Consider the following 57,399-nt stretch of genomic DNA (forward strand, 5'->3'; position numbering starts at 1 on the left):
CATCGTCCTCGAACGCCCCGCGGGGCCGGTCACCGCCAAGGTCGCCAAGGGCGACATCCGCATCGGTGAGGTGACCAGCGGCGAGATCCGGGTGGAGACCTCCATGGGCGAGCTGGAGGTGGGCATCCGTCCCGGCACCGCTGTGCAACTCGAGACCGAGGCGACCGTCGGCGCGGTGCGCAACACGATCGTGCCGGTCGCCCCGAACGGTGCGTCGGTGCGCCTGCACGCGCGGAACACCGTCGGCGACATCATCATCCGTCCCGCGGCCTGACCGGCCGGAACGACAAAGCCCCCGTCCACGAGGAACGGGGGCTTCGCGGGGATCAGGTCAGTTCTTGACCAGCTCCGGGGTTTCCTCCTCGGCGTCCTGCACCGCCGGGGCGGCGTGCGGGTCGGCCGCCGCGCGAGCGGGCAGCAGCACCGCCATCGCGATGACGATCAGGGCGAGGACGGCGGAGACACCGAAGGCCAGGCGCATACCGTCCAGGCCGGCCGTCGCCGGGTCGGTGCCCGCGTCGATGAGCGAGGTACTGCGCGCCGACATCACGGTGACCACCAGCGCGGTACCGAAGGCCGCGGCCACCTGCTGCAGGGTGCCGAGCATCGAGCTGCCGTGCGAGTACAGGTTCATCGGCAGGGCGCCGAGGCCGAGGGTGAACACCGGGGTGAACGTGGCCGCCAGCGACACCATCATCAGGATGTGCAGGCCGAGCAGCTGCCAGTAGGGCATATCCGTCGAGATCTGGGTGAAGCCGGCCAGCGAGACGGTGATGCCGATGGAGCCGGGGATCACCAGCACGCGCCCACCGAACTTGTCGAACAGCTTGCCGACGGTCGGACCGAGCAGACCCATCGCCAGACCACCCGGCATCACCAGCAGACCGGTTTCCAACGGGCTCAGGTGCCGCAGGTTCTGCAGGTACAGCGGCAGCAGGATCATCGAACCCATCATCGCCAGGAACGCGACCGACATCAGCACGAGTGCCTTGGTGTAGGTACCTGCCAGCAGCACACGCAGGTCGAGCAGCGGGGTGCCGGTGCGCTGCAACCGGATCTGACGCAGCGCGAACGCACCGATCATGGCCAGGCCGACGGCGACGATCACGATCGCGGTCGTGTAGTCGTCACCGTGGAACTTGCTCAGCCCGTACACCAGCCCACCGAAACCGAGCGCCGCCAGCGCGACACTGAGCAGGTCGATGGCTCCGGCCTCCGGCTCGCCGACGTTCTCGAGCTGGCGAAGACCCAGCCAGGTGACGATGCCGGTGATCGGCAGCATCAGCACGAAGAGCAGTCGCCACGAGTCGATCTGGGGCACGCTGATCTGCAGCACCAGCCCGGACACGACCGGACCCATCGCGGGCGCGACCGAGATGGCCAGGGTGACGTTGCCCATCACCCGGCCACGATCCTTCTCCGCGACAACGGTCATCAACGTGGTCATCAGCAGCGGCATCATCACCGCGGTGCCACCGGCCTGAATGATCCGGCCGATGAGCAGCACGGCGAAGGTCGGCGCGACGGCCGAGAGCACCGTGCCCGCCATGAAGGTGGCCATCGCCGTGGCGTAGGCCGTCCTGGTCGTGACCCGCTGCAGGAACCAGCCGGTGGTGGGGATGATCGCCGCCATGGTGAGCATGAACGCGGTGGACACCCACTGCGCGGCCACCTCGGTGACCTTCAGATCCTCCATCAGGCGGGGGATCGCGTTGATCATGATGGTCTCGTTGAGGATCACGACGAAGGTCGCGAGCACCAGGACCCGGATGACAGTTGGTGTCCGCTCCTTCGCGGCAGGTGCGGATATATCGGCTGGCATTCGGGTAAACCTCCGGGGCGGGGAACGGCGGGTGTGCGGGCACCACAAGAAAGAAGACGGGGGCCGTCGGTCCAACTCATCGGGCGCGGGCAAGTATTCCGGTCACCACCGACACAAATCATCTGGTTTTCCGGGCGCCGAGTGCTCGGCTATCGGCGGAAACAGCAGCTCACCAGCACCTCACAGGACATACGTCCAGGTCGCAGTGACCCTGGTCACCATCCGGTGGCGGTGTCGGGCGACCGCGTGTGTTTCCGTGTCGAACCCGGGAGCAGGGGGTATACCGGATCGGTGACTACATCGAGGGTGTGGCTTGCTGTGGTGTGCGCGATCGTCGCTGTTGTCGGCGGGGGCCGGGCGACAGCCGAGCCGGGGGCTCATGTGACGGGGGAGGTGCCGTTGGGCGGGCGGGCCGCCCAGCTCGACGTGTACTCGCCCGCGATGGGGCGGGTCGTGCAGAACAAGGTGATCAAGGCGGCGGGCGCGGGCGCGCCGACGCTGTACCTGCTCACGGGTGCCGGCGGTGGCGCCGACGGCATCTCCTGGTGGGACAACACCGATGTGCGGCACTTCTTCGCCGACAAGTTCGTCAATGTGGTGATGCCGGTCGGCGGTGCGTTCACCCTGTACACCGACTGGATCTCCGACGATCCCGCCGTCGGCCGCGTGCGGTGGGAGACCTACCTGACCGAGGAACTGCCCGGCGTGATCGACGGCGCGCTTGCCACCAACGGCCGCAACGCCATCGCAGGCGTATCGATGAGCGCGGCGTCGGCGCTGGATCTGGCGATCCAGGGCGGTCCGAGGTTCTCGGCGGTGGCGGCGCTGAGCGGATGCCCGTGGGCGGCCGACCCGATGGGTATCGCGATGGCGAGCGCCCAGGCCGTGCGCGGCGGCGGCAACCCGGGCAACATGTGGGGGGTTCCGGGCGGACCCGTCTGGCGCGAGCACGACGTCTTCGCCAATGCCGGTCGCCTCGCGGGCAAGTCGATCTTCCTCGCCGCTGCGACGGGCGCACCGGGCGCCGCCGACCGTGGTTTACCGATGCCGCCGCTCGAGACCATCGCGGGCGCCTGCACGGCCGCCTTCGCCGGGCGCCTCGCCCAGCTGGGTATCCCGGCCGTGCACGTGCACCGGCCCACCGGTTCGCACACCTGGGGTCAGTTCGAGGCCGACCTGCACGAGGCCTGGCCGCACCTGGCCGCCGCGATCAGCTGACCGCGACGCGAGGGCGTTCGGCGGCCGGCTCCTCGACCGCCGGTTCGTCCTCGCGCCGGTACCACCAGTGCAGCGCCGCGATCCCCAGCACGGCGAGCAGCGCCGCCGTGAGGCTGATCGACAGGCCGGGCGGGCGCCAGGTGATGGTGAGCTCGGCGTTGTGCGTGCCCGGCGGAATGTCGACGGCGAGGAAGGTGCCCGCCACCGCGCGGGTCGGGATCTCGCTCGGGCCGAGGGTGGCCGTGTAGCCGGGCCAGGCCAGGCGGGAGAACACGATCCGTCCGCCGGTGCCGGAGGAGACGGTCGCGCGGTTGGTGAGGCCGGCCTCCGGCATCACCGTGGCGTGGACACCGGATTCGTGCGCGATCATGTCGCCGGGGGAGGGCAGCGGATTCACGCGTTCCAGCACCCAGATCTGGTGTTCGTGGCCGGGGTAGCGGACGAACGCCCAGCCCGGCGGTGCGGGTTTCTCGCCCGCGTCCGGGTACTGCGCGCGTTGCAGCACAACGCGATCCAGTCGCATCAGGTCGGCGATCGGCGTGTCGGTCGAGGGTTCGACGGCGAACACCCGGCGATAGGCGTCCGGGCAGGTGCCACCGTCCCACGCCATGCACAGCAGACCGGCGAAGGCGGCGTGCCCGACAGGGGTGTACCCGTTCACGTACTGCAGGCCCATGTTCTTGGCGTAGCTGCCGAGCGCGATCGATCCGTAAGTGCCCGCGAGCGTGCGCTCCTCGTCACGCACCGCGATGCGGTCGGCCAGTTGCAGTGTGCGCCCGTCGAAATCGGGGAAGGCGGCGAGCATCTCCGAGCGCCGCTCCGGGAACCCGTAGGACAGTGGGGTTTCCGGAGCAGCCGCGACTTGTGCGAAGGCGATGGGCATGGTCGCGGCGATCATCGCCGTCGCCGCCGCTGCCACGCCACGATGACGCGCGAGCCACAGCGCGCCCGCTCCCATCGCCACGACCGCGACGACCGCGAGCACGTGCCGGACGAGGAGTTCCGGTGCGGCAGAGAAGGACCGGATGAACAGCAGCCCGATCAACGCGCCCGCCGCCGCGTACCGCCGCCGCGACGACGCGAACACCCCGTACCTGCTGAGCAGGACACAGACGAGCACGAGCACGGCGATGGCGAGCATCGGCAGCACCCGCGCGGGCCAGCGCAGCGGCCCGATCGCGCCAGGTCCCGCCGTCCACATCAGCGTCGCCACCCCGAACAGGGCGATGCCGCTCCACTCGCTCGCCGTCTTCGCCGCCGCCTTCCAATCTATGAAGGCCAGCGCCGGAATCACGAACCACGCGATGTAGACCATCGGCAGTGGTTGCACATGCCCCCACCACGCGGTGAACGCCGGAACCGTGCTCGGCAGACTGGCATTGAGCGATTCCGACCACGGCACCGTGAGGAACGGATCGTTGTGGATGGTCGAGACGTCACCGCGCCAGGTGGCCTGGGACGACAGCAGCAGCGGCAGATTCGCGATCAGCGAGGCGAGCGCGGCGAGACCGGCGGCGGTGAGCATCCGCAGCACCGGCACCCACTTGCGCTGATACAGGTACTCCCCGGCGGCCACGGCCACGATCATCAGCGCGGCTTCGACCGCCGGGAAGACGTATTGGATCGTCAGCGCCAGGTACAGGAACACGAACAGCGGGATCGGGCCGGATCGTTTGCGCGCGTAGAGCACCGCCGAGGCCCAGGCGTGCACGAGCCACGCGGTGCCCGTCTGGGAGGTGAACCAGCTCGCCTCGTCGAAGAACAGGAACCAGCCGCTGAAGGGGAACGCGACACCGGCCAGCGCCGCCCACGGTGCCCGCGCACCGTAGGCCAGGCAGATACGGAACACGCCGAGCGCCGCGATCGCGGAGAACACGAACTTCACGGCCGTGGCGTAACCGGCCAGATTGTCGAACGAGGGCGCGAGCAGATACACCAGCAGCTGGGCCGGGTTGTAGAGCCCGGCCTCCTCGAGGCTGTAGTTGCCCGCCATCCATTCCCACGGGACCATCGCCGGGAACCGGCCGGCGCGGAGCTCGGCGCCGAGCAGCTGCCACATCGGCACGTACTGCGCCTCGGTATCGTCGGTGTAGAAATGGCGCGCGTCGCCGAGCAACACCGCGATGTACCCCGCCAGGACCGCGAGAACGACAAGTCCTGCCCACCGCATCACTTGTTTTCGCGGTTCGAGCGCCGCGCGTACCCACACGAGCGCGGGAGCTTAGAGCATGGAGGTGAATCGGACAATGCCCCGCGTGGTGATGGACGTTTGACCAGCTCAGCTGTGGTTAGGTGGGGTCGACCGATGTTGATAGCATGGCGCAACCGTGCCGACCTTCGAGAGAGTCATCAATGCAGTTCGAAATCGTCGAGCGGGACGAGACCTGGGTGGCCGGTTTGCCGGTCCGCAGTCCCAAACGCGCACTCGGTAAGCTGCGCGACCACGACCTCGAAGCCGCCTGGTCGGCGGTCCTGCACCAGGATCTCGGCGGGCCACTGGCCAGCGCCTATACCGATTTCAGCGGCGAGCTGGGCACCTACAACACCCAGATCGTCGGCTATCAGTGCGATTCGCTCGACCAGGTCACCCGTGGCCATCTCGCCGCCCGGCTCCCGCGCGGCGCCTACGCCCGCTTCTCCTCGGTCGGTAACTTTCCCCAGGTGATGACGGATCTGTGGACCCAGATCGCCTACGCCGAGGAACACAACCAGATCAAACGCACCTTCACCGGCGATTTCGAGTGCTACCCGCACGCGTACAAGATCGACCTGTACCTGGCGGTCGATCCGCGATGACCTACACGATCGTGGTCCGCGGCGGGGCGCTCTACGGCGGCCTCGCCGTGCCGCGCGTGCATCCCAGTTTCAAGGTCTCCAACAGCGATCTGATCGAGTTCCTCAAGGACCGGCTGCGCGACCGTCCCGGCGGGCGCGAACCACTGCACACCGTTTACGTGCCGGACCCGGCCGGCAACTGGAACGCCCTCGTCGCCCGCGAATTCGCCACGCCCGACGAGGTGCCCGTCGGTGACCTCATGGTCAGCGTGCCCAAGGGCATCTACGCCCGCTTCGCGCCCAACGGCGACTACCACGACCCGGTCGAGGACGTGTGGGCCCAGGTCGACGACGCCACCGCCTCCGCCGAGATCTCGCGCGCCTACCGCGAGGAGATCGAGGTCTGGCACGGGCCGACCGACGTGGAACTGTTCGTCTCGATCCAAGTCGATAACTGATGAGTAGCTGCATTCGGACCGTACGGTCTGCGAAAATTTACTCAGTGCACCCTAACCGCTTCTGACCTGCGATTATTTCAACTGGCTCAGAAGGTTTCCGGGAAATTAGCCACTTGTCTGGTGGATTCGTAACCGATGACGGATACTGCACCAGTCGGCATCTATGGGACGCCGACCCCTTGCGGGCGTGAAGCATGGAGTAGGAACCCGATGGCTGTCGATGCAGCATGCGGCGAAACGCGGTTGCGGCGGATTCACCGTCACACCACCGCGGTCGCGACGGCACGTTTTCGTGGGGTCGATCGCTAGATGAACGAACAAGCACCACAGACGGCGGACTACCGGCCACGTCTGCTCGATCCGCGCGACCCCACCGACCGGGCAACCTTGCGGCAGCTCGCCGACACACCCGGCATCCAGACCGTCGACCTGCGCGCCGGACTGCGCGCCGAACTCGATCAGCTCACCGGCCCACCGCCGGGGCTCGACCCCGGCGAGGAACGGTGGGTGCACTACCCGTGGCGCAACGCGCTCGTCGCCGTCCTCGGGCCCGACGCCTTCGCCGCGATCCGCTCGGACCGCAACCGCAACAAGCTCACCCGAGACGAACAGCGGCGGCTGCGGGAACTGCGCGTCGGCGTCGTCGGGCAGAGCGTCGGCCATTCGGTGGCCTACACGCTGGCGCTCGAGGGCACCTGCGGGCTGCTGCGCCTGGCCGACTTCGACACCATCGAGCTGTCGAACCTCAACCGGGTCCCGGGCGGGCTGTTCGACGTCGGCGTGAACAAAGCGGTGGTGACCGCCCGCCGCATCGCCGAACTCGACCCCTACCTGCCGGTGGAGATCTGGCAGACCGGTGTGCTCACCGAGACCGCCGACCAATTCCTCGACGGGCTCTCCCTCGTCGTCGAGGAATGCGATTCGCTCGACATCAAATTCGCGGTCCGCGAAGCCGCCCGCCGCAGGCGCATCCCGCTGCTGATGGACACCAACGACCGCGGCCTGTTCGACGTCGAACGCTACGATCTCGAACCCGGTCGCGAACCCTTCCACGGTCTGCTCGGTGCGACCACCGGCGCCCAGCTCGCCGGTCTCGACACCAGGTCCAAGGCGCCACACGTGCTGCGCATCCTCGACCCGGCCCAGCTGTCCGCGCGCATGGCCGCCAGCCTGGCCGAGGTCGGCGAAACCATCACCACCTGGCCGCAATTGGGCGGTGAGGTGCAGCTGGGTGCCGCGATCGTCAGCGCGGCGGTCCGCCGGATCGGGCTCGGGGTGAAGCTGTCGTCGGGCCGAACACGCATCGATCTCGAGGCCGCCCTCGATTCGCTCGCCGAACCCGGCTACCTCGACGACGACGCCGACGACCACGCCACCGAACTCGACGACGAGCCACCGCCCACCGACACCATCGGCGCGATCCTCGCCTGCGCGCAGCGCGCGCCCTCGGGCGGCAATGTGCAGCCGTGGATCCTGCGCGGCGACGACGAGCTCATCGAGATCGCCCTCGATCCGACGGACACGACGGCGATGGACGTCGACCTGCGCGGCAGCGCGGTCGCCGTCGGTGCCGCGCTGTACAACGCCACTGCGGCGGCCGCCGCTCACGGTTTGCTCAGCGACACGCAACTGCTCGTCGACGAGCCGTCGGCACCCCTGATCGCCCGCCTGCGACTGCGTCCCGGCACCGACGCCGAGCTCGCCGCCGACTACCCCCTCGCCTGCGCGCGCCACACCAACCGGCGCCTCGGCAATGCCGCCGACCTCCCGGATTCGGTGCTGCCCGCCCTCGCGCAAGCAGCGGGCGAGCAGGCGATCGTGCACGCGATCACCGGGCGCGAACGCCTCGCCGAGGCCGCGGATCTGCTCGGTGCCAGCGATCGCGTCCGCTATCTCACTCCGCAGCTGCACCAGCAGCTCTACGCCGAATTGCGCTGGCCGGGCGAGGATATCCGCACCGGCATCGACGTGCGGACCCTCGACCCGGCACCGGACGAACTCGCGAAACTCCAAGTCGGCAGCCGCAGTGATGTGATGGACCGGTTGCGTGAGTGGTCGGCAGGCACCGCGCTCGGCGAATTCACGGTCGATCGGGTGCGGTCGAGTTCCGCGCTGGTCGCCGTGGGGTTCCGGAAACGCGGCGGCGGCGCACCGGATCTCGCCGACTACGCGCGGGCCGGTGCCGCCGTCGAAAAGGTCTGGTTGCGGGCGCAACTGCTGGGGCTGGCGGTGCAGCCGGTATCTCCGGTGTTCCTGTACGCGAACCGGCCCGAGGATTTGCGCCGCGTTTCTCCCGAGTTCACAGATACACTTGCCAGCATTCAGAGGCGTTTCCTGGACATCATGGAAATCTCTGGGGATGAGAACGTGGCATTGGTTCTTCGTCTGAGCTACGCCGCCGCTGCGAGCGTTCGCAGTCGACGGTTGCCGGTGCCTGGCAGTAGGAACGACGGATAGCGCGGATCGGAGACAGCGTGCATCGGCAATCGCTCGACTCACTGGTGACCCAGGTCGCCTCCGAGTTGATGGGTGTCGACGCCACGACCATGGTGGCGGCGAGCGAGCGGGTGCTCGCCGCACTCGTCGAACATTTCGACGTCGATTTCAGCTATCTGCGCCATACCGACCGCACCCGCCGCGCCACCGTGCTCGTCGCCGAATGGCCGCAGCGCGCGGATACTCCGGTGCCCGACCCGTTACGGGTGGTGGAGTTCGACAAGGCCGACTCGGTATTCCGCGCTCTCGAATTCGCCACCGAACCGCTGATCGTCCGGCCCGGTAACGACAGCGAGGACTACCAGGAAACGATCCGCAAATCCTCCGGCATCCCGCAGGTCGCCATGGCCTGTGTGCCGCTGGTCTCGCGGGGTGAGTCCACCGGTGTGCTCGGCTTCGTGAAGATGGGCGACCGCACCTGGACCAAGCGCGAACTCAATGTCCTCAAGGCGATCGCCGCCCTGTTCGCGCAACTGCAGGCGCGCGTGGTCGCCGAGGAGAAGCTGCGCTATATCGCCCTGCACGACGATCTCACCGGCCTGGCCAACCGGCGCGCCCTGCTCGAATACATGGAACGCAGGCTCGCGCCCGAAAACCCGGGCCCCGTCGCCACCTTCTTTCTCGATCTCGACCGGCTCAAGGCCCTCAACGATTTCCTCGGCCACAGCGCGGGCGACAATTTCATCCGCACTCTCGCCCGCAGGCTGAAACAGAACCTCGGGCCCGACGACATGATCGCCCGCCTCGGTGGCGACGAATTCGTGATCGTGCCCGCCGAACCGATGGACGCGGTCGCCGCCGAACTCGAGGCCGCGCGCATTCAGCAACTCATCGGGCGCCGGGTCTCGGTGGGCCAGGAGTCGGTGAGCCGTGGTGTGAGTGTGGGTGTGGCGCTGGGCATTCCGGGCGAGACTTCGGTGTCGGACGTCCTGCGCCGAGCGGATCACGCCCTTCTGTCCGCCAAATCCGGTGGGGGCAACGGCGTCGCGGTGTTCACCGACGCCATGCGCGCGCAGTTCGAACTCCAGGACGATGTGGAGCTGAACCTGCGCAGCGCGGTCTCCGACGGGTCGCTGATCCTGCACTACCAGCCCGAGGTCGACCTGCGCACCGGCCGGATCGTCGCGCTCGAGGCGCTGGTGCGCTGGCAGCATCCCACCCGTGGCCTCTTACCGCCTGGTGCGTTCGTTTCGGTGGCCGAGGCGACCAACCTGGCGGGCGAGCTCGGTCGCTGGGTGATCCGTTCGGCCTGTTCACAATTCGCCGACTGGCGGCGGCGTGGCCTGGCGGCCAATGTCGTCATCCGGATCAATGTGTCGCCGGTGCAGCTGGTGAGCGCCGATTTCGTCGAGCGGATCGAAGACATCCTCCGCCTGTTCGAGATCGACGGCAGCTCGGTGTGCCTCGAGATCACCGAACACGTTGTCGTGCAAGACCTCGTGCGCACCCGGGTGACCCTGCGCGGGCTCAAGCGGATGGGCGTGCAGATCGCCATCGACGACTTCGGCACCGGTTACAGCTCGCTGTCGCATCTGAAGGCCCTGCCGGTGGACGCGGTGAAGATCGACCGGGGTTTCGTGCAGCGTCTCGGCGACAGCAACGACGACCTCGCCATCGTGAAATCCATTATCGGCCTTGCCGGTTCGTTCGGGCTCGGCGTGGTCGGCGAGGGGGTGGAGACCCCCATGGCGGCCCGGACCCTTGTCGGTCTCGGCTGCTACCGCGCCCAGGGCTTCCTGATCGCACGACCGATGCCCGCCGAGGAGGTCGAGGTTCAGCTTCGGGAGGGGCGTATTCCGCTCGATCTCGATCTCCCACGTGCCGGACGCGGCGTGGCACCCAGCTGAATGACCGCCGACGGGTGGTTACTGGTCGAGACCCTCACCGAGGATCTCGAACCGGCTCTTGTCGCCGACGACGCGCGGATCAGGGAATGGATCGCCCCCCGACGCTGGCCACGCGCGCTCGGCGCCGCCAAGGCGAAACTGCTGCGTGACGCGGTACGCGGCGGGGAATCCGCGCGTCTGGGCGACACCGTCGTTGTCGTCGAACCCGTGCGGTGCGCACTGGGCGGGACACACGGCGTCCAGGTCTGGATCGGGCCGGCCGACGCGCCCGTGCCGCCACGCCGTCACGTCGCCGCCTGGGATTGGGATGCCCGCACCGAACTCGCCCATCACGGGCCGGGACTGGAGGAACTGATCTTCGCGCGCGAGCCCGGGGCCGTGCGGGTGGTGCGCACACCGCCCGAGGCGTTCGGGCGCATGGTCCGTTTCGACGGCCGGGTCGACTATTTCGCGATGGCGAGCACCCTCGAGCCCGGCGGGCGCTGGCAGGGAGCGGTCGACGTGCTCGGCGACGACGAACAGGTCCGGCGGTTCCAGATGGTCGCGCGGGCCCGGCCGGAGCTGCGCCGGGTGAGCGGATTGATGCACGCCGTCCCCGAACTCGGCGGCGAAACCGTCGACCTCGAGGTCGCGATGCTGCGCGCCGTGTCCAAGGGCGTGGACGTCGGCGCCGGGCTGATCCTGCTCGCCAGCGGCGTCATCTACGAATGGGTGGCTGATCCACCGCCGCCGCTGGATCGCTGGGCCGTCGAACGACCGACCATCGACCCCGCCGATCTGACCGCGTTGCGTGCCGCCTGTGCCGAGCTGGTGCACGCTCCGGACACGACGCGGCGGCTCACGCTGCGGGTGCGCTTCGCCGAGGGCGAGTGGATCCGCGCGCACGCCGAGCTGGCGACGGTCACCACGGCCGCCACCGGGCACGGATTGCTCCGGGTGCGGCCCTCCGTCGACGGCGAATCGGGTTAAACGGCTCTTTCACGGGTGTTCACGTGCCATTCCACGGGCGGGAGCCGCGAGTAACCCGGACGGCTGGACCATCGGCATGTGCGCATCGTGCAGCTAGCGAATTTCTACGGCCCACGATCCGGTGGGTTGCGCACCGCGCTGCACCACCTGGGGGAAGGGTATGTGGCCGCCGGGCACGAGGTGGTGCTGATCGTGCCCGGGCCGCGCCGCAGCGAGGAAGTGCTGTCCACCGGCGCTTTGCGAATCACATTGCCGGCGTTCGGTATTCCGTTCACCGGCGGGTACCGCGCGGCCGACCCGCGGGCGGTGGCCGACGTACTCGCCGGGCTGCGGCCCGATGTGCTCGAGGTGTCCGACCGGCTCACCCTGCGCGGTTTCGGACGGTGGGCCGGGCGGCGCGGCGTGACCAGCGTGATGATCTCGCACGAACGGCTCGACCGGCTGCTCGGTCAGGTGCTCCCCGGACCAGCCGCCCGTCGCTGCGCCGACGTGGCCAACCGGCGCACCGCCGACGACTACGACATGGTCGTGTGCACCACCGATTTCGCCCGCGAGGAGTTCCTGCGGATCGGTGCCCCCAATGTCGAACTCGTTCCGCTCGGTGTGGACCTCGACCTGTTCAGCCCGCGCAGGCGCGACCGACAGCTTCGTGCCGACCTCGGCGTGGACGGTTACCCACTGCTCGTGCACTGCGGGCGGCTGTCGGTGGAGAAACGGGTGGACCGCAGCATCGAGGCGATCGGCGCCCTGCACCGCGCGGGCATGCCGACCCGCCTGGTCGTCGCGGGCGACGGCCCCCGCCGCGAAGCCCTCGAACGCCGCGCCCGCACCCTGCCGCCCTTACCCGGCGGCGAACCCGCCGTGCACTTCACCGGTTTCATCAGCGACCGCGCCGAGGTGGCGACCCTGCTCGCCACCGCCGACGTCTCCCTGGCCCCCGGCCCCCACGAAACCTTCGGTCTCGCCGCCCTGGAAGCCCTGGCCGCGGGCACCCCCGTGGTGGCCAGCCGCTCCTCGGCCCTGGCCGACATCATCACCGCCGAATGCGGCGCCGTAGCCGCCGACCGTCCCCGAGCCTTCGCCCGAGCCGTCACCGACGTCCTCGCCATGCCGACCACCGACCGTCGCCAAGCCGCCCGCCACCGCGCCGAACAATTCACCTGGCCCCGGGCGGTGGCAGGCATGCTCGCGGTCCTGAACCGCTGACCGCTTCCGTTCTCACTCGGCGGAGCGGGCGGCGAGTACGGCGTCGTACAGTTCGCGGCGGGAGGCGCCCCGGCCTGCCGATACTTCCGCACAGGCGTCTTTGAGGCGCATACCGCTCGCGACGAGGGTTTCCACTTCGTCGACGAGTTGGGCCGGTTCGGCCGTAACCGGTTGGGCGCCTTCGAGAACCACGGTGATTTCGCCGCGCGCGCCGTCTACCGCCCATTCGGCGAGTTCGCCGAGGGTGCCGCGGACGACCTCTTCATAGGTTTTGGTGAGTTCGCGGCAGACGGCGGCGCGGCGGTCCGGGCCGAGGACGGTGACGGCGTCGGCGAGGCAGTCGGCGAGGCGGTGGGGTGCTTCGAAGAAGACGCAGGCGCGTTGTTCGGAAGCCAAGGTGCGCAACCACTCCCGGCGCTGGCCGCCTTTGCGCGGTGCGAAACCGTCGAAGCAGAAACGTTCGACCGGCAGGCCCGACAGGGCGAGCGCGGTGGTGACGGCCGACGGGCCGGGCAGGCAGGTGACGGGCAGGTCGCGTTCCACCGCGGCGGCCACCAGTCGATAACCGGGGTCGCTCACCGACGGCATGCCCGCGTCGGTCACCAGGAGCACCGTGAGCCCGCTCGTGATGTCGTCGAGCAGGGCGGGGATGCGGGCCGTCTCGACATGGTCGTAGAAGCTGACGACGCGGCCGGTGATCTCCACCCCGAGCGCCTTGGCGAGCGATCTGGTGCGGCGGGTGTCCTCGGCGGCGACCACATCGGCCGTGCCGAGCGCGTCGCGCAGACGCTGCGACGCATCGCCGATATCGCCCATCGGGGTTGCCGCTAGGACCAACACGGTGGGGTTCCGCCTCTCCGGGAGTTCGGCCGCAGGCGGTGCGTGCGGCGCGCGGTGCCAGTGGATGGCGCGACGCCCATTCTGTCAGGTGACCCGGTCCCGACCGGTGTCGGCTCGGCCCGAGTCGGTGGCACCGCCTACGATCGGGGCGTGATCCCGGTGACCGAAGCCCGTTCGACGCGCCCGGTGTCGGCCGTGGTGAGCCCGGTGCCGCTGCGACCGGCCCCCGATTTCGGGCCGCTCGACACCGCGCGGGGCTGGGCGGTCACCCTGGTGCTCACGGTGATCGCGGGCGTCACCCGCTTCCTGAACCTGAACTATCCCACCGACGCGCGCACACCGGTTTTCGACGAGAAGCACTACGCCCCGCAGGCCTGGCAGATGGTCACCGGCGGCGGAGTCGAGGACAACCCCGCCTACGGCCTGGTGGTGCACCCCCCGGTCGGCAAACAGTTCATCGCCCTCAGCGAGGCTCTGTTCGGCTACAACGCCTGGGGCTGGCGCGGCACCGCTGCCCTGGCGGGCACCGTGCTGGTGCTGCTGGTGATCCGGATCGTGCGCCGGATGTCGCGCTCCACCTTGATCGGCGCGTTCGCGGGCATCCTGCTCATCGCCGACGGCCTGACCTTCGTGTCCTCACGCATCGGCATGCTCGACATCTTCATGGCACTGCTGGTCACCGCCGCGTTCGGCTGCCTGATCGTCGATCGCGACGAGGTGCGTGAGCGAATGGCCGCCGCCGACCTGGCCGGTCGCGTGGGGCTCACCGACTGGGGACCCCGGCTGGGGGTGCGCTGGTGGCGTTTCGGCGCCGGTGTGCTGCTCGGTCTGGCCTGTGGAACCAAATGGTCGGGCATCTACTTCATCATGTTCTTCGGGCTGATGAGCGTGGCGTTCGACGTGAGCGCCCGGCGCGCGTACGGGGTGCGCAGGCCGTGGGTCGGCACGCTGGTGCGCGATGTGGGGCCGGCGCTGTACGCCCTCGTCGTCATTCCGCTCGTGGTGTACCTGTCGTCGTATTGGGCGTGGTTCGCCAGCGAGACCGGGACCTACCGCCACGCGGTCGGCAATCAGATCGGCACCGGTGGGGCATTCGCGTTCCTGCCCGACGCCCTGCGCTCGCTCTGGTACTACCAGGGCGAAACCCTGGACTTCCATTCGACTCTCACCAATTCGGCGGGCAATCATCACCCGTGGGAATCCAAGCCGTGGACCTGGCCGATGGGTCTGCGCCCGATGCTCTACTACTACGCCGACGGCACCGTCACCGGATGCGGCGAGGCGCAGTGCGTGAAGGCCGTGATGGCCATCGGCACCCCGGCGCTGTGGTGGCTCGCACTGCCTGCGCTGGGCTGGATGATCTGGCGCAGCGTCACCCGGCGGGACTGGCGGTACGCGGCGGTGCTCGTCGGCTACGGCGCCGGTCTGCTGCCCTGGTTCCTCACCCTCGACCGGCAGATGTACTTCTTCTACGCCGTCGTGCTCGCCCCGTTCCTCGTGATGGGTGTCGCGCTTGTCCTCGGCGACATCCTCGGTTCGTCGCGGCCGGTGGGGATACCACGCAGTCCGACGGGCACCTACCTGCCCGCCCCGGTCGACGAGCGCTACGCCCTCGGGCTGCTGATCGTCTCGATCTACCTGGGCCTGGTGATCGCGAATTTCGTCTGGCTGTGGCCCATTCTCACCGGGATGCCGATCAGCCCCGCCACGTGGCAGGACCACCTCTGGTTACCGAGCTGGCGCTGACACCTCAGCCGAGCGCACGGTGGACGAAGTCGATGGCGTCGCTGTCGGTGAGGCCGAGCCTGCGGATGGTCGTCACGTAGTCGACGGCGGCGCGGCCGGCGATATCGCGGGTGGGGTCGCCCGACGACGCGATGAAAGAGCCCTGGCGGCCACGGGTTTCGAGTACACCGTCGGCCTCGAGTTCGCGGTAGGCACGGGCGACCGTGTTCGGTGCGATACCGAGGTCGGCGGCCAGCGCCCGCACGGTGGGGATCTTGGTGCCCGCCGTGAGCGTGCCCGCGCGGACCTGTTCGATCACCGCCATGCGCAACTGTTCGTAGGGCGGCTGGGTGGAATCGGCGGACAGCTCGACGTGGAACATCACACCTCGTCTCGGGACAGCGGGCAGGACATGCATCGGGGGCCGCCGCGCCCGGACCCCAGCTCCGAACCCTGGATGGTGAGCACCTCGATCCCCGCGTCGGTCAGGCGGGAGTTGGTCATCTCGTTGCGTTCGTAGGCCACGACGACGCCGGGGGCGAGCGCGAGGGTGTTGTTGCCGTCGTCCCACTGCTCGCGTTCGGCGGCGGGTCCGTCGCGGCCGGTGTCGATCACCCGCAGGGTCGGGATGCCCATCGCGGCGGCAGCGGCGGGCAGGAACGGTTCGGGGCCACTGATGCTGATGCGTTCGGTGTCACCACGTCCGGCGAAGCCGTCCTCGCGGCGAATCGTGAACGCCTGCAAGGTTTCCCGGACGCCTGGGTACATCACCACCGCATCGGTGTCGACCATGGTGCACACGGTGTCCAGGTGCATGGTCGCGCGGTTCTGGGCGATCGGCACCACCAACACGGTGTGCGCGAGGTCGTCGTCGAAAAGACTGCGCGCCAACGCTTCCGCGCCGGCGGGGGTGGTTCGCTCGCCCACGCCCACCGCGACGACGCCGGGAGCGAGCAACAGCACATCACCGCCTTCGATGGGGGCCGTGTGTGATTCGTAGGCCCGGCGCACGCCGAGGAAACGGGGGTGGAAGGCGTAGACGAGGTCGGTGATGGAGGTTTCGCGACTGCGCGCGGGCAGGGCGAGGGAGGTGATCGCCACCTTGGGACCGACCCAGAACGACGAGTCGCGGGTGAACAGCAGGTTGGGCAGCGGGTCGATGACGAAATCGGCACCGTGATGCATCCGCCGCACCAGCGACGTGGAGTCGGGACCGAACGGCAGTTCGTCGAAAGTCATTCCCGCCATGAGGATGTCGGCCAGTTCGGGGGCCTCGACCTTACGGAGTTCGGCGGCGAGCTGGTCGGCGAGATCGTGGCCGAGCCTGCGCGCGTCGACGGCGGCGGAGATGCCCTGGATACGGGCGGCGCCGCTGGTCGCGAGGGTTTCGGTGAGCAGGTCGGCGAGCAGCAGCACCTCCACGCCGCGCCCGCGCAGGACGGCGGCGAAGGCATCGTGTTCCTCCTGGGCACGTTCCACCCAGGGGATGCCGTCGAAGAGCAGCTGATCGTTGTTGCTCGGGGTGAGCCTGCGCAGCTCATCGCCGGGCCGGTGCAGCAGCACCGTGCGCAATGTGCCGACCTCGGAGGTGACAGCCAGGCGCGAGTCCGTTCCCATGCCGAAACCGTAATGCGAGCGGGGCGCGCCTGCCAGGAGGACCCGCACCGAGTCACCCCGTTTTCGTACACCACACAAGTACCTCAAGTATGGTTGAGGTGAAAGCGGGAGGAGACAGGAATGACGACGGCCGATTGGCAAACGAAGGAGCTGACCCCCGGGCAGCTCTCCGAGCGTAGTGGAGTTGCAGTGTCCGCGTTGCACTTCTACGAACGCGAAGGTCTCATAACGAGTCGTCGAACCAGTGGCAATCAACGCCGCTACGCACGCGAGACGCTGCGGCGGGTGGCGTTCATCCGCATCTCCCAGCGCGTCGGCATCCCGCTCAGCGATATCCGCTCCGCCCTCGACCGGCTGCCCGAGGGCCGCACACCGACCCGACGCGATTGGGAGGCCGTGTCGACCACCTGGCGTGCGGACCTCGACGAACGAATCACCCAGCTCACGCGCCTGCGCGACAATCTCACCGGTTGCATCGGCTGCGGCTGCCTGTCGCTGGGTTCGTGCAAGCTCGTCAACGAACACGACCGCCTCGGCGCGGAGGGGCCGGGCGCGCGCGTGCTCGACGTACACCTGAACTGCCCACCGAAAAGTGGCTGCGCCTAGCCACTGCCGCACGGCTGGGGCATCATCGCGGTATGACTTCACTCGAGACCCGCGCCAAGTCCCTGCTCGCGCTGCACCGTCCCGGCGACCCGGTGGTCCTGCCGACGGTATGGGACGCCTGGTCGGCGAATGTCGCTGTGAGTGCGGGCTTTTCGGGACTGACGATGGGCAGTCACCCGGTCGCGGACTCGATCGGGCGCCCCGATGGTGAGGGGATGAGCTTCGACGAACTGCTCGCGCGTGTCGCGCAGGTGACCGCCTCGGTGGAAGTGCCGGTGTCGGTCGACATCGAATCCGGGTACGGCCTCGAACCGTTGCAGCTCATCGACGGCCTGCTCGGTGCGGGCGCCGTCGGCCTCAATATCGAGGACACCGTGCACAGCGAGGGCAAGCGGCTGCGCGAGGCCCAGGAGCACGCCGACCTGGTGCGCGGCCTGCGCGAGGCCGCCGACGCCACCGGCGTGCACGTGGTGGTCAATGCCCGCACCGACCTGTTCCTGCGTCAGGACGGCGAGGAGGTCGATCGTGTCGACCGCGCCGTCGCCCGCCTGACCCTCGCCGCCGAAGCGGGCGCCGACGTGCTCTACCCCGTCGGCCGCCACAGCGACGAAACCCTGCGCCGCCTGACCACCGAACTGCCGCGCCCGGTCAACGCGATCGGCCAACCAGGAACTCCCGCCAAGTCCTATTTCGCCGACCTCGGCGTAGCCCGGATCAGCTTCGGCCCCTTCCTCCAGGCGGCTCTCGCCACCGAAGCGACCCGTCTGCTCGAGACCTGGAAGTAGGTCGCGAATTTTTCGAATTACCGTCCTGCTTGGTCTATGACCAGCACAAATCGCGAGATTCTCAGGAACGGCACCGTCCTGCCGCCAGAAGATCTGCGTGAACTGCTGGACCTTTCCAGATTCCTTGAACAGCACACCGAGACGGCCGCTCTGCTCGGACCCGACGGAGAACAGATCCCGCTGCCCGCCGAGGTGTACGAGGTCTTGGTCCAAGTGGTCGGCGCCATGCGGAAGCGCCGGGCCGTCACCATCGCGCCGGTAGAGCAGCGCCTGACCACCCAGCGGGCCGCGGATCTGCTCGGGATCAGCCGCCCGACGCTGATCGAGTTGCTGGAAGCGGGAAAGCTGCCCTGCGACAAGCCGTCCGGCAGCCGCCACCGGCGACTGCTGCTCAGCGATGTGCTCGAGTACCAGCAAAGGCGGCGGGCCGAACGCAGCGGTGTGCTCGACCAGTTGGTCAGCGACGCCGAGGACGACGGCCTCTACGATCCTCCTCCGGAGGACTATCTCCAAGCGATTCGGGAGGCACGCTCAGCGCGCAGTTGACCGAGGAACGGATCGCCCGCCGCGTCGATGGCATGAACGCAGCTTTCGAGGACGCCTGTGTCAACAACGTCAAGCACTTCCCGGCTGAGGCTCTCGAGCGATGGGGGATCCATGCCATCGCGTCAGACGACTTTCTGCTCGACGTGCTCGATCTCAACCCGAGCATGGTACTCTCGAGTCTGATCGAAATGGTTGGTCGGCGGAAGAATCCGCCCGTCACCGTCGATGACATCCCGCGGGCGCCGGACCTCGAGAACGCTCCTCGATTCGTCCGCGAGATCCGCTCGATCCTCGACGAGGGCATCTGACGTTCTGCCCTCAGGTTTCATCTACTCCTTCGGCTCCACGTACCGGGGAAACACCGGTTCCGGGGCCGGGAGGTCGGTTCCGGGGACGAGGGGGGTGGGGATGTCGGCGAAGGTGCGGGCCTCTTGACCGAGGAGGTCGAGGATCTTCGCGGCGGAGCCGGGCATCACCGGCTGGACCAGGATCGCGACGATGCGGACCACCTCGAGGGTGACGTAGAGGACCGTCGCCATGCGGGCCAGGTCTTCCTCGGTGCCCGACTTGCGCAGGGCCCAGGGCGCATTGGCGGAGAAGTAGCGGTTGGTCTCGCCGAGGGTGAGCCAGACGGCTTCCAGGGCCAGGTGCATCTGCTGGGCGTCGAATTCGGTGCGGCACTTGTCGAGCAGGCCCGCCGCGCGGTCGAGCAGGGCGCGGTCGTCGGCGGTGAATTCGCCCGGCGTGGGGACCTCGGCGTCGCAGTTCTTGTTGACCATGGTCAGGCTGCGCTGCACCAGGTTGCCGAATTCGTTGGCCAGGTCGCTGTTGATGCGGCCCGCGATGGCCTCGTTGCTGTAACTGCCGTCCTGGCCGTAGGAGATCTCACGCAGCAGGAAGAAGCGCACCTGGTCGAGACCGTAGGTGGAGACCAGTTCGAGCGGGTCGACGATATTGCCCGTCGACTTCGACATCTTCTCGCCCTTGTTGTACAGGAACCCGTGCACGAACACGCGTTCCGGCAGTTCGATGCCCGCCGACATCAGGAACGCGGGCCAGTACACCGTGTGGAAGCGGGTGATGTCCTTGCCGATGATGTGCACGTTCGCCGGCCAGAACTTGCGGAACCGCTCGGAGTCGGTATCCGGGAAGCCGACGCCGGTCAGGTAATTGGTGAGCGCGTCGACCCACACGTACATCACGTGATCGGGATGGCCGGGCACCGGAACACCCCAGTCGAAGGTGGTGCGCGAGATCGACAGGTCCTTCAGCCCGGCCTTGACGTAACTCACGATCTCGTTGCGCCGGGTGGCCGGGGCGATGAACTCCGGATGCGTCTCGTAGAGCTCGAGCAGTTTGTCCTGGTACTGCGAGAGCTTGAAGAAGTAGTTCGACTCCTCGGTCCAGGTGACCGGGGTCTGCGTCTCGGTTGACACGCGGGTGCCGTCGTCGAGGAGGGTGGTCTCCTCCTCGGTGTAGAACGCCTCGTCGCGCACCGAGTACCAGCCGGAGTAGTTGTCGAGGTAGATGTCGCCGTTGGCGAGCATGCGCTCCCAGATGGCGACGCTCGCGGCCTTGTGGTCCTCGTCGGTGGTGCGGATGAAACGGTCGAAGGAGACGTCGAGGGCCTTGTCCATGGCCTCGAACACGTCGGAGTTGCGTGCGGCGAGTTCCTGTACCGGAACGCCTTCGGCGGCCGCGGTCTGCTGCATCTTCTGGCCGTGCACGTCGGTGCCGGTCATGAAGAAAACGTCGTAGCCGTCGAGACGCTTGAAGCGGGCAAGCGCGTCGGTGGAGATGTACTCGTACGCGTGCCCCATATGCGGTGCACCGTTCGGGTAGGCGATGGCCGTGGTGATGTAGAAGGCCGGCTGCTGCTCGCTTCGCTCGCTCATGATGGCAACTACTGTAATCCGCGTGGCAAACCAGAATCGTCCGGCTCCGCCTCCTCCCGCACCGCTCGCGCCGCTGATCGACGCGCACACCCACCTCGACGCCTGCGGCGCGACCGATGCCGCCTCGACCACCGCGATCGTCGACCGGGCCGCCGCCGTCGGTGTGGGCCATGTGGTGACGGTCGCCGACGACCTCGCCGCCGCGCAGTGGGCGGTCCGGGCCGCGCACTGGGACCCGCGCGTGTACGCGGCCGTCGCGCTGCACCCCACCCGCGCCAACGCCCTCGACGACAAGGCCATGGCCGAACTGGAGAACCTCGCCACCGACCCCCGCGTCGTCGCGATCGGTGAGACCGGCCTGGACTACTACTGGCCGGGCAAACTCGACGGTTGCGCCGACATCGAGACCCAGATCGAGGGCTTCCGCTGGCACATCGACCTGGCCAAGCGGGTGCGCAAGCCGCTGATGATCCACAACCGCGAGGCCGACCACGACCTGCTCACGGTGCTGCTCGACGAGGGCGCCCCCGACACCGTGATCTTCCACTGCTTCTCCTCGGACGCGAACATGGCGCAGGCGTGTGTGGCCGAAGGGTATGTGCTCAGCTTTTCGGGAACGGTGAGTTTCAAGAACGCGCACGAATTACGTGAGGCGGCCAAGCTGGTACCCGACGATCAGATCCTGGTCGAAACCGACGCGCCGTATCTGACGCCGCATCCGTATCGGGGGGCACCGAACGAGTCGTACTGCCTGCCGTACACGGTGCGCGCGCTGGCCGAGATCCGCGAACAGGACCCGGTCGAATTGGCGGAGACCACCACGGCCAATGCCCGAAGGCTCTATCGCATTCGCTGAGTCCCTTTCGCCCTGTTGTCAGGGGGCTGGACGATAAACGTGTTTCGGCTCACATTCCTGTGTCGAAGCCGTTATCTACCTGCGATGTCTATATCGAATCGTGATGTGTGGTCCCGCTGATCGGGCGGCACCCTGTTGTCTCATGTCGACATGCTCGTTATCGTTCCGTAACCATGTCGGCTTTCGCACGGATCAACTCGTCCCGCTCGCCGCTGCTGTACGCGGCGGCGGCGGCCCTGTTGCTGGTGTTGCTCGTCGGCGCCTCGATGGCCATCGTCAACCACAAGACGGTGGCGATCGTGGTCGACGGAGAACGCGTCGAGCTCACCACGATGTCGCGCGATGTGCGCGCGATCCTCGACGACGCGGGCTACGAACTCACCGAACACGACGACGTCCGCCCGGCGGCGGGCACGAAGGTGTCCGACGGCGCGACCATCACCCTCAACCGCGGCCGCGAGATCACGGTGATCGTCGACGGCGCCGAACGCAAGGTGTGGACCACCGGCATCACCGCCGGTGAGGCGCTCGCGCAGATGCAGATCCCGGCCGACACCCACGTGGTGCCCACCCGCACCGAGAAGCTGCCGCTGGCCGGTGCCGCGCTGAGCGTGTACACCCCGCGCACCGTCACCGTCGTCGACGGTGGTGGCGAACCGGTCGACGTGCGCCTGGCCGCCCCGACCGTCGGCGATTTCCTCACCGCCGCGGGCATCCCGCTCAAAGACCAGGACTTCGCCGAGCCCGCCGCGAGCACCCCGCTCACCGGCGATATGAAGGTCACCGTCACCCGTCAGCGCGTCGAGGAGCGCACCGAGACCCTGCCGCTGGAACCCACCGAGCAGGTGATCGAGGACGTCACGATGAACATGAGCCGCACCGTCGTGGAGAACCCCGGTGCGCCCGGCCTGCACGAGGCGACCTTCGCGGTGACCATGATCAACGGTGTGGAAGCCCATCGCGTGCAGACCAATTCGAAGGTCATCACCCCGGCTCAGCCCAAGACCATCCGCAAGGGCGCCAAGCCGGGCACCGAGGTGCCGCCGGTCCGCGACGGCGACATCTGGGACGCGCTGGCCAAGTGCGAGTCGACCGGCAACTGGTCGATCAACACCGGCAACGGCTACTACGGCGGCATCCAGTTCGACCAGAGCACCTGGGAACGCCAAGGCGGCCTCAAGTACGCCCCTCGCGCCGACCTGGCCACCCGCGAGGAACAGATCGCCATCGCCGAAGTGACCCGCGCCCGCCAGGGCTGGGGCGCCTGGCCCGCCTGCACCGGCCGCCTCGGCCTGAGCTGATCGGGTAAGTCGCTGTCACGGCGGGGGATTGCCGTGCGGTAGCGTGCTCTCGTTTCGCCGGGTCTGCTGTGCTCGTGCGGCGGGGTCGGCTTCGGACGAGTCGACGGGTGGTTGAGATGCGCGGTGTTTCGGCGTTGCGATGCGCTGCTGCGGCGGTGGCTGTTTCGGTGGGACTCGGAATCGGTGCGCCGGGTGCGCGCGCGGAGTCGCCCGGGGAGGTGCTCGCCGTGATGCCCGCGGTACTGCGCGGGCTGGACGCCGAGATCATCGACTACTCGACCAGGGGAGTCGGCGGGGCGACCCAGCCGGCCAGTGGTGTGCTGTATCTGCCCGACGGCACCGCGCCCGAGGGTGGGTGGCCGATCGTCGCCTACGACCACGGCACCACCTGGCTCGGTTCCGGTTGCGGTGGGCAATCGGATCCGGCTGGGGCGCCGTGGCCGGAATCGCAAGTGGGGCAAGACGAATTCATCCGGCACGTGGTGTCGCGCGGGTTCGCGGTGGTTGCCCCGGATTATCTGGGGCTCGGTCGGTTCGACACCGGGCCGCATCCGTACCTCGACATCGATACCGAGGCGACCGCCACACTCGATCTGCTGCGCGCCGCCCGGTCGGTGCATCCGGAGCTCTCGCCGGTGTGGCTGGCATCGGGCATGTCGCAGGGTGGGCATGCCGCGCTCGCCACCGCACACCGGCAGGCGAGCTATGCGCCGGAGCTGGATTTCCGTGGCACCGTCGCCGTCGATCCGGCCTCGGATGTGGAGAAGGTCGCCCCGCTGCTCGGCCCGGGCAACCCGGACCGCGTGAGCGGCGGCACCCTCGGCTTCTCGGCGAGCATTCTCGCCGGCTTGCGTGCGGCCCGGCCGGAGGCGCAGGTCGACAGCTACCTCAGCCCGCTCGGTCGGCAGGTGCTCGACGAGATCGGCACGCTGTGCCAGGACGCCATCGACGACCGGGTCGCCGATCTCTACCTCGGCGACCTGCTGTCGCGCTCGCTCGGCGAGGAACCGCTGCGCTCGGTGATGACCGACTACATGGCCGTGCCGACCAGCGGTTACGACGCACCGATCCTGCTGCTGGTGAACGCCACCGACCGGACGGTGCCGTCCCCGCTGCACGCGGCGCTCGCGGCGCAGTTCGCCGCGGGCGGCGTGGCATTCGAGACGGTGGTCGGCACGGGGAGCCACACCCAGCTGAGCCCGGCGATGTGGGTGGCCATCGATCAATTCCTGGCTCGAGCACGCTGATCCCGACCACCTATCTGTACACTCGTCCAAGTTCATGATCCCCCTGGTGGAGAGACGAGTCCATGTCTGACAAGCCGATCAGAGCGGCCGTTGTCGCGGCCCTGACCTCCGCCGCGCTGCTCGCCGGTCTGGCTCCCGCGTCCGCCGAAACGCCCGGCTCGCTCATCTCGGCACAGGCCGAGGCGGCGGGCTGGCACGGCCTGGATCGCGGCTCGTCCATCGAGTACTGGATGACCGACTCCGCCGGCGTCGCCCGCCCGGCCAGCGGTGCGCTGTTCCTGCCGAGCGGTGACGCACCCGCCACCGGCTGGCCGATCATCGCCTACGACCACGGCAGTTCCGGCTCCGGCCGGGGCTGCGGCGGTCAGGCCGACCCGGAGACCGCGCCCTTCCCGGGGCAGCGCGCGGCCGAGGATCGGCTCATCAAGCGCTTCGTCGAGCAGGGCTTCGCCGTCGTCACGCCCGACTACCTGGGCCTGGGCCGCTTCGACACCGGTCCGCACCCGTATCTCGAGGTGCACAGCGAGGCGACCGCGACCATCGATCTGGTCCGCGCGGCCCGTGCCGCCGAACCCGACCTGTCGCGCACGTGGAGCGTGGTCGGTACCTCACAGGGTGGCCACGCGGCGCTGAGCTCGGCCCACGTCCAGTCCTCCTACGCTCCCGAACTCGATTTCCGGGGCACCGTCGCGATCGATGCCGCCTCCGATGTCGAGAAGGTCCTGCCGTTCATGGGACCGGACGTGCCGGGCCCGCCGGGGAGCACGATCTTCCTCGTCAGCATCCTCGCGGGTCTGCGCGCCACCCACCCCGAACTCGACGTGGACTCCTACCTCACGCCGCGTGGCAAGGCCGTCATCGACGCGGCCGCGGGCCAGTGCCTCGACACGATCGTCGCCGAGACCAAGGGGATGACCTCGCGCGATATGTTCGTCCGCCCGATCGAACCGCTGCGCGGCGCCCTCGCGGCCTACATGGCCCTGCCGACCAGCGGCTACGACGCGCCGATCCTGCTGACCATGAACGTCACCGACACGATCGTCCCGTCCCCGCTGCACGCGGCGCTGGTCGCTCAGTTCGCCGTGAACGGAGTGGACCACCAGGTGCTGCCCGGCACCGGCACACACGGCTCGGTGACACCGGCCCAGCTCGATGCCATCGATGCCTTCCTCGCCCGTGTCAACGCCGTCCCGCCACAGCGCTGAGCTGCCCGATCGGCGAGGTTGGTAAGTTCTAGCAGTGCCCGAACCCGATAATTCCGCTCGTGGTCCCGCCGCGCTGCTCGGCCCCGCCGAGGTGCGTACGCTGGCCGAACGCTTCGGCGTGCGACCGACCAAACAGCTCGGGCAGAACTTCGTCCACGACGCGAACACGGTGCGGCGCATCGTGTCCGCGGCGGGTGTCGGTCGCGGCGACACGGTGCTCGAGGTCGGCCCCGGTCTCGGCTCGCTGACGCTGGCCCTGCTCGATGTGGTCGACCAGGTGGTCGCCGTGGAGATCGACCCGGTGCTCGCGAACTACCTGCCCGAAACCGTCGCCGATCGCGCTCCCGACCTGGTCGGGAATCTGCGGGTGGTCGAGGCCGACGCGCTGCGTGTGCGCGCCGATCAGCTGCCCGCGGAACCGACCGCGCTGGTGGCGAACCTGCCGTACAACGTGGCCGTGCCGGTGCTGCTGCACCTGCTCGCCGAGTTGCCGAGCATCAAGGTCTCGCTGGTGATGGTGCAGGCCGAGGTGGCCGACCGGCTCGCCGCCGAACCGGGCAACCGGGTGTACGGGGTGCCGAGCGTCAAGGCGGGTTTCTTCGGCAAGGTCCGGCGCGCGGGTCATGTGGGTACGCAGGTGTTCTGGCCGGTGCCGCGGGTGGAATCGGGGCTGGTCCGCATCGATCGGTATGCCGAACCGCCGTGGCCGATGGACGACGCGCATCGCAGGCGGGTGTTCGAGGTGATCGACTCGGCCTTCGCCCAGCGGCGAAAGACCTTGCGGGCGGCGCTGTCGGGCTGGGCGGGTTCGCCCGCCGAGGCCGAGCGCAGGCTGGTCGCCGCGGGTATCGATCCGACGGCGCGTGGTGAGACTCTCGAGACCGCCGCGTTCGTGAAACTGGCTGCTCAGGGCTGAACCCTTGTGGCCCGCACCCCGTCGGCGCGGGCCACAAGGGTTCAGCGGGCCAGTTCGTACCCCGCCTCGTCGACGGCGGCGGCCACCTCGGCCTCGGACACCTCGTTCGCGCTGTCGACGCGCACGAGCCCGCTGGCCAGGTCGACATCGACGCTGGTGACGCCGTCGATCTTGCCGATCTCCTGCTTGACCGAGCTCACGCAGTGTCCGCAGGTCATCCCCGTGACGGTGTAAGTGGTGGTGGCCATGGCCGACTCCTTCGCTCGAGTATACGGTCCGGGGGTATATCCCCGACACGAACGAACATACCCCCCACGGGTACTTTGCGCAAGCCCCCGGTTCGTCCATCTCGGATACCCACCGACCGGTCGGCCGTTTCTGCACCCATACTCGTCGGTACTACCGGTTACGCTTGGTGATCGTGCTGTCAGTTGTGCCCAGCCCGGTCGTCGTGCGCGCTCCTTCGAAGGTGAATCTGCATCTCGGAGTCGGTGATCTGCGCGCCGACGGGTACCACGACCTGACCACGGTCTTCCAGGCTTTATCCCTGTCCGACGACCTACGATTGGCTCCTGCCGCCTCGCTCACCGTCCGGGTCACGGGGGAGGGCGCAGCGCAGGTCCCCACCGACCGGACCAACCTCGTCTGGCAGGCCGCCGTCGCGCTGGCTCACCTGGCCGGGCGGGCGCCACTCGTGGAGATCGCCATCGCCAAGGGCATCCCGGTGGCCGGTGGCATGGCGGGCGGCAGCGCCGACGCGGCCGCCGCGCTGGTCGGGCTCAACGAGCTGTGGGACCTGGGCCTCGGCCGCGACGAACTGGCCTCGGTCGCGGCCGAACTCGGCAGCGACGTGCCGTTCGCCCTGCACGGCGGCACCGCACTCGGCACCGGCCGCGGTGAACAGCTGCTGCCGGTGCTGTCGCGCAACACTTTTCACTGGGTACTCGCCCTCGCCAAGGACGGGCTGTCCACTCCGTCGGTCTTCCGCGAACTCGACCGCCTGCGCGAGGAAGGCGACCCGCCGCGCCTCGGCGACCCGCAGAAACTCCTGCAGGCCCTGGCCGCAGGCGACCCACACGCCCTCGCCCCGCTGCTCGGCAACGACCTGCAGGCAGCCGCCCTCTCCCTGAAACCGGAACTGCGCCGCACCTTGCGCGCCGGGGTCGGAGCCGGTGCGCTGGCCGGGCTGGTGTCGGGGTCCGGCCCGACCTGCGCGTTCCTGTGTGAGACGGAGCAGGCGGCCATCGCGGTGGCCGCCGAACTGGCCGGAGCGGGCGTGTGCCGCAGCGTGCGCACCGCGAGCGGCCCGGTACCCGGCGCGCGAGTGCTCGACCACGAAGCGCACTGAACGCGGCGAGCCCTGAGTGGGTGAGTAGGCTCGGCCCAGCCGGATAGTCACGCGGAAGGCGGGCGAAGAACACCTATGTCGAACCTGATCAACCTCGAACAAGTCTCCAAGAGCTTCGGCATCAAGCCGCTCTTGGACGACGTCTCCCTCGGCATCCACGCCGGGGAACGAATCGGGGTGGTCGGCCTCAACGGTGGCGGTAAGACCACGCTGCTCGAGGTGCTGACGGGTCTCGAACCGCCCGACAGCGGCCGGGTGAGCCGGGTCGGTGGGCTGCGGATGGCCGTGGTCACCCAGCGCGGTGTGCTGCCCGAGGGGGCGACGATCGGGTCGGTTGTGCTCGCGGGGCTGTCCGACGATCTGTCGACCGTCGACATCGCCGAACACGAGTGGGCCGCCGACGCGCGCATCCGCACGGTGCTCGAGGGCATCGGCATCGCCGACCTCGGCCTCGACACCCCGGTGACCAACCTGTCCGGTGGGGAACGCCGCCGCGTCGCGCTGGCCGCCGCGCTCGTGCGCGACCTCGACCTGCTGGTGCTCGACGAGCCGACCAACCACCTCGACATCGAGGGTGTGCAGTGGCTGGCCGAGCACCTGATCGCCCGTCGTACCGCGCTGGTGGTCGTCACCCACGATCGCTGGTTCCTCGACACCGTCGCCACCCGCACCTGGGAGGTCGTCGGCGGCAAGGTGGAGACCTACGAGGGCGGCTACGGCGACTGGATCTACGCCCGCGCCGAACGCGCCCGCCAGGCCGATGCCTCCGAGGCGCGCCGCGCCAACCTGGCCCGCAAGGAACTGGCCTGGCTGCGCCGGGGCGCCAAGGCCCGCACGTCCAAGCCGCGCTACCGCGTGGAGGCCGCCGAGGCGCTGATCGCCGATGTGCCGCCGCCGCGCGACTCCGTCTCGCTGGCCGCCTTCGCCCGCAAACGCCTCGGGCGCGTGGTGATCGAGCTCGAAGACGCCACCCTCACCACCCCCGACGGCCGCGAGCTTGTCAGCGACCTCACCTGGCGGCTCGCGCCCGGCGAACGGGTCGGTCTCGTCGGCGTGAACGGTTCGGGCAAGACGACGCTGCTGCGCGCCCTGGCCGGCGACGCGGAACCGGCTTCGGGCAAGCGGATCCAGGGTCAGACCGTGCAGATCGGCTGGCTGCGTCAGGAACTCGACGACCTGCCGACCGATATGCGTGTGCTGGAGGCCGTGCAGCAGATCGCGCAGCGAATCATGCTGGGCGACAAGGAGATCTCCGCCGGTCAGCTCGCCGAGCGGCTCGGGTTCACCCCCGCCCGTCAGCGCACCCCGGTCGGTGACCTCTCCGGTGGTGAACGCCGCCGCCTGCAGCTCACCCGCATCCTGATGGCCGAACCGAACGTGCTGTTGCTCGACGAGCCGACCAACGACCTCGATATCGACACCTTGCAGCAACTCGAGGACCTGCTCGACAACTGGGCGGGCACCCTCGTGGTCATCAGTCACGACCGGTACCTGGTCGAACGCATCTGTGACTCCACCTGGGCTCTGTTCGGCGACGGCAAGCTCACCAACTTGCCCGGCGGGATCGACCAGTACCTCACCCGCCGCGCCGCGCAGACCGACGCCGCCAAGCCGATCAACACCAAGTCGACCGCCACGTCGACGGATTCGGCCGATCGCCGTGCCGCGCGCAAGGAACTCTCGCGCCTGGAACGTTCCATCGCCAAGCTCGACGAGCGCGAGCAGAAACTCCACACCGCCCTCGCCGACGCCGCCACCGACCCGGACAAACTCGTCAAGCTCAACACCGAGCTCAAAGAGGTCGTCGCGGAAAAGGAAGCGGCGGAAGAGCGCTGGATGGAACTGGCCGAGCTGGCCGAGAGCTAGGTCGCGGTTTCTCGGCCGTCGTTGATCACGACCGGTAAACAGGTCTGGACGAAGTCGGCGCCGAACTCGGTGAGCACGATGCTGCGATAGCTCACCTTGGTGCCGAAACTGGCGCGCTTCAACGCCTCTCGCACCTGTTCCTGCGCCTCGATGAGCTGGTAGCGGCTCGGGTTGCCCACCGGCTCACGGGTGGACTCGATGAGCCCGAGCCTGCGCAGGTTCGGCAGGTACTGCGGCACCCGGTTCGGAAAGCGCAGGCCCGCATGCTCACCGAGCATGGTGAGACCGCTGATGAGGCGTTCGCCGCCGAACGCCCGCTGACGTCCGGTGCGTACGTCGATCGACGGCTGCGGTCCGTCCACGTGCAGAAACCGCAGGATGCGCGCCTCGTCGGGGGTGATCTCGGAGAGGATGCCCGGGTAGGCCGGATGCGAATCCGGTGCCACCGCATGGGTACTCGCCGACAGGCGGAGCAGTTCGGCGCCCTGTTCGCGCAGCGTCGGCATGCCGGGACCACCGTGTTGTTCCCCGCTCTGGGGAAGGCCGAGGGCGTTGCGCAGCCGGTCGCGCACTTCGGTCTGCGCGTCGGCGAGTACCTCGGCGGGCGGTGCCCCCGCGATACTGCCGCGCAGCACCGTGACCGTGACACCGAGGGCGGTGTCGAGAGTCCACATCGTCATCCCCGACGCGGCGGTGATCGCCACGCGCGCGACACCGGTCGCCGCGCGGGCGGTGCGCACCGGTGATACCGGGAGCACACCGCGGCGGGCATCGGGCGACGGCACCGACCGTCGCACCAGTTCGGTGGACGGAGGTCCGTCGTCTACATCCATGTCGTCGCTACTCCTGTTCCGAAGACCAGGATGTGAGCGTATCCGGCAATGAGCCCGAGCGCGCCGCCATGGACGAAAAGCAACCATTCGTCCTGTTTGATCGCCGAACGCAGCATGTCCACGAAGTCGTGCGGCGAGAGCGCGGACATTTGCCGGGCGATGAATTCGTTGACCTGGCGGCCCTGCTGGACATTGAACGCGGGGTCGGCGAAGGCCATGGGCGCGATCGTCATGGCCTCGGCGGTGAGGGTGGACTGCAGCGAGTCGTATTCGCGGCTGCCGAGCATGAACTTCACCGCGGGCCGGGCCGGGCCGAGGGCGCGGTCGGCGGCCGGGCGCAGCGTGTCCTCGAGCATCTGCAGCGTTCGGTCCGAGCGCGGGCCGTTGAGCAGTTCGTCACCGATGTTGGCGACGGTGAGCACTTCGGTCGACACCAAAGCCGCGTAGCCGGAAGTGATTTCGGGCTGACGCTTGATGAGCAGGCCCCGCCGCCACGGGCACCACCACTTGGGTTCGGCGGGCGCGAAGATCATGTTCAGGCCAACCCAGTTCACCACCCAGCCGATCACGATGCCGCCGAGCGGCAGCACGATCAGGGGCGAGAGCGAAGTGGTGTGCAGTGCCAGTACGAGCAGCAGACCGCAGGGGGCGCCGAAATAGAAACCGAAATTCTGCATGAACCGGAGCTCTTTGGCGCCGAGCACCTGGAACAACTGGTTGAGCAATTGCGGGCGTGCCTGGAAATAGCGGATCACCATCTGCTTCACGTCGAGCAGCTGATCGATATTGGTGCCGAGTTCCATGGTGAGTTCGCGCAGGATCTCGGGCAGTTGCGAGCGCACCCGCTGGTGGATCATCTCCCTGACCTGAGTGGGCAGGTTGTACCAGAGCTGCGGATGCTCACGGCGCAGGATCACCTCGACGATGTCGCGAATCTGCGCGTCGGCCACCTCGGCCAGGTGCTCGGCGAGTTTGTCGGGTTCGAGTTCGCGGTAGAAGTCGGAGACGCTGCCCAGTTTCGACAGACCCTTGTCGACCGCGATGCTCGCCATTTTGTCGGCACGGGAGGGGACGATGCCCTGCCAGCCGATGCGGCCGTCGTAACTCAGCAGCGGCAGCACCTGAATTCGCTTGGGCAGGTAAGGAAACACCGTGCGCAGGCCGGGCAGCTTGACGCCGTGGAACTCGAGCGGCCGGAACAGCATGAGAATGCCGGTCCAGTTGGTGATGTAACCGATGACGCCTGTGAACAACGGGATTGTCAGAATTTCGAGCAGGAGCGTCGGATGTATACCGAACACACTTTCCAGCACTTACGACACCCTCCTGCCGATACCCGGTGACCACCGCCTTCACCGGCGTTCAAAAAACTAGCACCCCCGCAGCGAGGTGACCCTACTGTGAGGTACGGAACCGGGTCCATTCGCCGTGTTCCAGGCCACAGGGTAGTGTCTGAGACATCAGTCACAGAACCTGTCGCGGATGCCGCACTCGGCCCACCGAATCGGAACAATGACCACCACCACATTTCGTGACAGGCCACAATCGAGGCGCGGACAGGGGCGCGCTGTAGATCGCACTGTGCCTGGAGCGTGGTCGGGCAATAATCTGGTGGGCGATCGTTGTCCACGGCGAGACTTCGGAGTAGGACGTTGACAGACGACAGGACCGGACAGGACCTGGCCCGTGCCGGTACCCGCGCCGTCGAGCGCAGCTCGGATGTCGAGCAGCGACAGATCAGTAACGAAGCCCGCCTGATCCGCGGGGTGTTCCGGGCGGCCGGACTGGCCGCGGGAACCGCCGTGCGCGGCAGTCAGTGGGCCGTCGGCACCACCTACGAGGTCACCAAGGAGCTGGCGCAGGCCGCGCTCGACGGTGAGTCGTCCGCCGATATCGCCGAGCGCACCGGCAACGCGCTGCGCTCGATCGCCCGCAGTGCCCTCGGCGTCACCGAGGGTTCGGTGCGCGAGATCGTCAGCTATGTGCCGACCACCAACGGTTCGGGCCAGCAGTCCCTCGCGGTCGGCCCGTACCTGCGCTCCACCACCACCGAGGAACTGCGCCGCCGCGGTGATGCGCTGCTGGCCCGCTCGGCCGACGTGTACTTCACCGAGGATGTGCACCCCGCCTACGACCGCATCCTCGACGAGATCGCCCCCGACGAGGCCCGCATCCTGCGGTTCATGGCCCTCAACGGACCTCAGCCCGCTGTCGACGTGCGGACCAACCGCCCGCTCGGCATCGGCTCGGAACTGGTGCAGGGCGACCTCACCTCGGTGCCCGAACAGGCAGGCGTGCGCTATCCCGACCGGGCCCGTTCCTACCTCATCAACCTCAACCGCCTCGGTCTCACCCTTACCTCCGACGACCCGGTGGTGCTGAGCCGCTACATGGTGCTCGAGGTGCAGCCGGTCGTCGAGGAGGCGCTCAAGAAGGCCGGGCGCGCGCCGAAGATCGTGCGCAAGAGCCTTCGCCTCTCGGAATTCGGCGAGGACTTCTGCCGCACCTGCTTCACCATCGGCTAGCCCAGACAGTCCGGAGCCCGAGCGGGCGCAGGTCACACTCCGGTTTCGACAGGGGTAGCGATCGGGTACAGATCCGCCTCGCGTGGGCCATCCGGTGGGATCGTGGAGGCATGGAGCAAGGGCCCGGGTCTGTGAACGCGCGCGTCGAGGAGGTCGATGTGCGTCGTGAACGCTCAGGGCCGCTGTTACCCGGGGCGGAGGAGCCGTTGGTCGCCGGGCACGGGACGGACAGTGTGATCGCCGACGACGAACAGCCCGCCGCCGCGCCACCCGAGCAACCGAAGCCGCGCCCACCCGAGCACCCCGACGACGTCACCGCGATCAGCAGACTCAAATTCCGCTACCTGCGCACGCTGGACACCAAGTCCTGGGACGAGTTCGCCGACACCCTCGTGCCCGAGGCCACGGCGACCTACAGCGAATACCTGCAGTTCGAGTCGCGCGAGGCCTTCCTCGCCTTCCTGCGCAACACCCTCGGCCCGCACGTCATCACCGAGCACCGGTGCGACCACCCCGAGATCGACGTCGACGGCGACACCGCCACGGGCACCTGGTATCTCGCCGACACCGTGCTCATCCCCGAACACAACATGTGCCTGCACGGCGCCGCGTTCTACACCGACCGCTACGTGCGCTGCGACGACGGTTACTGGCGCATCGCGCACACCGGCTACGAACGCACCTACGAGGTGGTCCTCTCGCTCAGCGACCTGCCGAGCCTGCGGCTGACCGCGAGCCGCTGGGGCATGATCTCCCAGGACGTTTCCCGGGTGGAACGCGAACCGGAGGAGTAGCCGCCCTCCCGGCCCAGACAGCTAGTCGGCCGTGGCCACCAGCGGCTCTAGGGTGAGATCCGGGTGTTCCTTCTCGATGTACTGCAGCCGCCACTTGTCGCTGAACAGGGCGAGGATCGCGCCGTCGGTGCGGGTGAACACCTCGACTCCGCGCTGGCGGTCCAGCTCCGGCGCCGACTCGGCATCGGTGCGCCTGGCCAGGGTGTAGGCGAGGAAGTCGAGCTGGGTCTCGACATTGAACTCGGCCTGCATACGGGCGGTGACCACCTCGAACTGCATGGGTCCGACGGCGGCGAGCACGGGCGAGGCGTCGCCGCGCGCGTCGTTGCGCAGCACCTGGACGACGCCCTCGGAATCGAGCTGGTCGATGGCCTTGCGGAACTGCTTGTACTTGCCCGCGCTCTGGGCGCGCAGCGTCGCGAAGTGCTCGGGCGCGAAGCTGGGGATCGGCGGGAACTCGACCTTCTTGTCCACGAACAGGGTGTGCCCCGGTGCCAGGGCGGTCGCGTTCACCAAGCCGACCACGTCGCCGGGGTAGGCGGTGTCGACGGTGGTGCGTTCGCGGCCGAACACCGTGAGCGCGTACTTCGTCGCGAAGGGGCGACCGGTCTGGGCGTGCGTCACGACCATGCCGCGTTCGAACTCACCCGAGACTATGCGCATGAAGGCCAACCGGTCGCGGTGGGCGGTGTCCATGCCGGCCTGGACCTTGAACACCACCGCGCTGAACGGGTCACGCGTCTCGCGGGCTTTGCCGTTCACATCGGCGCGCGGGCCGGGTGCCGGCGCCAGCGCGACGAGGGTCTCGAGCAATTGGCGCACACCGAAATTCAGCATCGCCGAGGCGTAGATGACCGGCGAGGTCTGCCCGGCGAGGAACAGTTCCTGATCGTGGTCCTGCCCGGTGGCCGAGAGCAGTTCGCTCTCCTCGGCGGCGGTGGTCCACGCCTCGCCCTCGCGCGCCTCCGCCTCGGCGGGCGTCAGCGATTCCTCGGGGGCGATCGTCGCGCCACCGGCGGTGCGGGTGAAGTGGATGTACTCGGTCGCCTCGCCCTCGGGGCCGCGGCGCAGCAGGCCGCGGAAGTCGCCCGCGATACCGACCGGGAGGAACAGGGGAGTCGGGGTGAGGCCGATACGCTCGCTGATCTCGTCGAGCAGTTCCAGCGGCGCCTGGCCCGGACGGTCCCATTTGTTGATCACCGTGATCACCGGGATGCCACGGTGCCGACACACCTGGAACAGCTTGAGCGTCTGCGGCTCGAGGCCCTTGGCGGCGTCGATCAGCATCACCGCGGCGTCGACGGCGGTGAGCACCCGGTAGGTGTCCTCGGAGAAATCGGAGTGACCGGGCGTATCGACGAGATTGATGACACTGTCGACATCCGAACCGGCCGCACGGTAATTGAACTGCAGCGCGGTCGAACTCACGGAGATACCGCGAGCCTTCTCCATTTCCATCCAGTCCGACACGGTCGACTTGCGACCGGCCTTACCGTGGATGGCGCCCGCCTCGGAAATCATCTTCGCGTGCAGGGCCAGCGCCTCGGTGAGCGTCGACTTACCCGCGTCGGGGTGCGAGATCACGGCGAACGTGCGGCGACGGGCCACCTCGGCGGGCAATCCGCGCGGAGTGGGGACGGCGCCTTCTCCGGACTCGGTCAAGACAGAACCTCTCGCAGTGGTCGGCAACCAATCGAGTTTATTGGAGCGCCGGCGCGCTCGAGGTCGCGGCCCCTCCTCGGGGTCGGGGCGTGGGGGCTGGGAGTTCGAAGCTGGAGCGGTTTCAGGTCGGCCGATCGGGTGCGGTATGGTGGTCGGGTTGTCTCGGCGAGGGTGAGTCGCACCCCGTGTGCTCACCGTGATCGACGCGGCTCGGCCTTCCCGGTCGTCCTCGTTCGTTCTTCGTCCGACGAGCAGACCACCCGACCCCGGTAGATGGGTCGCCCTTGACCAGCCCGGAAGAGCCGTAGGAGCGCATCAGTCATGTCCGACGTGAACCAGATCGAAGCCGCCGTCCGTACCGAATTCGGTAAGGGCGCCGCTCGCCGTACCCGTCGCGACGGCAACGTGCCCGCCGTGCTGTACGGCCACCAGTCCGAGCCGCAGCACCTGTCGCTGGACGCCAAGGCCTTCGCCGCCATCCTGCGTCTGCACGGCACCAACGCCATCCTGAGCCTGAAGATCGACGGCAAGGAGCAGCTGGCGATGACCAAGTCGGTCGTCGTCCACCCGATCCGCCGCTACATCGAGCACGCCGACCTGCTGATCGTCAAGCGTGGCGAGCGCGTCGTCGCCGACGTCAACGTCGTCGTCACCGGCGATGCCGCCGCGGGCACCCTGGTCACCCAGGAACTCAACAGCCTGTCGATCGAGGCCGACGCGATGAACCTGCCCGAGAGCATCGAGGTCTCGGTCGAGGGCGTCGAGGCGGGCACCCAGATCCAGGCGGGCGACATCGCGCTGCCCAAGGGCGTCACCCTGGCCGGCGAGCCGGAGATCCTGGTCGTCAACGTGATCCAGGCGCCGTCGGCCGCTCAGCTCGACGACGAGGGTGAAGGCGCCGCCGCCGCGGGCGACACCCCCGAAGAGACCGAGTAAGACGCTCCACGGTTCGGCCGATGACCGAATCCTCCGGGCCCGCACTCGTGGTGGGGCTGGGTAACCCCGGCCCCGAATACGAGCGCACCCGCCACAATGTGGGCTTCCTGGTCGCCGACGTGCTCGCCGAGCGCGTCGGCGGCCGTTTTGCCGTGCACAAGAAGTCCGGCGCCGATCTGCTGCAGGCCCGCCTCGACGGCCGCCAGGTTCTCATCGCCAAACCGCGCACCTATATGAATCTGTCCGGGCGTCCGGTGGCGGCGCTGGCGAAGTTCTTCTCGGTGCCCGTCGACCAGGTGATCGTGGTGCACGACGAATTGGATCTGCCGTTCGGGACGATCCGGCTCAAGCAAGGTGGCGGCGAAGGCGGCCACAACGGCCTGCGGTCCATTTCCCAGGCGCTCACCACCAAGGACTACCTGCGCACCCGGATCGGCATCAGCCGTCCGCCTGGTCGTCAGGATCCGGCTGATTATGTGCTCAAGCCGTTCTCGGCCCCCGAACGCAAAGAAGTGCCGGTGATCGTGGAGCAGGCCGCCGATGCGGTGGAGCTGTTGCTGAAGGCCGGTTTGGAAACCGCCCAGAACCAGCTGCACTAGCGAACTTTCGACAACGGGCCCTCCCCGGCTACGGGGAGGGCCCGTCGGCGTCAGCGGAGGTGGGCCGCCGTAGCTGTGCGGCGGAGCTTTCCCGAAGAGGTCTTCGGGAGGGCGCCGGGGCCGAGAATGGCTACGGTGCGGGGGCGGGCGCCTACCTCGGCGAAGACCTCGTGGACTATCTCACGTTCGATGCGTTTCACCTCGTCGGGGACCTGGTAGTCGTTGGATTCGACTACCACGGCGAAGCTTTCGCGTTTCTCGCCCGCGTCGAGGCGCACAGCCACGGCATTGCCGGGACGAACTCCCTGCACGCGCAGGGCGGCGCGTTCGATGTCGGTGGGGTAGATGTTGCGGCCGCCCATGATGATGACGTCCTTCATGCGGCCGCACACCACGATGAGGCCGTCGTCGGTGAAGTAGCCGATGTCGCCGGTGTCGAGCCAGCCGTCGGCGTCCTGGGCGGGACGGAACCCGTCGACGGTGACGTAGCCTGAAGTGACGGCGGGGCCACGCAATTCGATGACGCCCACCGAGCGCACCGGCAGCGGCTGACGCTCGTCGTCGACCACCCGGCCCTCGAGATCGTCGACCAGGTGGCCGAGGGTCGGCAGTTTGCGCGGCGTGCCGTGATGGCCGTCCTCGGCGACGGGCACCGCCTTGCCGACGGCCTCGAGCAGATCCGCGTCGACGATATCGAGCACCATGCCGTGACCGGGATCGGGAATCGACACGGCGAGGGTGGTTTCGGCCATGCCGTAGACGGGGGTGAGGGCGGACGGGTTGAGGCCGAACTGTTTTCCGGCCTCGGCCAGGGCCGTCATGGTTTCGGGGTCGACCGGTTCGGCGCCGTTCCACATGTAGCGCACGCTCGACAGGTCCATGCTGCCCGGTTCGGCCTGCCGCAGTCGGCGCGCCAGCAGCGAATACGCGAAGTTCGGTGCGGCCGTGACGGTCCCGCGATACTTGGCGATGAGTTCGGCCCACAGCAGCGGCCTGGCCAGGAAGTCGAGCGGCGTCACGCACACCACCTCGGCGCCGAACTGCATGGGCACACTGAGGAATCCGACCATGCCCATGTCGTGGAACAGCGGCAGCCAGCTGACCATCACGTCGTCGTCGGTCTGGAACTTGACGCGATTGAACATCGCGTAGGCGTTGACGTAGAAGTTGCCGTGGGTGATGCGCACGGCCTTCGGCGAGCCCGTCGACCCGGAGGTGAGCTGCTGCAGGGCGATATCGGCCTCGGTGGTCGGCACCGGATCGGAGTCGGCGCCCTCGGCCAGGTCCGCCACCCGGACCACGGTGATCCCGCGCTCCCGCAGCACCGGTTCGGCGGCGGCGAACGGCTCGCCGAGCACGACGGCCTTCGCCTCGATCATGTTCAGGACGGTCTCGGTGTCGCGCACCCAGACCGCGAGGTCGGTGCGTGGCGTCGGCTGGTGCAGCATCGTGATCGAGGCGCCACGCATCCAGATCCCTTGGCACACAGGGGCGATGTCGACCGGCAACCCGGCGAGCACACCCACGGCATCGCCGTGCCCGATCCCGGCGGCCGCGAGACCGCCCGCCATCCGCCGCGCCTGGCGATGGATTTCCCCCCAGGTCTGCCGAAGCGGTGCCTCGGGTTCTCCGGTGACCAGCCCACGCGGGCTGGACAGCGCTGTGGCAAACATTTCGTCGGTGAACCTGCTCAACGTCGGACTCCCTTTACGCCAACGATCGGTTACGGCCGTGCTCCCAACAGATCCCGCCCCGTGATTCCGGTGTTAACCCCAATTGCCCCCGGGCACCCCTGTGTGAACACGATAGCCGCTGCCTCCGACTGCTCTGGCCACACCGGGGCAATTGCCTGCCGGAGGCAGCGGGCCGAACGCGTGAACCGCCGGTCAGCGCTGTGTCAGGGTTGCCAAGGTCGCGACGAAACGGTCGAGATCGGAGCGGTTGACGAAGTAGTGCGGTGAGGCGCGCAGGATGGCGGGCAGCGCGCGCTCGGTCATGTCGAGCAGCGCCGAGGTGGCGCGGCTGACGGTGACGGTGACGGCGTGCTCGGCGAGCCGGTCACGCAGCTGATCCGGATCGTGGCCGTCGACGGTGAACGAGACGATGCCGCTGTGCTCGGTCCCCAGATCGCGCACGGTGACGCCGGGCAGGTCGGCCATGGCTTCGCGCAGGTATTCCGCGCCCGCGGCCACCGCCGCGTAGGCCTCGTCGGGGCCGAGTTCGAGCAGGTAATCCACGGCGGCGCCGAGGCCGAGGCGGGCGGCCACATCGCACTCCCAGAACTCGAAGCGCTGGGCGCCGTCGGCGAGGCGGTAGTCGGTGGGGCCGGTCCAGGTGGCGCTGTGCAGGTCGAGGCGGGCGGGTTCCATCGTGTGCGCCAGTTCGTTACGCACGTAAAGGAATCCGGTGCCGCGCGGGCCACGCAACCACTTGCGCCCGGTGGCGGAAAGAGCGTCGACACCGAGTTCGATCACATCGATCGGCAGTTGGCCGATCGATTGGCAGGCATCGAGCAGCACGATCGCACCGGCTTGTTTCGCGATGCGGGTCGCCTCCGCGACCGGGTTCACCAGGCCGCCATTGGTCGGCGCGTGCTGCAGCGAGACCAGGCGGACGCGCTCGTCGAGCATGTTCGCCAGGGCGGCGGTGTCGAGTCGGCCGGTGTCGTCGCTGGGAATGCGCTCGACCACCGCGCCGGTGGCGGCGGCGCGCTGCAGCGCGGCGATGGCATTGCTCGCGTAGTCGGCGCCGGAGATCAGCACGCGGTCGCCGGGGCGCAGCGGCACCGAGTAGGCGAAATCGGCCCATGACCTGGTGGCGCTGTCGCTGAGCGCGATGGTGTCGGGGGTGGCGCCGATCAGGGTGGCGATGGAGGTCTTCACGGCGGCGAGGTCGTCGAATCGTTCGTTTGCCGCACGGTAGCCACCGATGTCGGCTTCGCGACGGAGATGGGCGATCACGGTGTCGGTGACGATGCGCGGCGGCAGGGACGAGCCCGCGCTGTCGAGGAAGACCTTGCCGTCGGCAAGGCCCGGGGTGGCGGCGGTAATGGCGGCGAAATCCAGCATGGCGACGACCCTAACGCCGATCGGTGTTCGGCTTCTCGACACTTTTTCTGTCGGTGGCCCTCGCTACCCTGGAATGAACGACATGCGCCGAGCCCCGGCGGCGCTCACCACGTGGAGGTTGGCATGGCGGTCACCCTGGAACGTTCCTCCTGGCCGGATTCCGCCTGCGACCAGGGCGAATTGTCGTCGCGGGCGGCGGCTGAGGCCTATGTGGGCGGGGTCTGTTTCAAGCTCGGGCCACCCACGCTGATCGGTGCCGAACTCGAATGGCTCACCGCCGGACCCACCGGCGCCCGACCCTCGCTCGACCAGCTCTGCTCGGCCCTCGGGCCACATGCTCCGACCTCCCTCGCCCCTGCCTCACCCGCGCTTCCCCTGCCCGGTGGAAGCGCGGTGACCATCGAACCCGGTGGTCAGATCGAACTCTCCAGCGCACCTTTCGCCGATCCGGCGGAGCTCACGCGGAATCTGCGGGCAGATGCGGCCCGTTTGCGGGACTTGCTCGCCACCAGGGAAATCACCGTCACCGCCGCGTCCGCTGACGCGCACCGTCCGGCTGAGCGGCTCCTTCGCTTGCCCCGATACGCGGCGATGGAACGCGCGTTCGCCGGCATCGGCCCCTTCGGCGGCCTGATGATGTGCAATACCGCCGCCACCCAGGTCAGCGTCGACGCGGGCGCCGACCCGGCCGAGGTGCGCGCCCGCTGGACCGCGCTCTACGTGCTCGGGCCCGCGCTGATCGCGGCGTTCGCCTGCTCGCCCACCTTGCACGGAATACCGTGCGGGGAGTGGGTTTCCCAGCGTATGCGCACTTGGTTGCGCCTCGACCCGGCCCGGACCAGGCCGCCGGTATCCGACTGGGCCGACCCGATCACCGCCTACGCGCGCTGGGCGCTCGACGTTCCACTGCTGTGCGTGCGCTGCACCGAACCCGACGCCGACTGGTCGCCCCCGCCCGGTGCGACCTTCGCCGACTGGCTCTCGGGCGCACTCGACGACGAGGTCGGCCGCCGCCCCACCCGCGCGGACCTCGACTATCACCTCACCACCCTGTTTCCGCCGGTTCGGGCCTCGGGACACCTCGAGGTGCGCTATCTCGACACCCAGCCGGGCGATACCTGGACCACCCCGATCCACCTGTTCGACGCCCTGCTCTCGACACCCGAGGTGGTCGCCGAGGCAACAGCTCTCGCGGCCCCGGTCGCGGGGGAGTGGACCACAGCGGCGCGCCACGGGCTGCTCGACCCGCAGATGCGCCAGGTGGTGGTGGACGTGCTCGAACTGGCGGCACAGCATGCCAGAACACCCGCCGCTGCACAGGAATTGGCCGACGCGGCGCGTCGATGTCGCTTGGCACTCAGCCCCTCGGACCAGCTGGAGAGCTCGGAGGGTTCGCGATGAATCGACGCCGCGCGCCCGATGGCCCGACCCCGCTTGCCGCTGTGAAGATCCCTGTCGCCCAGCCTCACTCGGAGATCCGCTCGTGACACTTTCCGCACCCGCCGACCATGCCGACCGCGAACGCACGCGAGCCAGGATCGCCGAGGTGCTCGCTCGTGCCCGCCGCCGCACCGCCGTACTCACCGACAGCGTCGACGAGGCCGACCTCGTCGCGCAGCATTCACCGCTGATGTCGCCACTGGTCTGGGATCTGGCCCATATCGGCAACCAGGAGGAGCTCTGGCTGGTGCGCGATGTCGGTGGCCGGGAACCGGTGCGCAGCGATATCGACGAACTGTACGACGCCTTCAAGCACGCCAGGGCGAACCGGCCCGCGCTGCCGCTGCTGAATCCCGAGCAGGCGCGTGGCTATGTGGGCACCGTGCGCGAGAAGGTCTTCGACGTTCTCGAATCCAGTCCGCTGCTCGGGAACCCGCTGGTGGACAATGGTTTCGCGTTCGGGATGATCGCTCAGCACGAACAGCAACACGACGAAACCATGCTGGCCACTCACCAGTTGCGCCTGAGCGCACCGGTGCTGTCGGCGCCACCCGCGCCGTCCGCGCGGGTTCCGATCGGCGGTGAAGTAGTTGTTCCCGCAGGCGAGTTCATGATGGGTACGTCAGCCGATCCGTGGGCGCTGGACAATGAACGGCCCGCGCATCCGGTGTATGTCGAGGGTTTCGCCATCGATGTCGCCCCGGTGACCAACGAGCAGTACCTGGCGTTCATCGACGACGGCGGCTACGAGCGCCGTGAGCTGTGGTCGGAGCGCGGGTGGGCGCACCGGCAGGAGGCGGGGCTCGTGGCGCCGCAGTTCTGGGAGCGCGAGGGGAATCAGTGGTCCCGAAGGGTTTTCGGGGTGCGTACCGCGCTGCGGCCGCGTCAGCCGGTGGTGCATGTGTGCTGGTTCGAGGCCGAAGCCTATGCGACGTGGGCGGGTAAGCGGTTGCCCACCGAGGCGGAATGGGAGAAGGCGGCGCGGTTCGACCCGGCCACCGGTGCGTCGCGGCGTTATCCGTGGGGCGAGGACGAGCCGAGCGAGCGCACCGCCAACCTGGGTCAGCGTCATCTGGAACCGGCCGAGGTCGGCGCGTATCCGGCCGGTGCGTCGGCAACCGGGGTGCACCAGCTGATCGGTGACGTCTGGGAGTGGTGTTCCTCCGGCTTCGAGGCCTACCCAGGGTTCCGTGCGTTTCCGTACCGCGAATACTCGGAGGTCTTCTTCGGTGGGGACTACCGGATCCTGCGCGGCGGTTCGTTCGGCACCGACGAGGTGGCCTGCCGCGGCACCTTCCGCAACTGGGACCACCCCATCCGCAGGCAGATCTTCGCCGGGTTCCGGCTGGCCCGCGACCTGCGCGAGGACGAACGCTGATGTGCAGACACCTCGGCTATGTCGGCCCACCGGTCGCGGTCGGTGAATTGGTGTTGCGCGGCTCGCACTCGCTCTACGCCCAGTCCTGGGCGCCGCTCGACATGCGTGCCGGTGGCACCGTCAACGCCGACGGTTTCGGCGTCGCCTGGTGGCGCCGCGCCGAGGTCGGCATGGACGGTGCCCGCGACGCGGTGACCCGCTACCGCAATCCCGCCCCCATCTGGACCGATCCGGCTGTCGCCGAGGTCCTCGGGCAGCTCGAGTCCCGAGCGGTGCTCGCGGCCGTCCGCTCGGCCACCGTCGGCATGCCGATCGAACGCTCCGCCTGCGCCCCCTTCACCGACGACCACTGGGCCTTCAGCCACAACGGTGTCGTGCAGGAGTGGCGAACCACCCTGCCCGCCGTCCTCACCGACTTGGCGCCGCTTCTCGACCCGTCCGCCACGGCCTCGATGTTCCTGCACGCCGAGGCACTCACCGACGCGGCGGCACTGTGGGTCGTGCTGCGCGCCCTGCTCGCCGCCATCGACCCCGACGGTCCGGTCAGCTCGCCGGCCGACGCGCTGCGATTACTGGTGACCACCGTGCTGCGTCATCAGCCCAACGCCCGCGTGAATCTGTTGCTCGGCAATGGTTCCGAACTCTGGGCCACCACCTGCTGGCATGCCTTGTCGGTGCTGGTCACCGACGACTACGCCGTGCTGTCCTCGGAACCGTACGACGACGATCCACGGTGGCGACCGATCGCGGATCGTCAGCTGGTGACCGCCTCGCCCGGCCACTGCACCATCACCGCTCTGGAATCCCCCGCCACCGAAAGGGTCCGTTCATGACCGCGCCGCTGCTGGACATCCACCTCACCGACGCCGATCTCACCGAGGCCCTGCGAGCCGACGCCCGCGCCGGACTCACCGCCGACCCGAAGTCGTTGCCGCCCAAGTGGTTCTACGATGCGCGCGGCAGCGAATTGTTCGAGGCGATCACCGAGCTGCCCGAGTACTACCCCACCCGCACCGAGCGGGCGCTGCTGCGCGATGTGGTCGACGAGATCGCGGCCGCCGCTCGTGCCGACGTACTGGTGGAACTCGGCGCGGGTTCGGCGGCCAAGACCCGGCTACTCCTCGACGCGCTCACGTCCACGGGTTCGCTGAAAACCTATGTGCCACAGGATGTTTCCGCTTCAGCCCTACGCGGTGCGGCAACCGAATTGGCGGCCGAGTACCCGAATCTGTCCGTGCACGGTGTGGTCAGCGATTTCACCGACACCCTGCACAACCTGCCGAGGGGTGGGCGCCGGATGATCGCCTTCCTCGGCGGAACCATCGGTAACCTGGTGCCCGCCGAGCGCGCCGAATTCCTGGCCGGCATCAACGAGGTTCTCGAACCCGGGGAACTGTTGCTGCTCGGCGCGGGCCTCGTGGTCGCCCCCGAGATCGTCGTTCCCGCTTACGACGACGCCGCGGGTGTCACCGCCGAGTTCAACCGCAATGTCCTGCACGTCCTCAACAACCGGCTGTCCGCCGATTTCGAGCCGGACAAGTTCGAGCATGTGGCGCTCTGGGATCCCACGAACGAGTGGATCGAAATGCGCCTGCGCGCCACCGAAGCCATGACCGCGACCGTCGCCGATCTGGGCCTCACCGTCGACTTCGCGGCGGGCGAGGAGATGCGCACCGAGATCTCGGCCAAGTTCCGTCCCGAAGCCCTCAGCGCCGAACTCGACGGCGCGGGCTTCACCCCCACCCACACCTGGACCGACCCCGAGAACCGCTTCGCCCTCGTCCTGGCCGAGCGTCGTTGACCGCGGCTACGACGGAACTGTCGCGGTCGGCAAGATGTCGACCGTGCCGGTCGTCAGGGCGTGGCGACTCTAGAGGTCGAGTTCGTCGGCGACCCCTTCGCCGCTGATCAGGTTCTCGTCCCCGTCGAGGTCGGCGTTGTCGAGGGAGTCCTCGTCGAAAGCGCGGACGGCGACCTCTTCGGCGGGGCGCTCGTCTTCTTCCATCTCCTCGTGGCGCTCGCCGCTCTCGGTCCACTCTTCCGACAGTTCCTCGCCGATGCCGAGGAAGCCGTCGGCGTCGGCTTCGCGGTTGCGGATCACGTAGTCCGCGGGCGGGTCTTCGATATTGCGTTCGTATTCGATGATGTCGTCGGCCTGATCGTCGTCGCCCATGTCCATGTCCAGCGGTTCACGGCTCATGGTGCCAGTATCGGCCTGTGCGCCGACCGGTGCCAGGAAGGCACGCCCGCGCGGATCAGTCGACGCCTTCGAGGACGGCGGCCAGCCATTCGATGAGCGGACGTAGCTCGTTCCAGGCCCGCCGGACCTCGGTGACGCCTGCGGGGGTCTCGATCCAGTCGGGTGCCCCGTAGTCGCGGCGAACGATCAGCGACTTGTGCCGGAGCAGCCCGATACGCGGATGGTCGGCGGGGTAGCCCTTGGGGCGGGTCTTGAGCTGTTCGCCGCCGAGGTCGTAACCGGCGGCCGTGATCGCGGCCAGGATGCCCTCCAGCTCGCGGCCGCGCACGTCGTCGTCGATGGTGGCGCGCAGGACGGCCAGGGCGCTCGGCGCGGGCCGGAAACAGCCGCCGCCGACGGCCAGCCCGGCCGCGCTGATCTGCACGTACCAGCCCACACCCGGGGAGAGGTGGACCACCGCACCCTGATGAGTCTTGTAGGGCGTCTTGTCGGCGGAGAAGCGCACGTCACGGTAGGGCCGGAACACTCTGGCGTCCCCGAATTCGGCCGCCAGCTCGGCGGTGAGCGCGACCATCGGCGCCCGCACCGCCTCGTCGTAGGTGTGCTTGTGCGCGGTCCAGAAGGCCTTGGAGTTGTCGGCCTCGAGATCCTCGTAGAAGTCCAGGCCGGCCAGGGGGAAACCGGTGAAAGCGTTCATCGTGCGTGTGGTTCTCAGTTCTGTGACGGGATGATGTCGGCGTCGAAGAAGAACACCCGGATCGCCAGCCCCGCGAGCAATGCGAACAGCGCCGCCACGGCCGACCAGTTGCCGAGCGGTTCACCTTTCTTGCTCCCGTACAGCCCCGCCGCGATCCCGAGCACACCGAAGATGATCGGGAAGAACAGCAGGGCGATCACGGCGAACACGAACGCCGATGTCGACCAGGTTTTACCCGCGGGCGCCTCGCCATCACCGTCGGAGTCGTCGACCGGTAATCCACCGTAGGACACCTCGGGCCTACCGGGATACTTGGCCTCGTGCGCGCCATGCGATGGCTCGGCCGGCTCGTCCGACAGCGAATACGACACCTCGGGCCGCTCCGGCTTGGCATGCCGAGGCCGATACTCGCCCTCTCCGGATTCCTGCGGTGTGCTCATCGAGACCTCCCAGGTCGGGCTATCGTCGGGCTACCGTTCCCAGTATCGCCCAACGACGGCCCGTACCAGCACCGACGAGCCTGGCCGGGCTCTCGAAAGAACCCACAGATCGCGCAGGTACATGGGTAACTCACCGGGTACGAGCTAACCCACCCACATCACAAAAGCTTGCCGCGTCCCAACTCACCCCGCGCCTGAGTCTGGCCAAAAGACGCGGGGAGGCGGTCAAGCGTTGCCGTTGAACAGGCCCGTCACCGAGCCGTTTTCGAAGACCTCGCGAATGGTGCGGGCCAGCAGCGGCGCGATCGACAGCACCGTCAGCGTCGGGAACTTCTTCTCCTCGCTGATCGGCAGGGTGTTGGTGATGACCACTTCCTTGGCACCGCACGCGGCGAGGCGCTCGGCGGCCGGGTCGCTGAGCACACCGTGGGTGGCCGCGATGATGACATCGCCCGCACCGGCTTCCTTGAGCACCTTCACCGCGCCGGCGATGGTGCCACCGGTGTCGATCATGTCGTCGATCAGCACGCAGGTGCGGCCTTCGACGTCACCGACGACGCGGTTGGACTTCACCTGGTTGGGGACCAGCGGGTCGCGGGTCTTGTGGATGAACGACAGCGGGGTGCCACCGAGCGCGTCGGCCCACTTCTCGGCGACCTTCACGCGACCGGCGTCGGGGGAGACCACGGCCAGGTTGTCGGTGGAGTAGTTGGTGCGGATGTAGTCCGACAGCTGCACCAGCGCGTGCATGTGATCGACGGGGCCGTCGAAGAAGCCCTGGATCTGGTCGGTGTGCAGGTCGACGCTGATGATGCGGTCGGCACCGGCGGTCTTGAGCAGGTCGGCGACCAGGCGGGCGGAGATGGGCTCACGGCCGCGGTGCTTCTTGTCCTGGCGGGCGTAGGGGTAGAACGGCAGCACAGCGGTGATCCGCTTGGCCGAACCGCGCTTGAGCGCGTCGATCATGATGAGCTGTTCCATCAGCCACTGGTTCAGCGGGGCCGGGAAGCTCTGCAGCACGAAGGCGTCGGAACCGCGCACCGACTCCTCGAACCGGACGAAGATCTCACCGTTGGCGAACTCACGCGCGGTCTGCGGGGTGATGTCGACATCGAGTTCCTTGGCGACCTGCTCGGCAAGCTCAGGATGTGACCGGCCGGCGAAGAGCATCAAGTTCTTCTGATTGTCGATCGAGAACGCGGTCACTGCTGGTTGCCATCCTTTTGCTCGATTGCCTTGTTCGACGTCTCGTCTGCCGCGATGGCTTCCGCCGCCGCGCGTGCCGCAGCGGTTCCGGGACGGTAGCGCTGCACCCAGTTCTCAATGGTGCGCTGTGGCCCACCCGACACGGCAAGTGCCCCGGGTGGAACGCTCCTGCGCAGTACAGTACCCGCACCCGTATAGGCGCCGTCACCCACGGTTACCGGAGCGATGAACATGGTGTCGCTGCCGGTCCGCACATGGGAACCGACCACAGTGTGGTGCTTGTTCACCCCGTCGTAGTTCACGAAAACACTGGACGCGCCGATGTTGCTGTACTCGCCGATCGTCGCGTCACCGACGTAGGTGAGGTGCGGAACCTTGGAGTGCGCGCCGACCGTCGCGTTCTTGGTCTCGACGAACGCGCCGAGCTTGCCGTGCTCGCCGAGCACGGTGCCGGGGCGCAGGTAACTGAACGGTCCGACGTTGGCGTTCTCGCCGATCTCGGCCTGCTCGCCGTGGGTGCGCACCACCTTGGCGCCCGCGCCGACGATCACATCGGTGAGCGTGGTGTCGGGCCCGATCTCGGCGTCCTCCCCGATGTGGGTCTCGCCGAACAGCTGGGTTCCGGGGCGCAGGACCGCGTCGCGCCCGATCCGCACACTCGCGTCGACCCAGGTGGTGGCCGGATCGATGACGGTGACGCCCGCGCGCATGTGCCGCTCGAGGATGTACCGGTTGAGCGTGGCACCGGCCTGCGACAACTGCACCCGGTCGTTGACCCCGGTGACCTTGTTCGAATCGACCAGTCGCGCGCCGTGCACGGGATGCCCGGCCTCGCGGGCCAGCCGCAGCACGTCGGTGAGGTAGAGCTCGTGCTGGGCATTGGCCGTGGACAGCCGCCCGATCATGGTGCGCAGCACGGCGGCGTCGAAGGCGTAGACGCCGGAATTGACCTCTTTGATCTTGGCCTGGGCCGGGGTCGCGTCGGCGTGCTCGACGATCTCGGCGACCTGACCGTCCTCGTCGCGCACGATCCGGCCGTAACCGTTGGGATCGTCGGGGACGAAGGTGAGCACGGTGACGGCCGGTCGTTCGGCGTAGCTGCGGTGCTCGTCGAGCAGGGCGCCGAGGGTGTGCCCGTCGAGCAGCGGCACATCGGCGGAGGTGACCAGCAGGTCACCGGTGAAATCGGCGGGCACGGCCTCGAGCGCGCACTGCACGGCGTGGCCGGTGCCGAGCTGCTGTTCCTGTACCGCACAGACGATTTCGCGTCCGAGTTCCTTGCCGACCTCGGCGACGGCGGCGCCGACCTTGTCGCGGTCGTGCCCGACGACGGTGATCAGATGGGTGGGGTCGATCTCCGCCGCGGCGTGCAGCGCGTGCGAGAGCATCGAGCGTCCCGCGAGCGGATGCAGCACTTTCGGAGTCTTCGACCGCATTCGCGTCCCAGCCCCGGCTGCGAGAACGACGACGGCGGTCTGCGGTGGCATGGATCTCCCTCGGCTGCCGGTCAGCGAGTGTGCTGTGGCGGGTTCGGTCGGTCGGTGATGGGGTGCGGGCCGACGATACGTCACTGTGCCCGTGTGTGCTCCGCCGCCAGGACTCGAACCTGAACTATCTGAACCAAAATCAGAGGTGCTGCCATTACACTACGGCGGATCGCCACACCAGTGGGCTGTCAGAGCCCACCACTGTGCTACGGCACGGCCATGATCCTCGCATAGCAGTCCGCCTCTCCGCGAATTTTGGCTTGCCCGCCACTCCGCGAATTTTGGCCGGACTCAGGTGCGGGGAGAGTCGGAAACGCGGCTAGCGTGCGGAAGTGCCCTGGTCAGCCGGTACCCGACGAGTTACCCATGTGCTCGCGAGATCAGTCGTCGGCAGGGTGGGGACGTGATGGCGTCGTGCGGTCTGAGACAGTTGGGGGTGGTGGGTCCGGCAGGTGGTGGAGAGGCAGGGAAGTTGTCTTCTAGTGATCCGGGGCGCGTTTCCAGACCGAGGATGACCGGTACGCAGCGGCGCCAGCAGTTGATCGAGATCGGTCGCGCGTTGTTCGCGGAGCGGGGCTACGACGCCACATCGATCGAGGAGATCGCGCAGCGTGCGCAGGTGTCCAAGCCGGTGGTCTACGAGCATTTCGGGGGTAAGGAAGGGCTCTACGCGGTGGTCGTCGACCGCGAGATGTCGATGCTGCTCGACATGGTCACCTCCTCGCTCACCCAGAACCGGTCGCGGTTGCGGCTCGAGCAGGTGGCGCTGGCGCTGCTCACCTACATCGAGGAACGCACCGACGGGTTCCGCATCCTGGTGCGCGACCAACCGGCCCCCAACGCCGACGGCCGGTACTCGAGCCTGCTCAACGAGGCCGTCAACCAGGTGGCGCACATCCTGGCGGGCGACTTCGGCCGCCGCGATCTCGACACCAGCCTGGCCCCGCTCTACGCCCAGGCACTCGTCGGCATGGTGTCCACGGCGGCCACCTGGTGGCTCGACGAGCGCACCCCGCCGAAGGAAGTGGTCGCGGCGCATCTGGTGAACCTGTGCTGGAACGGTTTGAGTCACTTGGAAGCCGAACCGGGTCTCAGCTCCGAATGGAATACGAACATCGCGGGGCCCAAGCCGGGGTAACCGGTCGATAGCGCCCGTGCCGGAAGCGAATCCAGGATTCGGGTGCCCCCGAAGGGTCTGGTGGTACGGTTCACCCATCCTTTTGGGTGCTGCCGGGCGGTATGTCGATCAACTTCGGGATGTCGGTCTACTTCAGGATGGCTGGATTATTGGATGACAGGCGGATCTGATGGCTAGGCAAGCGCGCGCGGAGATCACCCGCGACTCCGTCCTTGCTGGCGCTGCCGATGTCTTTCTCCGTTTGGGCTACGCCAACGCGAGCCTCAGCGAAATCATCGCGCAGTCCAATGTGACCAAGGGCGCCTTGTACTTTCACTTCGGCTCCAAGGAGGAGCTGGCACGGGCGGTGGTCGATCAGGGCAACGAACGGCTCATCGGGTCGTGTCAGGGTTTCTTCGATTCCCGGGTGCCCGCGCTCGAGGCGTGCATCGGCATCACCTATGTGGTCGCCGATCTGTCGATGAACGATCCGATGGTCGGTGCGATGCTCAAGCTCACCCACCAGATCGGTGACTATCGCGGCGCCCAGGGCGACAACATCGCCAAGACCTGGGGTGAGACGTACCGGGTGCTGTCGGAGCGCGCGATCTCCCAGGGCGACCTGCTCGCCGATCTCGACGCCGAGGTGGTCGGGCTGTTGCTGCAGGAACTCACCGCGGGCGTGCACATCGTCGCGGTGGGCACCGAGTCGATGGACCAGATGGCCACCCGGATGGAACGGGCCTGGTATTTCCTGCTGCCCTCGATCGTTCCGCCCGAGAAGCTGTCGTATTTCCGGGAGTTCGCGGCGCGCCGGTTGCGCCGCTACGTGGTCTAGACGCTGCGGTCGGTGGCGAGCACGGCCCGCACGTCGGCGTCGGGTCCGCTCGCCTCGATCCGCACCTCGTCGCGACCGAAGGCGTGCAGCAGCAGTTCCGAGGGCTGGCCGGTGAGCACGACCGCGTCGCCGGTGCCCGCGTGCGCGGTGATCCGGTCACCGCCCGGAGTTGCAAGCACCAGCGGCGCGGGTGACTTGCGGTAGTTCGCCCGGGCGATCGCTCGCAGCGCCCGCCACAGTCGCTGCTCGTCGGCATCGTCCAATTGCCTTGGCTCCCAACCTGGTTCGCCGCGGCGGATGTCTTCGTGGTGGATGAACATCTCGGTCAGGTTCACCACCGCGTCGACCGGGCGCAGTGGTGACCACAGCGGTGGCCCGGTGCGGATCTGCTCGGCGAGCACCGGGAACGGGCGCTGCCGGATCTTGGCCTGTTGTCTGTCTAGGTAGCCCGCCATCGGCTTCAGGAGGATGCCGAGCGCGGCGTCGGGCCTGCGCTCGCGCACCACCAGATGGGCGGCGAGGTCGTAGACGGTCCAGGTGCCACACAGCGTCGGCGCTTCGGCACCCGCCGCGAGTGCCGACCGAACAAGGGCGTGGCGTTCACGTTGAGCCAGACTCACACCTGCGACCCTACGCCGGGTGGCCGGTGCCTCGCCCAGCTCGGGGACATGTCGGAGCCGGTGACTAGACTTTGCTACGTCCTCCTCGACCACCCCGTCTGCGCATTCAGGAGCGTTCATGTCCTCCCTTCGTCCCCCGCTCGCCGGTCTGGCCGAGGCGGCTGGGGGTGATGCCGCGCTGCGGACGGTGGCCGATCTGGTCGGCAAGTCCGGGGTGGAACTGGTCGCCCCCTCGGCGGTGCGCGCGTTCGTCGCGAGCACCGTGGCCGCCCAGCGCCCGCTGGTCGTCGTCACAGCCACCGGCCGCGAGGCCGACGACCTGACCGTCGAGCTGGCCGAGATGCTCGGCGACTCGGTGGCGATGTTCCCGTCGTGGGAGACGCTGCCGCACGAACGCCTCTCACCCGGCGCCGACACGGTCGGGCGCAGGCTCGAGGTGCTGCGCAGGCTCGCCCACCCCGACGACCCGGTGTACCCGGAACCGCTGCGCGTGGTGGTCACCACGGTGCGGTCGCTGATGCAGCCGATGACGGCGGGCCTCGGCGATATCGAGCCCATCGTGTTGCGCGTCGGCGAGGACCACGACTTCGACGCCCTGCTCGCGCGCCTGGTCGAATTCGCCTACACCCGCGTCGACATGGTCGGCAAGCGTGGCGAGTTCGCGGTGCGCGGCGGCATTCTCGACCTGTTCCCGCCGACGGCCGATCATCCTGTGCGCGTGGAGTTCTGGGGTGACGAGGTCACCGAACTCCGCCCGTTCGCGGTGGCCGATCAGCGCTCCATCGACGATCTGAGCGTCGAGGTGGTCGTGGCCCAGCCGTGCCGCGAACTGCTGCTCACCGAGCCGGTGCGCGAACGCGCCGCCGCCGTCGCGGCCGACAACGCCGCCGACGCCGCGCTCGTCGAAATGCTCGACAAGATCGCCGAGGGCATCCCGGTCGACGGCATGGAGGCGCTGCTTCCCGTCCTGGCGCCCGGCAAGCTGAGCCTGCTCACCGAGGCGCTGCCCGAGGGCACCCACCTGCTGCTGTGCGACCCGGAGAAGATCCGCACCCGCGCGGCCGACCTGGTGCGCACCGGCGAGGAATTCCTCGAGGCCTCCTGGACGGCGGCTTCCTTCGGCAGCGACGCCCCGCTGGGCGCGCACGGCCTCGACCTGGCCGCCTCCGGTTACCGATCGCTGCCCGAATTGCACGGCAGCGCAGACGAACTCGGCCTGCCCTGGTGGACACTGAGCCCGCTGAGTTCCGGCGACCCGGTCGAGGTGAACCTGCCGGTGCTCGCGGGCCCGACCGCGCGCGGGTCGGAGGAGTTGGTCGCGACCATCTTCGCCTCGCTGCGCGCGCACGTGGCGACCGGCGGCCGCGCCGTCGTCGTGGTCACCGGGCACGGCACCGCCCAACGCGTGCTGGAACGGCTCGGCGAGGCCGAGGTGCCCGCCGCACTGCTCCCGGCGGGGGCGGTGCCGGAGCCGGGCGTGGTCGGTGTGCTGTGCGGTTCACTGCACGACGGGTTGATCTTCGATGACGCGGGCCTGGTCGTCGTCGCCGAGTCCGATCTCACCGGCAACCGGGTCACCGCGCCCAGCGAGGGCAAGCGGCTGCCCGCCAAGCGCCGCAACCAGGTCGACCCACTTGCCCTGTCGGCGGGCGACATGGTGGTCCACGACCAGCACGGCATCGGCCGCTTCGTCGAGATGATCGAACGCACCGTCGGCGGGGCGCGCCGCGAATACCTGGTGATCGAGTACGCCCCGAGCAAGCGCGGCCAGCCCGGCGACCGGTTGTTCGTGCCGATGGAGTCGCTCGATCAGCTCTCCCGCTACGTCGGCGGCGAGCTGCCGAGCCTGTCCAAGCTGGGCGGTTCTGACTGGGCGAACACCAAACGCAAGGCGCGCAAGGCCGTTCGCGAGATCGCCGGTGAGCTGGTGCAGCTCTACGCCGCCCGCCAGGCCGCGCCGGGACACGCCTTCGGTCCGGACACCCCGTGGCAGCAGGAGATGGAAGACGCGTTCGCGTTCACCGAGACCGTCGACCAGATGACCGCCATCACCGATGTGAAGGCCGACATGGAGAAGCCGGTCCCGATGGACCGGGTCGTCTGCGGCGACGTCGGCTACGGCAAGACCGAGATCGCGGTGCGCGCGGCGTTCAAGGCGGTGCAGGACGGCAAGCAGGTGGTGGTGCTCGTCCCTACCACGCTGCTGGCCCAGCAGCATCTGCAGACCTTCACCGAGCGGGTGGCGGGCTTCCCGGTGACGGTGAAGGGCCTGTCGCGCTTCACCGACGCGTCCGATTCCAAGGAGATCCTGGCCGGGATGGCCGACGGGTCCGTCGACATCGTGGTCGGCACCCACCGGCTGCTGCAGACCGGGGTCCGCTGGAAGGACCTCGGTCTGGTGATCGTCGACGAGGAGCAGCGCTTCGGTGTGGAACACAAGGAGCACATCAAGGCGCTGCGCACCCACGTCGACGTGCTCACCATGTCGGCCACCCCGATCCCGCGCACCCTGGAGATGAGCCTGGCGGGCATCCGCGAGATGTCGACCATCCTCACCCCGCCCGAGGAACGTCATCCGGTGCTCACCTACGTGGGCGCCTACAACGACAAGCAGGTCACCGCCGCCATCCGCCGTGAGCTGATGCGCGACGGTCAGGTGTTCTACGTGCACAACCGGGTGTCCTCGATCGACAAGGCCGCCAAGAAGATTCGCGATCTGGTGCCCGAGGCGCGGGTGGTCGTCGCGCACGGTCAGATGAACGAGGACCAGCTCGAGCGCACCGTGCAGGGTTTCTGGGAGCGCGAATACGACGTGCTGGTGTGCACCACGATCATCGAGACCGGTCTCGACATCTCCAATGCCAACACCCTGATCGTGGAACGCGCCGACTCCCTCGGCCTCTCACAGCTGCACCAGTTGCGCGGCCGGGTCGGTCGTTCGCGTGAGCGCGGGTACGCCTACTTCCTGTACCCACCGGAGAAGCCGCTCACCGAGACCGCTTACGACCGGCTGGCAACCATCGCCCAGAACTCCGATCTCGGCGCCGGTATGGCGGTCGCGATGAAGGACCTCGAGATCCGTGGCGCGGGCAATGTGCTCGGCGCCGAACAGTCCGGTCACGTGGCGGGCGTGGGTTTCGATCTGTACGTGCGGCTGGTCGGTGAGGCGGTGGAGGCCTACCGGGCCGCCGCCGACGGCAAACCGATCGTCACCGAGGAGATCAAGGAGGTGCGCATCGATCTGCCCGTCGACGCGCACATCCCGCCCGATTACATCGCCAGCGACCGGCTGCGGCTCGAGGCGTACCGCAAACTCGCCTCCGCGCAGGACGATTCGGCGCTGGCCGCTGTCGTCGAGGAGCTCGTCGACCGGTACGGCCCGGTGCCGGTGGAGGTCGGCAGGTTGGTGTCGGTAGCGAAGCTGCGACTGCTGGCGCGCGAGTACGACGTGTCCGAGATCGTGGTCACCGGCTCGACGTTGAAGATCGCCCCGCTGAACCTGCCCGACTCGAAACAGATGCGGCTCAAGCGGATCTACCCCAGCGCCACCTACCGGGCGGCCAGCGGAATGGTGCAGTTGCCGCTGCCGCGCGTCACCGACAGTGTCGGTGCCGACCGGGTCCGCGATGTCGCGGTGCTGCAATTCGTCGCCGACCTGCTGCTGGTGCTCGACGGCAAACCGCAAGGGATGGTGGATCTTTCGGTGTCCACCGAGGCGAGCGTATGAGCGAGGCACAGGAGGCGGCCGATACCGCCGTCGTCGCGGCGGGCCTGGCCGAGGCGGTGCGGGTGATGGACCGGCTGTGGCACTTCGGTGGTTGGGAAACCACCCAGACCCACGATTCGCTGCGCCCCTACCTGCTCGAGGAAACCTACGAACTGCTCGACGCCATCGGCTCCGGCGACTACGAGACCATCAAGGAGGAACTCGGCGATCTGCTGCTGCAGGTGCTGTTCCACTCCCGGATCGCCGAAGCCGCAGGCGAATTCACCGTCGACGACGTGGCGGCGGCGCTGGTCGACAAGCTCGTGCACCGCAGCCCGTATCTGGTGGAGGCCGACTTGCCACCGGGTATCTCGGTGGCCGACAAGATCGCCGCGCAGGAAAAGGCTTGGGAGGAGCGCAAATCCGCGGAGAAGGCGCGGCGCTCCTGTCTCGACGGCATCGCCATGGCACAGCCCGCGCTCGCGCTCGCCGAGAAGATCCGCGTCCGCGGAGCGCGTGGGGGTCTGCCCGACGACCTGATCCCCGCGGCCCTGCGCACGGTCGAGCTCGGCGGGCCGGATTCCGCCGAGGAACGCCTGCGCAAGGCCGCACTCGACTTCGCCGCGACCATACGCGCGGCCGAGGACGCGGCGGAATCGGCACGGGGGGAGCGGTTACCGCTCACCGCCGAGGACTGGCGCACCTACTGGCCGAGCTGACCACCGACGACACCGCGAGATCGACTGCGGCCGACGTACGCAGTTACCCATCGGCTAACGATCTTGATCGGGGGAATGCCCGCTGATCGCTGCCGAGACCTTAGCGGCAAGTGCCACAGCGCTTTAGACTCGGTGGCGAGCGCGTCGTTCGCGGCGAGCAGGGGTGTCCGACGATCGTCGAGGTGAGGTAGATGGCAACAGAAGTCGATCCGGCAGAGCAGGACGTGGTGACCGACCATCCCGAACTCGACGTGCTGCCGGTGTGGCCGCAGGAAACCATCGCGGTCCTCGTCACCACCGATCCCGGCCCGCACGCCATCCCGGTCTCCTGGCCGGTTCGCGCGGGTGACCGGCGCATCCTCATCAGCTTGCGCACCAATCGTGGGTCGCTCGCCCGGTTGCGGGAGCGACCCGAGGTGGCGTTGCTGATCCTGGGTGGCGGCAATGTGGCGCTGTCGGCCCGGGGCCGGGCGACCGTGATCGCCGAGCAGATGCCCGAGGCCGAGGACTACGCTGCCGTGCGGATCGACGTCGACGTGATCGACGACCACCGCCAGTCGGCCTTCGCGGTGGACCGTGGTATCCAGCGAACGGTTCTCGATGACACCGAACTGCGCGCCTTGGAGGGCCGGGTCGAGACCTTGCGCACCTGGGCCGAGCAGCAGCACTGAACACGATCAGGACAGAAGGGTTTTCATGAGCGTCTCACTCGCCAAGGGCGGCAATGTCTCGCTGTCGAAGCAGACCGACAACCTCACCAAGGTCGCGGTCGGTCTCGGCTGGGACGTGCGGACCACCACCGGCGCCGACCACGATCTCGACGCCAGTGCGTTGGCGACCGGGGCCAACCTGAAGGTGCTGTCGGACCAGCATTTCGTGTTCTACAACAACCTGCGTTCGCCCGAGGGAACCATCGAGCACACCGGCGACAACCTGACCGGTGAGGGCGACGGCGACGACGAGGTGATCAATGTCGACCTGGCCGCCACGCCGCCGTCGATCACGAACATCTTCTTCCCCGTCTCGATCCACGACGCCCAGGCCCGCGGCCAGTCCTTCGGCCAGATCCGCAACGCCTACATCCGGGTGACCGACGCCAACACCGGTGTGGAGCTGGCCCGCTACGACCTGTCCGAGGACGCGTCGACCGAGACCGCGATGGTCTTCGGTGAGCTGTACCGGCACAACAACGAGTGGAAGTTCCGTGCCATCGGCCAGGGATACGCGTCCGGTCTCGCGGGGATCGCCCGCGATTACGGCGTCAACATCTGACGAACCGCGCGACGAACGGGCGGCGGTCCTGACGACCGCCGTCCGTCATCCTGCCTGGGTCGCGGGAATGCGCGGGAGCGGAGTCGTACTCGCCTGGTCGAGCAGGCTGAAGTACTTGCGGAGCATCAGCGCTGCCGTCGTGGCCAGGCCTGCCGTGAGGCCCCACCAGACGCCCGCCGCCCCGAGATGCAGCGGGAACGCGAACAGCAGGGCGGCCGGGATGCCGACACCCCAGTAACCGACGAGCGAGAGCCGGAAGCCCGCCGAGGTTTCCTTCAGTCCGCGCAGCAGGCCCGTGCCGATGTTCTGGGCGGCGTC

Annotated in this window: 53 protein-coding genes and 1 tRNA gene (2 of these 54 only partly in view); 34 read left to right on the forward strand and 20 right to left on the reverse strand. The window is 68.4% G+C overall.

Annotation, left to right across the window (positions count from 1 at the left end; translation table 11 throughout):
* Positions 1-274: the 3' portion of a DUF4097 family beta strand repeat-containing protein gene (locus tag NI2_RS02605; protein WP_067485466.1), read on the forward strand. Its footprint begins 356 nt before the window's first position; the window shows 274 of its 630 coding nt (coding positions 357-630); the start codon falls outside the window, past its left edge; its stop codon occupies positions 272-274.
* 57 nt (positions 275-331) lie between these two features.
* Here NI2_RS02605 and NI2_RS02610 read toward each other — a convergent pair whose 3' ends face one another.
* A complete protein-coding gene (locus tag NI2_RS02610; protein ID WP_067485468.1) occupies positions 332-1,822 on the reverse strand; it encodes an MDR family MFS transporter in 1,491 nt (496 codons plus the stop codon).
* 291 nt (positions 1,823-2,113) lie between these two features.
* Here NI2_RS02610 and NI2_RS02615 point away from each other — a divergent pair, with 291 nt between their 5' ends.
* A complete protein-coding gene (locus NI2_RS02615; RefSeq protein WP_067485470.1) occupies positions 2,114-3,040 on the forward strand; it encodes an alpha/beta hydrolase in 927 nt (308 codons plus the stop codon).
* On the opposite strand, the gene NI2_RS02620 is transcribed toward NI2_RS02615, so the two are convergent.
* Positions 3,033-5,210 carry a hypothetical protein gene (locus NI2_RS02620; RefSeq protein ID WP_067485937.1) on the reverse strand — a complete coding sequence of 726 codons (2,178 nt, stop codon included), beginning with the start codon at positions 5,208-5,210 and terminating at the stop codon, positions 3,033-3,035. The two genes, NI2_RS02615 and NI2_RS02620, sit on opposite strands and share 8 nt — an antisense overlap.
* 182 nt (positions 5,211-5,392) lie before the next feature.
* Between NI2_RS02620 and NI2_RS02625 the strand changes: the two genes are divergently transcribed.
* The 6 genes from NI2_RS02625 to NI2_RS02650 all read left to right on the forward strand — a co-directional run bounded on the left by NI2_RS02625 (position 5,393) and on the right by NI2_RS02650 (position 12,791).
* Positions 5,393-5,836, forward strand: a complete 444-nt coding sequence (locus NI2_RS02625; protein WP_067485472.1) for a GyrI-like domain-containing protein — start codon at positions 5,393-5,395, stop codon at positions 5,834-5,836.
* Entirely contained in the window at positions 5,833-6,273 is a 441-nt protein-coding gene (locus NI2_RS02630; RefSeq protein ID WP_067485474.1) for an AraC family transcriptional regulator, read from the forward strand. Before NI2_RS02625 ends, NI2_RS02630 begins: the two co-directional genes overlap by 4 nt.
* A gap of 309 nt (positions 6,274-6,582) precedes the next feature.
* Complete coding sequence (locus NI2_RS02635; RefSeq protein ID WP_067485476.1) at positions 6,583-8,730, forward strand: Rv1355c family protein; 2,148 nt, start codon at positions 6,583-6,585, stop codon at positions 8,728-8,730.
* A 68-nt stretch (positions 8,731-8,798) separates the two neighbouring features.
* Positions 8,799-10,616 carry a putative bifunctional diguanylate cyclase/phosphodiesterase gene (locus NI2_RS02640; RefSeq protein ID WP_067485939.1) on the forward strand — a complete coding sequence of 606 codons (1,818 nt, stop codon included), beginning with the start codon at positions 8,799-8,801 and terminating at the stop codon, positions 10,614-10,616.
* Positions 10,617-11,585, forward strand: coding sequence for a GAF domain-containing protein (locus tag NI2_RS02645; protein WP_067485478.1), 969 nt, complete (start codon positions 10,617-10,619; stop codon positions 11,583-11,585).
* A gap of 78 nt (positions 11,586-11,663) precedes the next feature.
* A complete protein-coding gene (locus NI2_RS02650) occupies positions 11,664-12,791 on the forward strand; it encodes a glycosyltransferase (protein WP_067485481.1) in 1,128 nt (375 codons plus the stop codon).
* Between the two features lie 12 nt (positions 12,792-12,803).
* On the opposite strand, the gene rsmI is transcribed toward NI2_RS02650, so the two are convergent.
* On the reverse strand, positions 12,804-13,631 hold the full coding sequence (rsmI, locus tag NI2_RS02655) for a 16S rRNA (cytidine(1402)-2'-O)-methyltransferase (protein ID WP_084475796.1): 828 nt from the start codon (positions 13,629-13,631) through the stop codon (positions 12,804-12,806).
* Between the two features lie 195 nt (positions 13,632-13,826).
* On the opposite strand from rsmI, the gene NI2_RS02660 reads away from it, so the two are divergent.
* A complete protein-coding gene (locus tag NI2_RS02660) occupies positions 13,827-15,377 on the forward strand; it encodes a dolichyl-phosphate-mannose--protein mannosyltransferase (protein WP_067485941.1) in 1,551 nt (516 codons plus the stop codon).
* Positions 15,378-15,381: 4 nt separating this feature from the next.
* Here NI2_RS02660 and NI2_RS02665 read toward each other — a convergent pair whose 3' ends face one another.
* Both NI2_RS02665 and arcA read right to left on the reverse strand, forming a co-directional pair.
* Entirely contained in the window at positions 15,382-15,738 is a 357-nt protein-coding gene (locus NI2_RS02665; RefSeq protein WP_067485942.1) for a GntR family transcriptional regulator, read from the reverse strand.
* On the reverse strand, positions 15,738-16,973 hold the full coding sequence (arcA, locus tag NI2_RS02670) for an arginine deiminase (protein WP_067485485.1): 1,236 nt from the start codon (positions 16,971-16,973) through the stop codon (positions 15,738-15,740). The genes NI2_RS02665 and arcA overlap by 1 nt, the downstream gene beginning before the upstream one ends.
* A 120-nt stretch (positions 16,974-17,093) precedes the next feature.
* Between arcA and soxR the strand changes: the two genes are divergently transcribed.
* From soxR to NI2_RS02690, 4 genes are read left to right on the forward strand one after another with little or no spacing between them, the layout of a single operon-like run.
* Complete coding sequence (soxR, locus tag NI2_RS02675; protein ID WP_067485487.1) at positions 17,094-17,579, forward strand: redox-sensitive transcriptional activator SoxR; 486 nt, start codon at positions 17,094-17,096, stop codon at positions 17,577-17,579.
* A gap of 32 nt (positions 17,580-17,611) precedes the next feature.
* On the forward strand, positions 17,612-18,364 hold the full coding sequence (locus NI2_RS02680) for an isocitrate lyase/PEP mutase family protein (protein WP_067485489.1): 753 nt from the start codon (positions 17,612-17,614) through the stop codon (positions 18,362-18,364).
* Positions 18,365-18,400: 36 nt separating this feature from the next.
* A complete protein-coding gene (locus tag NI2_RS02685) occupies positions 18,401-18,910 on the forward strand; it encodes a helix-turn-helix domain-containing protein (protein ID WP_067485491.1) in 510 nt (169 codons plus the stop codon).
* A complete protein-coding gene (locus NI2_RS02690) occupies positions 18,907-19,218 on the forward strand; it encodes a VapC50 family PIN domain-containing toxin (protein ID WP_067485493.1) in 312 nt (103 codons plus the stop codon). The genes NI2_RS02685 and NI2_RS02690 overlap by 4 nt, the downstream gene beginning before the upstream one ends.
* Before the next feature lie 21 nt (positions 19,219-19,239).
* Here NI2_RS02690 and metG read toward each other — a convergent pair whose 3' ends face one another.
* Positions 19,240-20,805, reverse strand: a complete 1,566-nt coding sequence (metG, locus tag NI2_RS02695; protein ID WP_067485495.1) for a methionine--tRNA ligase — start codon at positions 20,803-20,805, stop codon at positions 19,240-19,242.
* A gap of 22 nt (positions 20,806-20,827) precedes the next feature.
* Between metG and NI2_RS02700 the strand changes: the two genes are divergently transcribed.
* From NI2_RS02700 to rsmA, 5 genes are all read left to right on the forward strand, one after another.
* Positions 20,828-21,661: a TatD family hydrolase gene (locus tag NI2_RS02700; RefSeq protein WP_243749754.1), complete on the forward strand. Its 834-nt coding sequence runs from the start codon at positions 20,828-20,830 to the stop codon at positions 21,659-21,661.
* 173 nt (positions 21,662-21,834) lie between these two features.
* Complete coding sequence (locus tag NI2_RS02705) at positions 21,835-22,962, forward strand: resuscitation-promoting factor (RefSeq protein ID WP_067485499.1); 1,128 nt, start codon at positions 21,835-21,837, stop codon at positions 22,960-22,962.
* A gap of 116 nt (positions 22,963-23,078) precedes the next feature.
* A complete protein-coding gene (locus tag NI2_RS02710; RefSeq protein WP_067485501.1) occupies positions 23,079-24,209 on the forward strand; it encodes an alpha/beta fold hydrolase in 1,131 nt (376 codons plus the stop codon).
* 62 nt (positions 24,210-24,271) lie between these two features.
* Positions 24,272-25,414: a lipase family protein gene (locus NI2_RS02715; protein WP_067485503.1), complete on the forward strand. Its 1,143-nt coding sequence runs from the start codon at positions 24,272-24,274 to the stop codon at positions 25,412-25,414.
* A 34-nt stretch (positions 25,415-25,448) separates the two neighbouring features.
* A complete protein-coding gene (gene rsmA / locus NI2_RS02720) occupies positions 25,449-26,330 on the forward strand; it encodes a 16S rRNA (adenine(1518)-N(6)/adenine(1519)-N(6))-dimethyltransferase RsmA (protein ID WP_067485505.1) in 882 nt (293 codons plus the stop codon).
* Positions 26,331-26,371: 41 nt separating this feature from the next.
* Here rsmA and NI2_RS02725 read toward each other — a convergent pair whose 3' ends face one another.
* Positions 26,372-26,578, reverse strand: coding sequence for a cation transporter (locus NI2_RS02725; RefSeq protein ID WP_067485507.1), 207 nt, complete (start codon positions 26,576-26,578; stop codon positions 26,372-26,374).
* A 173-nt stretch (positions 26,579-26,751) separates the two neighbouring features.
* On the opposite strand from NI2_RS02725, the gene NI2_RS02730 reads away from it, so the two are divergent.
* Positions 26,752-27,678, forward strand: coding sequence for a 4-(cytidine 5'-diphospho)-2-C-methyl-D-erythritol kinase (locus tag NI2_RS02730; protein WP_067485943.1), 927 nt, complete (start codon positions 26,752-26,754; stop codon positions 27,676-27,678).
* A gap of 75 nt (positions 27,679-27,753) precedes the next feature.
* Positions 27,754-29,544 carry an ABC-F family ATP-binding cassette domain-containing protein gene (locus NI2_RS02735; RefSeq protein ID WP_067485509.1) on the forward strand — a complete coding sequence of 597 codons (1,791 nt, stop codon included), beginning with the start codon at positions 27,754-27,756 and terminating at the stop codon, positions 29,542-29,544.
* On the opposite strand, the gene NI2_RS02740 is transcribed toward NI2_RS02735, so the two are convergent.
* Together NI2_RS02740 and NI2_RS02745 are read right to left on the reverse strand one after the other, a co-directional pair.
* The gene (locus NI2_RS02740; protein WP_067485511.1) at positions 29,541-30,377 is read right to left on the reverse strand and encodes an Abi-alpha family protein; all 837 of its coding nucleotides are present in this window, start codon (positions 30,375-30,377) and stop codon (positions 29,541-29,543) included. The genes NI2_RS02735 and NI2_RS02740 overlap by 4 nt on opposite strands.
* Positions 30,368-31,690: a DUF445 domain-containing protein gene (locus NI2_RS02745; RefSeq protein WP_084475798.1), complete on the reverse strand. Its 1,323-nt coding sequence runs from the start codon at positions 31,688-31,690 to the stop codon at positions 30,368-30,370. The genes NI2_RS02740 and NI2_RS02745 overlap by 10 nt, the downstream gene beginning before the upstream one ends.
* A 339-nt stretch (positions 31,691-32,029) precedes the next feature.
* On the opposite strand from NI2_RS02745, the gene NI2_RS34865 reads away from it, so the two are divergent.
* Both NI2_RS34865 and NI2_RS02755 read left to right on the forward strand, forming a co-directional pair.
* On the forward strand, positions 32,030-32,902 hold the full coding sequence (locus NI2_RS34865; RefSeq protein ID WP_084456787.1) for an Abi-alpha family protein: 873 nt from the start codon (positions 32,030-32,032) through the stop codon (positions 32,900-32,902).
* A gap of 206 nt (positions 32,903-33,108) precedes the next feature.
* A complete protein-coding gene (locus tag NI2_RS02755; RefSeq protein WP_370465680.1) occupies positions 33,109-33,696 on the forward strand; it encodes a nuclear transport factor 2 family protein in 588 nt (195 codons plus the stop codon).
* A gap of 21 nt (positions 33,697-33,717) precedes the next feature.
* Here NI2_RS02755 and NI2_RS02760 read toward each other — a convergent pair whose 3' ends face one another.
* Positions 33,718-35,358, reverse strand: a complete 1,641-nt coding sequence (locus NI2_RS02760; RefSeq protein ID WP_133733846.1) for a peptide chain release factor 3 — start codon at positions 35,356-35,358, stop codon at positions 33,718-33,720.
* Between the two features lie 321 nt (positions 35,359-35,679).
* On the opposite strand from NI2_RS02760, the gene NI2_RS02765 reads away from it, so the two are divergent.
* Positions 35,680-36,294: a 50S ribosomal protein L25/general stress protein Ctc gene (locus NI2_RS02765; protein ID WP_067485514.1), complete on the forward strand. Its 615-nt coding sequence runs from the start codon at positions 35,680-35,682 to the stop codon at positions 36,292-36,294.
* 20 nt (positions 36,295-36,314) lie between these two features.
* The gene (pth, locus tag NI2_RS02770) at positions 36,315-36,893 is read left to right on the forward strand and encodes an aminoacyl-tRNA hydrolase (protein ID WP_067485516.1); all 579 of its coding nucleotides are present in this window, start codon (positions 36,315-36,317) and stop codon (positions 36,891-36,893) included.
* 50 nt (positions 36,894-36,943) lie between these two features.
* Here pth and NI2_RS02775 read toward each other — a convergent pair whose 3' ends face one another.
* Both NI2_RS02775 and NI2_RS02780 read right to left on the reverse strand, forming a co-directional pair.
* On the reverse strand, positions 36,944-38,587 hold the full coding sequence (locus NI2_RS02775) for a fatty acyl-AMP ligase (RefSeq protein ID WP_067485518.1): 1,644 nt from the start codon (positions 38,585-38,587) through the stop codon (positions 36,944-36,946).
* Positions 38,588-38,779: 192 nt separating this feature from the next.
* Complete coding sequence (locus NI2_RS02780) at positions 38,780-39,961, reverse strand: aminotransferase class V-fold PLP-dependent enzyme (RefSeq protein WP_067485519.1); 1,182 nt, start codon at positions 39,959-39,961, stop codon at positions 38,780-38,782.
* 123 nt (positions 39,962-40,084) lie between these two features.
* Here NI2_RS02780 and egtA point away from each other — a divergent pair, with 123 nt between their 5' ends.
* The 4 genes from egtA to egtD all read left to right on the forward strand — a co-directional run bounded on the left by egtA (position 40,085) and on the right by egtD (position 44,580).
* Entirely contained in the window at positions 40,085-41,362 is a 1,278-nt protein-coding gene (gene egtA, locus NI2_RS02785; RefSeq protein ID WP_067485521.1) for an ergothioneine biosynthesis glutamate--cysteine ligase EgtA, read from the forward strand.
* An 82-nt stretch (positions 41,363-41,444) separates the two neighbouring features.
* Positions 41,445-42,779, forward strand: coding sequence for an ergothioneine biosynthesis protein EgtB (gene egtB / locus NI2_RS02790; protein ID WP_067485523.1), 1,335 nt, complete (start codon positions 41,445-41,447; stop codon positions 42,777-42,779).
* Positions 42,779-43,612: an ergothioneine biosynthesis protein EgtC gene (gene egtC / locus NI2_RS02795; RefSeq protein WP_067485525.1), complete on the forward strand. Its 834-nt coding sequence runs from the start codon at positions 42,779-42,781 to the stop codon at positions 43,610-43,612. Before egtB ends, egtC begins: the two co-directional genes overlap by 1 nt.
* Entirely contained in the window at positions 43,609-44,580 is a 972-nt protein-coding gene (egtD, locus tag NI2_RS02800; RefSeq protein WP_067485526.1) for an L-histidine N(alpha)-methyltransferase, read from the forward strand. The genes egtC and egtD overlap by 4 nt, the downstream gene beginning before the upstream one ends.
* A gap of 69 nt (positions 44,581-44,649) precedes the next feature.
* Here egtD and NI2_RS02805 read toward each other — a convergent pair whose 3' ends face one another.
* The 6 genes from NI2_RS02805 to NI2_RS02830 form a co-directional block, all read right to left on the reverse strand.
* A complete protein-coding gene (locus tag NI2_RS02805; protein WP_174552173.1) occupies positions 44,650-44,979 on the reverse strand; it encodes a hypothetical protein in 330 nt (109 codons plus the stop codon).
* Between the two features lie 55 nt (positions 44,980-45,034).
* The gene (locus NI2_RS02810; RefSeq protein WP_067485527.1) at positions 45,035-45,676 is read right to left on the reverse strand and encodes a DUF2461 domain-containing protein; all 642 of its coding nucleotides are present in this window, start codon (positions 45,674-45,676) and stop codon (positions 45,035-45,037) included.
* 14 nt (positions 45,677-45,690) lie between these two features.
* Entirely contained in the window at positions 45,691-46,116 is a 426-nt protein-coding gene (locus NI2_RS02815; RefSeq protein ID WP_133733845.1) for a hypothetical protein, read from the reverse strand.
* A gap of 225 nt (positions 46,117-46,341) precedes the next feature.
* Positions 46,342-47,322 carry a ribose-phosphate diphosphokinase gene (locus NI2_RS02820; RefSeq protein ID WP_067485529.1) on the reverse strand — a complete coding sequence of 327 codons (981 nt, stop codon included), beginning with the start codon at positions 47,320-47,322 and terminating at the stop codon, positions 46,342-46,344.
* Complete coding sequence (glmU, locus tag NI2_RS02825) at positions 47,319-48,809, reverse strand: bifunctional UDP-N-acetylglucosamine diphosphorylase/glucosamine-1-phosphate N-acetyltransferase GlmU (RefSeq protein ID WP_067485531.1); 1,491 nt, start codon at positions 48,807-48,809, stop codon at positions 47,319-47,321. The genes NI2_RS02820 and glmU overlap by 4 nt, the downstream gene beginning before the upstream one ends.
* Before the next feature lie 98 nt (positions 48,810-48,907).
* Positions 48,908-48,978 (reverse strand) — tRNA-Gln (locus NI2_RS02830).
* Between the two features lie 342 nt (positions 48,979-49,320).
* Here NI2_RS02830 and NI2_RS02835 point away from each other — a divergent pair.
* Together NI2_RS02835 and NI2_RS02840 are read left to right on the forward strand one after the other, a co-directional pair.
* Positions 49,321-49,947, forward strand: a complete 627-nt coding sequence (locus NI2_RS02835; RefSeq protein ID WP_067485532.1) for a TetR/AcrR family transcriptional regulator — start codon at positions 49,321-49,323, stop codon at positions 49,945-49,947.
* 169 nt (positions 49,948-50,116) lie between these two features.
* Positions 50,117-50,764, forward strand: coding sequence for a TetR family transcriptional regulator (locus NI2_RS02840; RefSeq protein ID WP_067485534.1), 648 nt, complete (start codon positions 50,117-50,119; stop codon positions 50,762-50,764).
* Here NI2_RS02840 and NI2_RS02845 read toward each other — a convergent pair.
* Entirely contained in the window at positions 50,761-51,384 is a 624-nt protein-coding gene (locus tag NI2_RS02845; protein ID WP_067485536.1) for a TIGR03085 family metal-binding protein, read from the reverse strand. The genes NI2_RS02840 and NI2_RS02845 overlap by 4 nt on opposite strands.
* A 118-nt stretch (positions 51,385-51,502) precedes the next feature.
* Here NI2_RS02845 and mfd point away from each other — a divergent pair, with 118 nt between their 5' ends.
* From mfd to NI2_RS02865, 4 genes are all read left to right on the forward strand, one after another.
* Positions 51,503-55,111: a transcription-repair coupling factor gene (gene mfd, locus NI2_RS02850; RefSeq protein ID WP_067485538.1), complete on the forward strand. Its 3,609-nt coding sequence runs from the start codon at positions 51,503-51,505 to the stop codon at positions 55,109-55,111.
* Positions 55,108-55,809, forward strand: coding sequence for a nucleoside triphosphate pyrophosphohydrolase (locus NI2_RS02855; RefSeq protein ID WP_067485540.1), 702 nt, complete (start codon positions 55,108-55,110; stop codon positions 55,807-55,809). The genes mfd and NI2_RS02855 overlap by 4 nt, the downstream gene beginning before the upstream one ends.
* Positions 55,810-56,000: 191 nt before the next feature.
* A complete protein-coding gene (locus NI2_RS02860) occupies positions 56,001-56,480 on the forward strand; it encodes a pyridoxamine 5'-phosphate oxidase family protein (RefSeq protein ID WP_067485542.1) in 480 nt (159 codons plus the stop codon).
* Between the two features lie 25 nt (positions 56,481-56,505).
* The gene (locus tag NI2_RS02865; protein ID WP_067485544.1) at positions 56,506-57,081 is read left to right on the forward strand and encodes a TerD family protein; all 576 of its coding nucleotides are present in this window, start codon (positions 56,506-56,508) and stop codon (positions 57,079-57,081) included.
* Positions 57,082-57,126: 45 nt separating this feature from the next.
* Here NI2_RS02865 and NI2_RS02870 read toward each other — a convergent pair whose 3' ends face one another.
* Positions 57,127-57,399, reverse strand: partial view of an MATE family efflux transporter gene (locus NI2_RS02870; protein WP_067485545.1) — the 3' end only. 1,119 nt of this gene lie beyond the right edge of the window; only the last 273 of its 1,392 coding nucleotides appear in the window; its start codon lies beyond the right edge, outside the window; the stop codon is at positions 57,127-57,129.

Origin of the sequence: Nocardia ignorata NBRC 108230 (genome assembly GCF_001612905.1) — a bacterium.
Lineage (GTDB): Bacteria > Actinomycetota > Actinomycetes > Mycobacteriales > Mycobacteriaceae > Nocardia > Nocardia ignorata.

Bases quoted from the DNA above. Each gene is read 5' to 3' on its own strand.
- pth (WP_067485516.1), top strand. From the start codon at position 36,315: ATGACCGAATCCTCCGGGCCCGCACTCGTGGTGGGGCTGGGTAACCCC.
- NI2_RS02805 (WP_174552173.1), bottom strand. From the start codon at position 44,979: ATGAGCCGTGAACCGCTGGACATGGACATGGGCGACGACGATCAGGCC.
- NI2_RS02740 (WP_067485511.1), bottom strand. From the start codon at position 30,377: ATGGATGTAGACGACGGACCTCCGTCCACCGAACTGGTGCGACGGTCG.
- egtD (WP_067485526.1), top strand. From the start codon at position 43,609: ATGACCGCGCCGCTGCTGGACATCCACCTCACCGACGCCGATCTCACC.
- NI2_RS02705 (WP_067485499.1), top strand. From the start codon at position 21,835: ATGTCGGCTTTCGCACGGATCAACTCGTCCCGCTCGCCGCTGCTGTAC.
- NI2_RS02620 (WP_067485937.1), bottom strand. From the start codon at position 5,210: ATGCGGTGGGCAGGACTTGTCGTTCTCGCGGTCCTGGCGGGGTACATC.
- NI2_RS02665 (WP_067485942.1), bottom strand. From the start codon at position 15,738: ATGTTCCACGTCGAGCTGTCCGCCGATTCCACCCAGCCGCCCTACGAA.
- NI2_RS02710 (WP_067485501.1), top strand. From the start codon at position 23,079: ATGCGCGGTGTTTCGGCGTTGCGATGCGCTGCTGCGGCGGTGGCTGTT.
- NI2_RS02725 (WP_067485507.1), bottom strand. From the start codon at position 26,578: ATGGCCACCACCACTTACACCGTCACGGGGATGACCTGCGGACACTGC.
- NI2_RS02765 (WP_067485514.1), top strand. From the start codon at position 35,680: ATGTCCGACGTGAACCAGATCGAAGCCGCCGTCCGTACCGAATTCGGT.
- NI2_RS02645 (WP_067485478.1), top strand. From the start codon at position 10,617: ATGACCGCCGACGGGTGGTTACTGGTCGAGACCCTCACCGAGGATCTC.
- NI2_RS02780 (WP_067485519.1), bottom strand. From the start codon at position 39,961: ATGCTGGATTTCGCCGCCATTACCGCCGCCACCCCGGGCCTTGCCGAC.
- soxR (WP_067485487.1), top strand. From the start codon at position 17,094: ATGACGACGGCCGATTGGCAAACGAAGGAGCTGACCCCCGGGCAGCTC.
- NI2_RS02860 (WP_067485542.1), top strand. From the start codon at position 56,001: ATGGCAACAGAAGTCGATCCGGCAGAGCAGGACGTGGTGACCGACCAT.
- egtA (WP_067485521.1), top strand. From the start codon at position 40,085: ATGGCGGTCACCCTGGAACGTTCCTCCTGGCCGGATTCCGCCTGCGAC.
- egtC (WP_067485525.1), top strand. From the start codon at position 42,779: ATGTGCAGACACCTCGGCTATGTCGGCCCACCGGTCGCGGTCGGTGAA.
- NI2_RS02685 (WP_067485491.1), top strand. From the start codon at position 18,401: ATGACCAGCACAAATCGCGAGATTCTCAGGAACGGCACCGTCCTGCCG.
- NI2_RS02735 (WP_067485509.1), top strand. From the start codon at position 27,754: ATGTCGAACCTGATCAACCTCGAACAAGTCTCCAAGAGCTTCGGCATC.
- NI2_RS02625 (WP_067485472.1), top strand. From the start codon at position 5,393: ATGCAGTTCGAAATCGTCGAGCGGGACGAGACCTGGGTGGCCGGTTTG.
- arcA (WP_067485485.1), bottom strand. From the start codon at position 16,973: ATGGGAACGGACTCGCGCCTGGCTGTCACCTCCGAGGTCGGCACATTG.
- NI2_RS02635 (WP_067485476.1), top strand. From the start codon at position 6,583: ATGAACGAACAAGCACCACAGACGGCGGACTACCGGCCACGTCTGCTC.
- NI2_RS02815 (WP_133733845.1), bottom strand. From the start codon at position 46,116: ATGAGCACACCGCAGGAATCCGGAGAGGGCGAGTATCGGCCTCGGCAT.
- NI2_RS02855 (WP_067485540.1), top strand. From the start codon at position 55,108: ATGAGCGAGGCACAGGAGGCGGCCGATACCGCCGTCGTCGCGGCGGGC.
- NI2_RS02865 (WP_067485544.1), top strand. From the start codon at position 56,506: ATGAGCGTCTCACTCGCCAAGGGCGGCAATGTCTCGCTGTCGAAGCAG.
- metG (WP_067485495.1), bottom strand. From the start codon at position 20,805: ATGAGCGAGCGAAGCGAGCAGCAGCCGGCCTTCTACATCACCACGGCC.
- NI2_RS02610 (WP_067485468.1), bottom strand. From the start codon at position 1,822: ATGCCAGCCGATATATCCGCACCTGCCGCGAAGGAGCGGACACCAACT.
- mfd (WP_067485538.1), top strand. From the start codon at position 51,503: ATGTCCTCCCTTCGTCCCCCGCTCGCCGGTCTGGCCGAGGCGGCTGGG.
- NI2_RS02840 (WP_067485534.1), top strand. From the start codon at position 50,117: ATGGCTAGGCAAGCGCGCGCGGAGATCACCCGCGACTCCGTCCTTGCT.
- NI2_RS02640 (WP_067485939.1), top strand. From the start codon at position 8,799: ATGGGTGTCGACGCCACGACCATGGTGGCGGCGAGCGAGCGGGTGCTC.
- NI2_RS02680 (WP_067485489.1), top strand. From the start codon at position 17,612: ATGACTTCACTCGAGACCCGCGCCAAGTCCCTGCTCGCGCTGCACCGT.
- NI2_RS02715 (WP_067485503.1), top strand. From the start codon at position 24,272: ATGTCTGACAAGCCGATCAGAGCGGCCGTTGTCGCGGCCCTGACCTCC.
- glmU (WP_067485531.1), bottom strand. From the start codon at position 48,809: ATGCCACCGCAGACCGCCGTCGTCGTTCTCGCAGCCGGGGCTGGGACG.
- NI2_RS02630 (WP_067485474.1), top strand. From the start codon at position 5,833: ATGACCTACACGATCGTGGTCCGCGGCGGGGCGCTCTACGGCGGCCTC.
- NI2_RS02835 (WP_067485532.1), top strand. From the start codon at position 49,321: ATGACCGGTACGCAGCGGCGCCAGCAGTTGATCGAGATCGGTCGCGCG.
- NI2_RS02810 (WP_067485527.1), bottom strand. From the start codon at position 45,676: ATGAACGCTTTCACCGGTTTCCCCCTGGCCGGCCTGGACTTCTACGAG.